Origin of the sequence: Sulfitobacter sp. 15WGC (assembly GCF_005068605.1) — a bacterium.
GTDB classification, from domain to species: Bacteria; Pseudomonadota; Alphaproteobacteria; order Rhodobacterales; family Rhodobacteraceae; genus Sulfitobacter; species Sulfitobacter faviae.
Genome location: NZ_SZNL01000010.1, coordinates 110,767 through 162,523 on the forward strand (window position 1 = coordinate 110,767; position 51,757 = coordinate 162,523).

The window sequence follows — 51,757 nt, forward strand, 5'->3', positions numbered from 1 at the left end:
CAGAAGAGCAAGCAACGCTCATTTTTGGAAGGAGACCTACAATGAAACGTTTTCTGAGCACGACGGCCATCGTATTGACCATGACCGGCGCAGCCTTTGCTGACGCGCATTCCGAAGGCTTTGGCAACGTTGCCGTAGAGCAGACTGATTTCCTTGCATCCGACCTGATCGGCATGCGCATCTACAACTCCGAAGCCGAAGTTGACGCGGCCACCCCCGTTGCCGATGGCGCCGAGCAGGAGTGGGATGATATTGGCGAGATTAACGACATCATCGTGTCGCAGGACGGCGAAGTGACTGCCGTGATCCTCGGCATCGGCGGCTTCCTTGGTATGGGCGAACGTGACGTTTCCATTTCCATGGACAAGATTCGCATCCTGAACGACGAAGGCGGCGAGCGCTTCCTCGTTGTGAACACGTCGAAAGAGATGTTGGAGCAGGCGCCTGAGTTCGAACGCCCCATGATGGATGGCGAGCGGATGGAAGGCGACGCCATGAGCGAGACTGACGCGAACGTCACCGTCATCAATGGCGAGACCGAAGCCGAAGAGATGGCGAACGATGTCGAAGTCGAGACCGAGGAAATGGCCAATGACGTAGAGGCCGAGACCGAGGAACTGGCGCAAGACACCGAGAACGCGGCCGAGAACCTTGAAGCCGAGACCGAAGAGATGGCCAATGACGTAGAGGCCGAATCCGAGGAAATGGCGCAAGAAGCCGAAACCATGATGGAGAACGCCGAAGCCGAGACAGAAGAAGCTGTCAACGAAGCCGAAGCCAACACCACCGTGATCACAGGCGATGAAACCGTTGAGCGTGAACTGCTGCCGCGCCCCGAAGTTGAGCGTGAAGGCTATGCCAACGCCGAAGCCGAGATGATTGAGCAGATGAGCGCCGAAGACCTTGAAGGCTCCTATGTCTATGGTGCCAACGACGAAACCGTGGGTGAGATCGACACCCTGCTGATCGGCGACAACGGCCAGATTGACCGTGTTGTTATCAACGTGGGCGGTTTCCTTGGTCTGGGTGAAAAGCCGGTGGCCGTAACATTTGACGAACTTCAGGTTCTGCAAAATGTGGAAGGTGACGACGTGCGCATCTACATCGACAGCACCGAAGAGCGTCTGGAATCGCAGCCTGAGTACCAAGGCGACTAATTCTTCGCCTAAAGGTTCAGCAATTGGCCGCCCTTCGGGGCGGCCTTTTTCGTGGTGAGGGCAGGGGTTAGCCGCCCGCCAATGCTGCAACTTGCACGGGACCGTGCATTTCGGTATCTCCGGCGCAAATGAAACCTCTGTCGGAGACATGACCATGGCCAGACCCAAAATCGCGCTTATCGGCGCGGGGCAAATCGGCGGCACTCTCGCCCATCTCGCAGCGTTGAAAGAATTGGGCGATGTCGTCCTGTTCGACATTGCCGAGGGCACCCCTGAGGGCAAAGCTCTCGATATCGCGTCGTCGGGCCCCTCGGGCAAGTTCGACGCCACCATGTCGGGCACGCAAGACTACGCCGACATCGCGGGCGCGGACGTCTGCATCGTCACCGCCGGTGTCGCCCGCAAGCCGGGCATGAGCCGCGACGACCTGCTGGGCATCAACCTCAAGGTTATGAAATCCGTGGGTGAGGGCATTGCCAAGCACGCCCCCGACGCCTTCGTGATCTGCATCACCAACCCGCTTGATGCGATGGTCTGGGCGCTGCGCGAATTCTCGGGCCTGCCGCACAACAAGGTTTGCGGCATGGCTGGCGTGCTCGACTCCGCGCGTTTCCGCCACTTTCTCGCGACCGAATTCAACGTCTCGATGAAAGACGTCACCGCCTTCGTTCTGGGCGGCCACGGCGACACGATGGTGCCGCTGGTGCGTTACTCCACCGTCGCCGGTATCCCGCTGCCCGATCTGGTCAAGATGGGCTGGACCACGCAGGACAAGCTCGACGCCATCGTGCAGCGCACCCGTGACGGCGGCGCCGAGATCGTGGGCCTGCTGAAGACCGGTTCGGCCTTCTACGCGCCTGCCACTTCCGCGATCGAGATGGCCGAAGCCTATCTCAAGGACCAGAAACGCGTGCTGCCCGCGGCGGCGCATGTCGATGGGGCCTACGGCTTGAACGGCTTCTACGTGGGCGTGCCCACCGTGATCGGCGCAGGCGGTGTTGAGCGTGTCGTCGAGATTTCGATGAACAAAGACGAGCAGGCGATGTTCGACAACTCCGTCAACGCGGTCAAAGGTCTGGTCGAAGCCTGCAAAGGCATCGACGAGAGCCTCGCCTAAGCCTCACGGCATACGAGTTTTGGAGCGCGTCCCAAACGGGGCGCGCTTTTTCGTTCGGGGGGGGGAGTTTTGTGATCACACGATAATCTGCTGTGATCACAAAAACGGGCAGGACCACCTCACTCTGTCATTTTTCCACCGAAACACCGGCCAAACCCCGCAGATTCCCCGCAGTTCCCCGTGACAGTCCTGTAAAAACCGCTATCAAGATGCAAAGCACAGGACAAAGCACAGGACAAAGGACCGCGCCATGGCCGATGTGAACCGGGGTAACCGCCCGCTTTCCCCGCATTTGACGATCTACCGCCCTCAATTGACCTCCATGACGTCGATTCTCACCCGGATCACCGGCAACGCGATGCTGATCACCGCGCTGCTGATCGTGTGGTGGTTCCTCGCCGCGGCCACGTCGCTTGAGTATTTCGACACGGTGAACGGGATCATGACCAGCTGGTTCGGTGATCTGGTCTTTACCCTGTCGCTCTTGGGCCTGTGGTATCACACGCTGGCTGGCGTGCGTCACCTGATCTGGGACACGGGCCGCATGCTTGATATCCCCACCGCGGAAAAGCTGGGCTGGACCGTGCTGATCGGATCGGTCGTGCTGACCATCCTGACCATCATCATCGTTTGAGGAGCGACACCATGGCATACATGACAGATCGCAAACGCGCCCGCGGCCTTGGCTCGGCGAAAACCGGCACCGCGCATTTCTGGGCGATGAAAGTCTCCTCGCTGGCGCTGTTGGTCCTGATCCCGCTGTTCGTCTTTACCTTCGGCAGTGCGCTCGGCGGCAGCTATGAAGAGATCCTTGCCTATTACGCGCGTCCCTTCCCGGCCATCGTGGCGGCGCTGACGCTGATCGTGGGCTTTAAACATTTCAATGACGGCGTGCAGGTGCTGATCGAGGACTATGTCCATGGGCTGGCCAACAAAGTCGCCCTTATCGTGATGACCATCATCAGCTACGGCGCAGCAGCGGTTGGCGTTTTCGCCATCGCCAAGCTCGCCCTGTAACAATACGCCCAAACGGGAGACCGATTAAATGGCAGCATATGAATACGAAACCCACGAATATGACGTTGTCGTGGTGGGGGCAGGCGGTGCTGGCCTGCGCGCGACTTTGGGCATGGCGGAGCAGGGGCTGCGCACGGCCTGTATCTCTAAGGTATTTCCGACCCGCAGCCACACCGTGGCGGCGCAGGGTGGCATCGCCGCGTCCTTGAGCAACATGGGCCCCGACAACTGGCAGTGGCATATGTATGACACGGTCAAGGGCTCGGACTGGCTGGGCGATACCGACGCGATGGAATACCTCGCCCGCGAAGCGCCCAAGGCGGTTTACGAGCTTGAGCATTACGGCGTGCCCTTCTCGCGCACCGAAGAGGGCAAGATCTATCAGCGCCCCTTCGGCGGCCACACCACGGAATTCGGCGAAGGCCCGCCCGTGCAGCGCACCTGCGCCGCCGCTGACCGGACTGGTCACGCGATCCTGCACACGCTCTACGGCCAGTCGCTGAAGCAGAGCGCGGAATTCTTTATCGAATATTTCGCCATCGATCTGATCATGTCGGACGACGGTGTCTGCCAAGGTGTGCTCTGCTGGAAACTCGACGACGGCACCATGCATCTGTTCAGCGCCAAGATGGTCGTGCTGGCGACCGGCGGCTATGGCCGTGCCTATTTCTCGGCCACCTCCGCACATACCTGCACCGGCGACGGCGGCGGCATGGCGGCCCGTGCGGGTCTGCCGTTGCAAGACATGGAATTCGTCCAGTTCCACCCCACCGGCATCTACGGCGCGGGCTGTCTGATCACAGAAGGCGCGCGCGGCGAGGGCGGGTACCTCACCAACTCCGAGGGCGAGCGCTTCATGGAGCGCTATGCGCCGACCTATAAAGACCTCGCCTCGCGCGACGTTGTTTCGCGCTGCATGACGATGGAGATCCGCGAAGGCCGTGGCGTGGGCGAGAACAAGGACCACATCCATCTGCACCTCAACCACCTGCCGCCGGAGACGCTGGACCTGCGCCTGCCGGGCATCTCGGAATCCGCACGCATCTTTGCCGGTGTGGACCTCACGAAAGAGCCGATCCCGGTGCTGCCCACCGTGCACTACAACATGGGCGGCATCCCCACGAACTATTGGGGCGAGGTGCTGAACCCGACTGCGGACAACCCCGACGCCATCGCAACCGGCCTGATGGCCGTGGGCGAGGCGGGCTGTGCCTCGGTACATGGGGCGAACCGTCTGGGCTCCAACTCGCTCATCGACCTCGTGGTCTTTGGCCGCGCCGCTGCGATCCGCGCCGCCAAGATCGTCGACGCCGACAGCCCGGTACCCGCGCCGAACCTCAAATCGGTCGAGAAGGCCTTCGATCGCTTCGACGGTCTGCGCAATGCCAAGGGCGGCACGCCGACAGCCGAACTGCGCCTTGAGATGCAAAAGACCATGCAGGCCGATGCCGCCGTCTTCCGCACCGACAAGACGCTGGAGGAAGGCCGCAAGAAGATGATCGACGTGGCCGACAAGCTGAACGATCTGCATGTCACCGACCGCAGCCTCGTGTGGAACTCCGACCTGATGGAGACGCTGGAGCTGACCAACCTGATGCCCAACGCCACCGCCACGATCACCGCCGCCGCCGCGCGGAAAGAGAGCCGCGGCGCGCATGCGCATGAGGATTACCCTGATCGGAACGACGACGAATGGCGCAAACATTCGCTGGCGTGGTTCGACGGTAACGATGCCAAGCTGACCTACCGCGCCGTGCACCTTGATCCGCTGACCAAAGAGGATGAAGGCGGCATCGACATGAAGAAGATCGCCCCCAAGGCACGGGTGTATTGATGGTCCGCACAGCACTCATCGCGGCCACCCTGCTCGGCCTTTCGGCCTGTGTGGAGGTTCAGCAGGCGGTGGATGACACCGCCCGCCAGACCTCCAAAGGCGTGGTGACCGAGGTTCTGGCCACCCGTTTCCCGCAGGTGCCGAAAGAGCTGATCACCCCCTTCACCGATTGCATCATCGACAATGCCGACGCGCTGGAGCTGCGCGAATTGGCCCGCGCCACCGTGGTTGGCGTGGATGACACAACAGCGGGCACCGTGCGCACCATCCTGTCGCGCCCCGAGACCCGTACCTGCTTGCTGGCCGCCGCGCCCGCAGCCGGTCTGACGCTTTAGGAGACGCATAATGGTTCAACTGACGCTTCCGAAAAACTCCCGCATGACCAGCGGCAAGACATGGCCCAAGCCCGAAGGGGCGACCAACCTGCGCGAGTTCCATATCTACCGCTGGAACCCCGATGACGGGAAGAACCCGGCGCTCGACACCTATTTCGTCGATATGGACGATTGCGGGCCGATGATTCTCGACGCGCTGATCAAGATCAAGAACGAGATCGACCCGACGCTGACCTTCCGCCGCTCCTGCCGCGAGGGCATCTGCGGCTCTTGTGCGATGAACATCGACGGGATCAACACGCTGGCCTGCACTTACGGCATGGAAGAGATCAACGGCGTGGTGAAGATCTACCCGCTGCCGCATATGCCGGTGGTCAAGGACCTGATCCCCGATCTGACCCACTTCTACGCCCAGCACGCCAGCATCCAACCATGGCTGGAGACCGACACGCCCGAGCCGCGCAAGGAGTGGAAACAGTCGATCGACGACCGCGCCAAGCTCGATGGTCTGTATGAGTGCATCATGTGCGCCTGCTGCTCGACTTCCTGCCCCAGCTACTGGTGGAACGGCGACCGCTACCTCGGGCCAGCGGCCCTGCTGCACGCCTACCGCTGGATCATCGACAGCCGGGACGAGGCGACGGGCGAGCGTCTTGATGACCTGGAAGACCCGTTCAAGCTCTACCGCTGCCACACGATCATGAACTGCGCCAAGACCTGCCCCAAGGGGCTGAACCCGGCGGCGGCGATCGCCAACATCAAGAAACTGATGGTCGAGCGCACCGTCTAATCTACCCAATCCGACAGGAAGGCCCGGCCAAGCGCCGGGCCTTTGGTTTTTCCCATGATCCTGCCCTTTGTCATCGTTATCGTCTTTGTGATCGTGCTGATCTTTGCCCGTCGCAACGCGCCCACGCGCGACTGCCGCTGGCGCGAAGACCGGGCGGGGGACAAAGGCGCGCTACGCAAATACCACTGCGTCGCCTGCGGGGCCGAAGCCTACCGCAGCGAAGGCCCACCCGACCGCTGCCTCAAAGGGCTCGACACCCCGCGTCTGTGACTTGCTTTTGCCCCCAACCCACCGCAAGCTTGCCGAAACAGGGGAGGCAGCAATGGGTGAGCGTTTCAAAGCAGATGTGATCGTCGTGGGGGCGGGTCTGGCCGGCATGGTTGCCGCCCATGAGGCCGTGCTGCGCGGTCGCCGTGTGCTGCTCATGGACCAAGAAGGCCCGCAAAGCCTCGGCGGGCAGGCCTATTGGTCGCTCGGCGGTCTCTTCATGGTCGACACACTCGAACAGCGCCGCATGGGCATCCGCGACAGCGCGGAACTCGCCTATCGCGACTGGATGGGCTCGGCGCAGTTCGACCGCCCCGAAGACGCCAATCCCCGCAAACTCGCGGAAGGGTTCATCGACTGGGCGGCAGGCGACATGCGCGCTTGGCTGCACCAGATCGGCCTGCGCTGGTTCCCGGTCGTCGGCTGGGCCGAGCGCGGCGGGGCAGGGGCCCATGGCCACGGCAACTCTGTCCCGCGATTTCATATCACTTGGGGCACCGGCACCGGCGTCGTCGCCCCTTTCGCGCGGCTGATGCAGGAATACGCGGCAGCGGGCAAACTGCGCCTCGCCTTCCGCCACCGCGCCACCCGGCTGATCACAACGGATGGCGCGGTCACCGGCGTGGCGGGCGAGGTGCTGGAAGACAGCGACGCCCCGCGCGGTCAAAGCACATCGCGAAATGTCACCGGCGACTTTGAGCATACCGCCGAGGCCGTCATCCTCACCACCGGCGGCATCGGCGCCAACCACGATTTGGTGCGGCAACACTGGCCCAAAGACCGCCTCGGCCCCGCGCCGCGCCAGATGGTCAGCGGCGTGCCCGACTACGTCGACGGCAAGATGCACGCCATCGCCGCCGAAGCCGGGGCAGGGCTCATCAACGAAGACCGCATGTGGCACTATTGCGAAGGCGTGCAAAACTGGGATCCGATCTGGCCCAACCACGGCATCCGCATACTGCCCGGACCGTCCTCAATGTGGTTCGACGCGCGCGGCGACCGGATGGAAGCACCCTGCCTGCCCGGCTTCGACACGCTCTCGACCCTCAAACGCATCCTGCAAGCAGGCGAACACAGCTGGTTCATCCTGACGCAAAAGATCATCGAAAAGGAATTCGCCCTCTCGGGATCCGAACAGAACCCCGATCTCACCTCCGGCAAATGGGGCGAAGTCCTGAAAGCACGGCTCGGCAAGGGGGCAACCGCCGCAGTCGAGGTCTTCAAAGAAAAAGGCGCGGACTTCATCGTCGCCGAGGACTTGAAAACCCTCGTTACCCGCATGAACGCCCTCACACCCGAGACCCCCGTCGCCCTAGAGCACATCCGCGCCCAAATCGCAGCCCGCGATGGCCAGTTGGGCAACCCCTTCGCCAAAGACGCCCAGATCACCGCGATCCGCGGCGCCCGCAACTACCGTGGCGACCGCTTGATCCGCACCGCCAAACCCCACGCCATTCTCGATCCGGCCAACGGCCCGCTCATCGCTGTGCGCCTCAACATCCTCACCCGCAAATCCCTCGGCGGATTACACAGCGACACCCAAGGCCGCGTGCTCACGCCTGCGGGCACCATCCTCCCCGGCCTCTTCGCAGCCGGAGAGGTCTGCGGCTTCGGCGGCGGCGGCTACCACGGCTACAACGCCCTCGAAGGCACCTTCTTAGGTGGCTGCCTCTACTCCGGCCGCCTCGCCGGCCAACACGCCTGAAAGACGCACCACACCCCCTCCCTTCATCCTTTCCCAAATACCTTCCGCACTCTCCCCACACGCGAGCGCCAACCAACGAAGCACCCCACCGCTCACACCACCCGCCAAGCCACGAAAAAAGGCGCGACCCCCGCCGCGCCCCTTCATCCTTTTTCAAATACCAACCCCGCCCTTTCAGCAGGCGCCGCACTCAGGCAAAGGCCGCCTCCAGCGCAATCTCGACCATATCGCCAAAACTCTTTTCGCGATCCTCCGAGGGCAGCGCCTCGCCGGTCTGCAAATGATCGCTCACCGTCAACACCGCCAAGGCACGCCGCTTGTGCCGCGCGGCCAGCGTGTAAAGCTCCGCTGCCTCCATCTCGACACCGAGGATGCCATGGCGCACCATCTGCTCATCGAGATCGGGGCGCTCCGCATAGAAAACATCCGAGGAATAGATCCCGCCTACATGGGTCTCGGCCTCCAGCTTTTCGGCGGCAGCGACAGCAGCGCTTAAAAGGCCGTAATCGGCGCAGGGGGCGTAGTTCAATTCGCGGAAAATGCCGGAGGAGGGCGAGGTGATGGTGCTGGCCGTCATGGCGATGATCACGTCGCGGATGCCGACATGGGATTGCATGCCGCCACAAGAGCCGATGCGGATCAGGGTCTGCGCGCCATATTCGGTCATCAACTCATTGGCGTAGATCGACAGCGACGGCATGCCCATGCCCGAGCCTTGGATCGTCACCCGGTTGCCGCGCCATGTGCCGGTAAAGCCGAGCATACCGCGCACTTCGTTGACCAGTTCGGCCCCTTCGAGAAAGGTCTCCGCCGCCCATTTCGCGCGGTAGGGGTCGCCGGGCATCAATACGGTTTCGGCGATATCGCCGGGTTTTGCGCCAATATGGACGGTCATTTCTGTCTCCTGATGTTTGGCGCATTTTGCCCGCGCAAGGCGGGCTTCACAAGGGCTGCGGTGGGGCAGGGGGCGTGACGTAAACTTCCGCTCGGCGCCGTGCGGGCGGTGACTATCGAATTCACATTTCCGTTAGCAATAAAAAAAGCGCCGGTGAATTGCTATTCAACCGGCGCGAAATTCCCGTATTTCGGGAAGTATTAAACCCGCATCGTTTCCGGATCGGCACCATTCTCTACTTGGGCGCGGAACCAATTTGGCTGGCGGCCTTTTCCAGTCCAAGTCTGGGACGGGTTTTCCGGATTGGCGAACTGGGGTTTCGATTTCGGACCGGCGGAGGCTTTGCGCGGCTTCTTGGCCTTCTTGGGCGCGGGGGCCTCATCAGCTAACTCATTCAGGGAAAAGCCATATTCCGCCGCTGCCTTTTGCGCCGCCTTGCGGGCGGCGCGGCGTTCGCGCGCCTGTGCGGCCTGCAAGGCCTTTTTGACATCCGACAGAAGTTTCTCCAGTTCCTTACGGCCCATGGATTTCAGGTCTTTTTCCATATCTGATATTTCCTTTCCAGATTGTGCTGGTAGAGGGAATTATAGCGCCAATAGGTTAATTGCACGATGTATTTTGTGTCAGCCTATTCCGCCGCCACCGCTTTGGGATCGGCAAGCGTAATAATATCCTGCATGATGACGTTCAATTCGAAGTCCTTCGGCGTATAGACCTGCGCCACCCCGGCGGCGCGCAAACGGGTGGCGTCGGCCTCGGGAATGATGCCGCCGACGATGACGGGAATATGGGTCAACCCGGCCTCGGCCATGCGTTTCATTAGGTCTTCGACCAAGGGCACGTGAGAACCCGAGAGGATCGACAGGCCGACCACATGGGCGGCTTCCGTTTGTGCTGCTTCGACGATCTCCGCAGGGGTCAGACGGATGCCTTCATAGCTGATGTCCATGCCGCAATCGCGGGCGCGGACGGCGATCTGTTCCGCCCCGTTTGAGTGGCCGTCGAGCCCTGGTTTGCCGACGAGGAATTTCAGCCTGCGGCCCAATCTGTCGCTGACCGCGTCTACCGCATCGCGCAGGTCGTCCAAACCTTCGGTCTTGTTAGACTGGCCTGCGGAAACCCCTGTGGGGCCACGATATTCCCCGTGAACGGCGCGCATCTGCGCGGCCCATTCGCCGGTCGTCACCCCGGCTTTCGCGGCGGCGATGGAGGCGGGCATGATGTTCTCGCTCCCCTGCGCCGCGGCGCGCAGATCGGCCAGCGCCTGTTTCACGGCACCCGCGTCGCGCGCGCTGCGCCATGCGTCGAGCCGTGCGAGCTGGTCGGCCTCGGCGCCGGGGTCGGATTGCATGATATCGCCCGCGCCGGTCATCAGGGGCGAGGGCGCGCCTTGCTGCCATTTATTGACGCCCACCACGACGGTTTCGCCGCTTTCGATACGCCGCAGCCGGTCGGCATTGCTTTCGACCAAACGTCCTTTCATGTAATCGATCGCGGAAATCGCGCCGCCCATCCCGTCGAGATTCGCCAATTCGGCCCGCGCGCCTTCTTTCAGCAATTCGACCTTGGCATCGACCGCCGGGTTGCCGTCGAATAGATCGTCGAATTCCAAAAGATCCGTTTCATGGGCCATGATCTGCTGCATCCGCATCGACCATTGTTGATCCCAGGGGCGGGGCAGGCCGAGAGCTTCGTTCCATGCGGGCAATTGCACGGCGCGGGCGCGGGCTTTTTTCGACAGGGTCACGGCCAGCATTTCGATGAGAATACGGTAGACGTTATTCTCGGGCTGTTGTTCGGTCAGCCCCAGCGAATTGACCTGCACCCCATAGCGGAAACGACGGAATTTTGGGTCTTCAACCCCATAGCGCGCGCGGCAAATCTCGTCCCAAAGGTCTACAAAGGCGCGCATTTTGCACATCTCGGTGACGAAACGGATGCCTGCGTTCACGAAGAAGGAAATGCGGCCCACCAATTTCGGGAAATCCTCTGCCGGGACGCGGGGTTTCAGCGCGTCGAGCACAGCAGTGGCGGTGGCCAGAGCGAATGCCAATTCCTGTTCCGGCGTCGCGCCTGCCTCTTGCAGGTGGTAGGAACAGACGTTCATCGGGTTCCATTTCGGGACATTCGTATAGCAGAATTCGGCCACATCCGCGATCATCTTGAGCGATGGCGCGGGCGGGCAGATGTAGGTGCCGCGGCTGAGGTATTCCTTGATCAGGTCGTTTTGCACCGTGCCTTGCAGCTTTGAGACATCCGCGCCCTGTTCCTCGGCCACCGCGATATAGAGCGCCAGCAGCCAAGGGGCGGTGGCGTTGGTCGTCATCGAGGTGTTCATCTGTTCCAGCGGGATGCCGTCAAACAGCGCGCGCATATCGCCGAGGTGGTTCACCGGCACGCCTACTTTGCCCACCTCGCCACGGCTGAGCACATGGTCGCTGTCATAGCCGGTTTGGGTCGGCAGGTCGAAGGCCACGGAAAGCCCGGTCTGCCCGCGCTCGAGGTTCGAGCGGTAAAGCGCGTTGGACGCGGCGGCGGTGGAGTGGCCCGCATAGGTGCGAATGAGCCAGGGGCGGTCTTTCTGCGGTTGGGTCATCGTGGCCTCATGAATCTGGGTGGCAATAAAGTTGCGTCATGATGTTGATACGGGAAATAATATGCCTCTGTCAATTCGCTGCGTTGCGGCATCACTCGGGCCGCTTGGGCGGGCGGGAAACAGATAAATATTGTCCTCTCGCCCCTGCGCTGTAAGGGTTAAGCCATGACGCAGACTGTGCAATTGCCCCTTTGGCTGTTCATCCTCATCGTGGTTTTCGCAGCCGTCACGGCGCTGAGCCATTTTCTGCTGCCTTCGGTGCGTTGGTTCTTTCGCCGGCGGCTCGAACGGGCGGTGGCGCGGTTGAACAAGCGGCTGACGCGGCCCATTGAGCCCTTCAAACTGGCGCGGCGGCACGACATGATCCAGCGACTGATCTATGATCCGGAGGTCAGCCAAGAAATCGTCAACTATGCCCGCAGCAACGGCGTGCCGGAAAACGTGGCCTTTCAAAAGGCGCGGGAATATGCGCGTGAGATCGTGCCGCGGTTTTCGGCCTTCGCCTATTTCAGTTTCGGCATCCGCTTGGCGCGGCTGTTGACCAATACGGTCTACCGGGTAGAGACGGCGGTGAGTAACGAGACGACATTCGCCGCGCTGCCGCGGGATGCCACGGTGGTCTTTATCATGAACCACCGGTCGAACATGGATTACATGCTGGTGACCTATCTCGCCGCGCGGTCTTCGGCGCTGAGCTATGCGGTGGGGGAATGGGCGCGGGTTTGGCCGCTGAGCACGCTGATCCGCTCCATGGGGGCTTACTTCATCCGCCGCCGGTCGCGCGGGGCGCTCTATCGCAAGGTCTTGGCGCGCTATGTCCAGATGGCCACGACGGGCGGGGTGACACAGGCCTTCTACCCCGAGGGTGGGTTGAGCCTGACCGGGGCCTTGCAGCCGCCGAAGGTCGGGCTTTTGTCCTATGTCGTGGATGGCTTCGACCCCGAGGGCGCGCGCGACATCATCTTTGTGCCCGTGGCGATTAACTATGACCGGGTGCTGGAAGACCGCGTATTGATCGCCGCCGGGCAGCGCGGAGACCGGCGTTTCGGAGCGCGGATCACGGTTGTTGTGGGCTTCGTGCTGCGCAAGATGTGGCGGCGGCTGCGCGGGCGCGACACGCGTTTTGGCACGGCGGCGGTGACTTTTGGCGATCCGCTGTCGTTGCGTCGCACCGGGGCCGGGGTGCCGGTCTCGGAGTTGTCCGAGATGTTGATGGACCGGATCGCGCAGGCGATGCCGGTGCTGACCGTGCCGCTGATTGCGCGGGTGATGTTGCAGGCCGCGCGCCCGATGAAGGAGGCCGATCTGCTGGCCGAAGTGGCCGCCACTTTGGAGAAAATGCCACCGCGCAACCGGGTGCCGAAGCCGGACGTCCTGCCCGAACGGGTCGCCCGCGCTGTCGCGCGGCTGAAGAAACGTAGCGTCATTTCCGAAGGCCCAGAGGGGCTGGAGATCGTCGAGGGGCAGGGGCCTGTTTTGGCCTTCTACGCTAATTCCATTGCACATTTCCCCTCGGAGGATGCTGCACCTGCGGCAGAAATTGCTGCGACTGCTGGGTCATAAAATTACAAACGGCGGTATCTAGGGGTTGCATTGTTGCGCGGCGGATCATATCCCGAAAGGGAGCCGCCGCGATTCTGCGGTGCGGCACAGACCTTGTAGACACCGATCACCGGCAGGAGGCCCACATGGCACTGGATACGAAACACGCCGAATATGACGCCCCGCAAAAGGACCTCTATGAAGTGGGCGAGATGCCCCCGATGGGGCATGTCCCGAAACAGATGTATGCTTGGGCGATCCGCCGCGAACGGCACGGCGACCCGGACAGCGCGATGCTGCAAGAGGTGGTCGACGTGCCCAGGCTCGACAGCCAAGACGTGCTGGTCCTCGTGATGGCGGCGGGCATCAACTACAATGGTGTCTGGGCCGCGCGCGGCGTGCCGATCAGCCCCTTTGACGGCCATGGCGAGCCTTACCACATCGCGGGCTCCGATGCCTCGGGCATCGTCTGGGCGGTGGGCGACAAGGTGACCCGCTGGAAGGTCGGCGACGAGGTGGTGATCCACTGCAACCAAGACGATGGCGACGACGAGGAATGCAACGGCGGCGACCCGATGTATTCTCCCAGCCAGCGGATCTGGGGCTACGAGACGCCCGACGGCTCTTTCGCGCAGTTCACCCGGGTGCAGAGCCAGCAGCTGATGCCGCGGCCCAAGCACCTGACATGGGAAGAAAGCGCCTGCTACACGCTGACGCTGGCGACCGCCTATCGGATGCTCTTTGGCCATGAGCCGCATGACCTGAAGCCCGGCCAGAACGTGTTGGTCTGGGGCGCTTCCGGTGGCCTCGGCTCCTATGCGATCCAGCTTATCAACACCGCGGGCGCAAATGCGATCGGCGTGATCAGCGACGAGAGCAAGCGCCAGTTCGTGATGGATCTGGGCGCCAAGGGCGTGCTGAACCGCAAGGACTTCAACTGCTGGGGCCAATTGCCCACCGTGAACACGCCGGAATATGCCGAGTGGTTCAAGGAAGCGCGCAAATTCGGCAAGGCGATCTGGGACATCACCGGCAAGGGCGTGAATGTCGACATGGTCTTCGAGCACCCCGGCGAAGCGACCTTCCCGGTCTCAACCTTTGTCGTGAAAAAGGGCGGCATGGTGGTTATCTGCGCTGGCACAAGCGGGTTCAACCTGACCTTCGACGTGCGCTACATGTGGATGCACCAGAAGCGCTTGCAGGGCAGCCACTTTGCCCACCTCAAACAGGCGAGTGCGGCCAACAAGCTGATGATGGAGCGGCGGCTCGACCCCTGCATGTCCGAGGTCTTTAGCTGGGCCGATCTGCCCGAGGCGCATATGAAGATGATGCGTAATGAGCATAAGCCGGGCAATATGTCGGTACTGGTCCAAGCCCCGACGACCGGGCTGCGCACGCTGGAAGACACGCTGGTCGCCCGCGACTAAGCGACACGGATCGGCTAAGATGAGACCCCCGTGGCTTCGGCTGCGGGGGTTTTGCGTGGCACCCTGTCGAAACAGAGGCTTAGCGCCCGAAGCCCCGCTATTTATGGGGGGGCAGAAAGCGCGGATGGTGCAAAATTTCGTACATGCTATGGTTGTATTAATCTGCCATTAACCAAAGCTGGGCGACCCTCATGCGAGATGATTGGATATTGGACGTTTTGGCCGATCTCAGGGCTTTTGCCATGGCGAACCAACTGCCGCGCACGGCGGAACAGTTGGACGACGCGGCGCTGATCGCTCTGGCTGAGATGTCCTTGCAACGCGAAAGGGCCATGGGCCGGACGCATGAGGATAGAGCCGCATCTGGAACGGATTTGGGAAAGGCTGGCGCAGGCTGATGGCCAGCCCGCCCTTGGGCAGGCCTGCAAAGATCTGCGCGATCACTATGGCATTCTGCACGTCGTCTATCACTGGGTCGACACGGCGGGGGTGCAATATGGCTGCGGCACCTATGGCGCGCTCTGGTCTGAGCGCTATCAGGCGCATAACTACCTGCGCATCGATCCCGTGGTCGCGGGCTGCTATCGCCGGTTCGAGCCGGTGGATTGGAAAGACCTCGATTGGTCCTCTCGCGCGGCGCGGCAGTTTCGCCGGGATGCTTTGGACCATGGGGTTGGCGATCAGGGGTTCTCGGTTCCGATCCGGGGGCCGCATGGGCAATTCGCGCTTTTCACCACGAACCACAGTTGCACCGATCGGGTTTGGGCCGCTTTCACCGCGCGGCACCGGCGCGATCTGATCTGGGCGGCCCATTGTTTCAATGAAAAGGCGTTGGCGCTGGCCCCGGAGCGGGCGCCGGGTGCGGTGCAGGCGCTCTCCCCGCGCGAGGTGGATGCGATGACCCTGCTGGCGGTGGGCTATAGCCGCGCGCAGGTGGCTGACCGTCTGTCGATCTCGGAACATACGCTGCGGGCCTATGTGGAAAGCGCCCGCTTCAAACTGGGGGCGTCCAACACCACCCATGCGGTCGCCCGCGCGCTGAGCCGGGGGCTGATCGTCGTCTGAGGCGGATAATCCACATGAATCGCAGGCGCGCGGGGCAAAGCCATCTGGCCCCCGGCGCGGGGCTCATTTAGGGTCGCCCAATGACATCTACCGCGCTCACCTATTCCGAAGACCAAGCCGCCGCCCATGACAAGGTGGCCGATATGCTGCGCTCTGCGGGCATCGATCTGGACGACTCGCTTTTGATGCCGCCTGCGGGCGGGCCGGATCAGGTGATGGCGGTGACCGGCAAGGCCGGATCGGGCAAAACCCTGCTGCTGGCCGAGCTTTACCGCGCGCTGGAAGGGGCCGGGGTCGAGATCGTGTCGGGCGATTACGAATCGCGCAAGAAGCGCGAGAAGCGGACCTTGGCGATCCTCGCGCCCACCAACAAGGCGGCGAGCGTGCTGCGGTTGCGCGGGGTGCCTGCGACGACGATCCACCGCATTCTCTATACGCCGGTCTATCACCCTGAATACGAGCGCATCGCCGAATGGCTGACCGGCAACGGCGAGAAGCCCGAGATCGAGGGCCTCAGTGAAATGGCGCTGGACCGCGCGGCGGCGTTTTTCGCGAACAACAAGTCCGTGCCCGGTGCGCTGGCGGCGGCGGGGCTCAGGGGCAGTGATTTCATCACCGGCTGGAAGCGGCGGGAAGAGCCATTGGACATCGGCTTTGTCGACGAAAGTTCGATGCTGGACGACAAGCAGTTCGAGGATTTGAAAGAGATCTTCCCGACGCTGCTGTTGTTCGGCGACCCGGCGCAGTTGGCACCGGTGGGGCAGTCGGGCACGATGGTCTTCGAGAAACTGCCCGAAAAGCGCGTGTTGAACCTCAACCGCATCCACCGGCAAGAGGCCGACAACCCGATCCTCGATCTCGCCCATGCGCTGGCCGATCCGCAGTTGGAGTTTCATGACTTTGAGCGGATGATCGAAGACGCGGCGCGCAAGGACGACCGCGTGGTCTGGGGCCAGCGGGTCGAAGTCGATCTCATGGCGCGCAGCCCGGTGCTGGTCTGGCGCAACGCGACGCGCATCCGGCTCATCAATGCGTTCCGCAGCGTGCATGGCGCGCCGGAGGATGCGTTGCTGGCCGGTGAGCCGCTGATCTGCGACGGGATCGAACTGCCGCTGAAACACCGCAAGAAACGGCTGGATCTTGAGGCACGGGGCCTGATCAAGGGCGCGCAGGTGGTCTATCTGGGCGAGGGGCGCAAGCCCGGCTTCAGCCGCTTGCATGTGATCGGCGCCGAAGACCCGCAGGTGAGTGCCGCCTCGATCGTGAAGATCGAAAAGCCGGATGAGGAAGAGCCCTTCATCCCCTTCGCCGCCCGCATGGGGGCGACCTTTCTGCACGGGGCGGCGGTGACGATCCACAAGGCCCAAGGCAGCCAGTGGGAGAATGTGCAGGTCTTTGCCCCCGATCTCTATGCCGCCGCGCGGATGGGGCGGAGCGAGGCGGGGCAGCCCCTGTGGAAACGGCTCGCCTATGTGGCGATTACGCGCGCTCAGGAACGTCTGATCTGGGTGGTGCGCAACCGGCTCAGCAAGCCTTCGGGGCCGCTGCGGGTGGATGATCTGCGGGCCGCGCCAGCGGCGGCGCTGACGCTTGAGGCGACCGAGGATGGCGCGGCTTAGCGGCGCATGAGGCCGAAGACGGCCGAAGCGCCCCAGCCCGCCGCAACTGCGATGAAGAGCGACAGCAGCCCGTAAAGAAACGCCTGTTGATGGGCAAGGTTGAATAGCCAACGCTCCATCCCGACTTTGCGCACGTCGATGATCGTCTCATACTGCGCTACCACATCGCCGCCGCGCGTGAGGAAAATCCGCGTGTCATAGGCCCCTTCGGTGAGCGAGGCGGGCAGGGCGACGGCGGCGCGGAAGAGGGTCTGTTCATCCACCTTCACCCCGTCTTCGATAACCTGGTACAGGTTCGCATCCTTACGCACGCGGATCAGCGCGTCGGTGAATTGGGTGGGGTCCGCGATCTCCATCGGGGCGCCGACCGACCGGATGGCGCGGGGGATGGAAATGCGGTGGCGCAGGTCTTCGATGCGTTTGAGCACCTCGGCCAGCGGGCCAGAGGTGACCACGGCGTAGAAGCTCGGCGCGCGGTCGACCTCAACCGCGGCGGTGTTCACCCAGATGCCAAAGCGCCGCTCTTTCCGGCGCACCATGACCGGGGCCGAGGGGCCGGAGACGGTGATGACCACTTCGAGCGGCGCGCCATCGGGGATCGGGGTTTCGCGTTTGACGGCCCCGTAGACGAGGATCTCGGACCCGTCGAAATTGGTGGTGATGGAGACTTCGGCCTGGCTGAGGCCAAGCACGATTTCCTCTTCCGCCGTGGCGGTCAGGGCCGTGAAACACAGGCCAAGGAAGGCGACCAGCGCGCGCATCATTCCGCGGCCACCGGGCTGAGAGAATAGAGTTCCGCCGGTTCCAGCAACAGGTCGAGCGCCAGCTTGCCGCAGACCGCCAAGACCAGCACCGCGAGCAGGATGCGGAGCTGTTCGGCCTGCATCCGCACGCCGATCCGCGTGCCCACCTGCGCGCCGAGCACACCGCCCACCAGCAGCAGCACCGCCAGCACGATGTCAACCGTCTGGTTGGTGGTGGCATGGAGCATGGTGGTGAAGCCGGTGACGAAGATGATCTGCAACAGCGAGGTGCCGATCACGACTTTGGTTGGCATGCCGAGCAGGTAGATCATCGCAGGCACCATGATGAAACCGCCGCCCACGCCCATGATCGCCGAGAGCATCCCGACCGCCGCGCCCACCAGCACCGGCGGGATTACTGAGATATAAAGGCCCGAAACCCGAAAGCGAATTTTGAACGGCAGCCCATGCACCCAATAGTGTTTCTTGCGTTTGACCCGGCCCCCCTTGCGGGTGCGGCGGATGGCGCGGAGCGATTCCACGAACATCAGCCCGCCGATAATGCCAAGGAAGACGACATAGCAAAGCGTCACCAGCAGATCGACTTGGCCGAGCGATTTCAGGTAGTTGAAGATGAACATGCCGATGCCGGAGCCGATCAGGCCCCCGGCCAGCAGCACCCAGCCCATTCGGAAATCGACCGTCTTTCGCTTGAGATGCGCCAGAAGCGCCGAGAAGGAGGAGGCCACGATTTGATTGGTCGAGGTCGCCACCGCCACGGCGGGCGGGATGCCGACAAAGAACAGCAGCGGCGTGATCAGAAACCCGCCGCCGACGCCGAACATGCCCGACAGGATGCCCACGATGCCGCCCAATCCCAAAAGGAGGAAGGCGTTGACCGATACTTCGGCAATGGGCAGGTAGATTTGCATGACGTTTCCTAGCCCCGAACGGCCGCGCAGTTCAACATAGCTTGTCGCGGTGAGGCGACCACTTTGACAGGTTGCGCCGATCCGGCCCTCGGGTGCAAGGGCCGGAAGGAAGTGTCAGCGTTCTTTCACATAGGGCTCGCCACCCGCGCGCGGCGGGATCGCTTTTCCGACAAAACCGGCGAGGATCACCACGGTCATCAGGTAGGGAAGGGCGCCCAGAAGCTGGCCCTGCACCTTGATGCCGATGACCGATTGGATCACGTCCGGTCGCGTTTCGAGCGCGCCGAAGAGGCCGAAGAGCAGCGTCGCCCAGAGCGCGTACCAGGGCCGCCACTTGGCGAAGATCAGCGCGGCCAGTGCGATGAAGCCGCGGCCCGCGGACATGTCCTTGACGAAACCCGCCTGCAGCGCGGTGCTGAGGTAGGCGCCCGCCACGCCGCAGAGCAGGCCCGCGATGGCCACGGCGGCATAGCGCAGACCCACGACCGAGACACCGGCGGTGTCGACGGCGGCGGGGTTCTCGCCCACGGCGCGCAGGCGCAGGCCGAAGCGGGTGCGGAACAGGATCCACCACGTCAGCGGCACGGCGAGGAAGGCGGCATAGACGAGGATCGAATGGCCCGAGATCAGCTCTTCGTAGAGCGGGCCGATGATCGGCACGCTCTCCATCGCCTCAGCGAAGGGTAGGGTGATCGGCTCGAACCGCGCGCCGCCGAAGAGCGAGGGCGTGCGGCCCCCTTGGGCGAACCAGTCCTGCGCGATCAGCACAGTCATGCCCGCGGCGAGGAAGTTGATCGCCACGCCTGAAATCAGCTGGTTGCCGCGGAAGGTGATCGAGGCGAGGCCATGCACGGCGCTCAGCGCCAGCGAGGAGGCGATGCCCGCCGCCAGACCCAGCCAGACCGAGCCGGTGAGCGAGGCCAGCGCCGCCGAGAAGAAGGCCGCGGCCAGCATCTTGCCCTCGAGCCCGATGTCGAAGACGCCTGCGCGTTCGGAGAAAAGACCGGCAAGACAGGCCAGAAGCAGCGGCGTGGCCAGCCGCACGGTGCTGTCGAGCAATTGGATGAGCGTGATGTAGTCCATAGGTCAGACCCGCTTTCTCAGGGGGGTATAGGGGCTCATTCCGCGCTCTCCGACTGGGCGCTGCGGGGGCCGGGTTTGGGCGGGCCGGGGCGGCGGAACATCAAGAAGAGACGCTCCAGCGGCATCCGCACCATGTTGTCGAGCGCGCCGGTGAAGAGGATCACGAGCGCCTGGATCACGACGATCAACTCGCGCGGGATCGAGGTCCAGAGCGCCAGTTCCGCGCCGCCTTGGTAGAGGAAGCCGAAGAGCAGGGCGGCAAAGAAGACGCCCACCGGGTGCGAGCGGCCCATCAGCGCCACGGCGATGCCGATAAAGCCCGCGCCCTCGGTCGCGTTCAGCACCAGACGTTCGCTTTCGCCCATGACGTTGTTGATCGCCATCAGCCCCGCCAGCGCGCCCGAGATAATCATCGTGATCATGGTGATGCGCACGGGCGAGATGCCCGCGTATTTCGCCGCCGGCTGCGAATGGCCGTAGGCGCGGATTTCATAGCCCAGACGGGTGCGCCAGATCAGCATCCAGATCGCCACACATGCGCCGACGGCCACCAGCAGCGAGACGTTGGCGGGTGCGGATTTGGAGAAGGCGATGCCAAGGGGGGCAAGGAGTTCGTGCAGGGTCGGCAGATGCACGGCCTCGGGGAAGCGGGCGCTGGCCGGGTCCATGCTGCCCGGCGGGCGCATAAGGTTCACCAGAACGTAGTTCAGCAGCGCCGCGGCGATGAAGTTGAACATGATCGTGGTAATCACGACGTGGGAACCGCGCTTGGCCTGTAGCCAGCCGGGGATCGCGGCCCAGACCGCGCCCAGAAGACCGGCCATGACGCCGCAACCGATCAGTGCCAGCGTCCAATGCGGCCAGGGGATGTAGAGCGCGGCCAGCGCCACACCGAGGCCGCCGAGCATCGCTTGACCTTCACCGCCGATGTTGAACAGCCGCGCGTGGAAGGCCACGGCGACGGCAAGACCAGTGAAGATGAAGTTGGTGGCGTAGTAGAGCGTGTAGCCCCAGCCATAGGTCGAGCCGAGCGCGCCCTTGACCATGAGGTTCACCGCCGCGACCGGGTCTTCGCCGATCGACAGGATCACCAGCGCCGAGAGCACGGCGGCCAGCAGGAGAGAGATCAGCGGCACGAGGATCACCTCGGCCCATTTCGGCATCACGTCCATCTCAGACCTCCTTGCGCGCGTCGCCGCCCGCCCGGGCGAGATTGGCCTCGACCTCGGCCACGCTGTGTTCGTTCTCGGTATCGGTGATGCCTGCCATCAGCAGCCCAAGCTCCTTTTCGTCGGTCTGATCGGCGGCGCGTTCGCCCATGATCTGCCCGTCGAACATCACCGCGATGCGGTCCGACAGGGCGAGAATTTCCTCAAGCTCGACCGAGACCAGCAGGATCGCCTTGCCCTGATCGCGCAGGGCGATGATCTGCTCGTGGATAAATTCGATCGCGCCGATGTCGACACCACGGGTGGGCTGGCCGATGAGCAGAAGGTCGGGGTTGCGCTCGATCTCGCGCGCCAGAACGATCTTCTGCTGGTTGCCGCCCGAGAAATTCTTGGCGGCCAGCGTCGGGTCGGGCGGGCGCACGTCGAAACGGGCCATCTTGTCCTCGGCATCGGCGCGGATCGCCGCGTGGTCCATCAGCATGCCGCTGTTGAAACGGTCGTCGTGGTGGTAGCCGAAGACGTTGTTCTCCCAAGCCTGAAAATCCATGATCAGACCTTCGCGCTGGCGGTCTTCGGGCACATGGGCCACGCCGCGCGCGCGGCGCGACTGGCCGTCGCTTTTCTTGCCCGAGAGGTCCAGCGGGGTGCCGTTGAGCGTGACACTGCCGGTGCCGTCGGCATAGCCGCCCAGCACTTCCAAAAGTTCCGATTGGCCGTTGCCCGCAACGCCCGCAAGGCCCAGCACTTCGCCGGCGCGAATCTGCAGGTCGATCCCGCGCAGCCGCTCGACGCCCTTGTCGTCGACCACCCGCAGGCCCTTGATGTCGAGGATCACGTCGCCCGGGGTGGCGGGCTCTTTGTTGACGCGCAAGAGCACCTTGCGCCCGACCATCAGCTCGGCCAGTTCCTGGGGCGAGGTCTCGGCGGTTTTCACGGTGGCGGTCATCTGGCCGCGGCGCATGACCGACACGGTGTCGGTGATCTCCATGATCTCGCGCAGCTTGTGGGTGATCAGGATGATGGTTTTGCCTTCGGAGCGCAGACGCCCGAGAATGCGGAAGAGCTGGTCGGCCTCGGCCGGGGTCAGCACGCCGGTGGGCTCGTCGAGGATGAGGATATCGGCCTGCCGGTAGAGCGCTTTCAGAATTTCCACACGCTGCTGCATGCCCACGCCGATGTCCTGAATCTGCGCATCGGGGTCGACGTTGAGGCCGTAGTCCTTCGACAGTTCGATCAGCGTCTTGCGCGCCTTCGACAGCGAGGGCTTCAAGAGGCGGCCATCCTCGGCACCAAGGATGATGTTTTCGAGCACGGTGAAGTTTTCGACCAGCTTGAAGTGCTGGAACACCATGCCGATGCCGGCGGCGATGGCGGCCTGGCTGTCGGGGATCTCGGTCTTGCGGCCACCGATGTATATCTCGCCCGCGTCGGCCTTGTAGAAGCCGTAGAGGATCGACATCAGCGTCGATTTACCGGCGCCGTTCTCGCCGATGATGCCGTGGATCGTGCCCGGCATGACGCGGATGGAGATATCTTTGTTGGCCTGTACCGGGCCGAAGGCCTTGGAGATGCCCTTGAGTTCGATCGCGGGGGCGGTATCGGTCATGTCAAAAGGTCCTGCGGGCGTTGCAGCCCTTGATCTGGCGTTGGTCCATCGCTGCCCCGGTCACGCTGTGGGGTTTTAAAAGGGGCCGCGCCGATGATCGGCGCGGCCCCGGGGGTCGATTGTGGATAAATCGGGCTCAGAAGTCCAGTGCCGGGCAGCTGTCGTTCTCGTAGTAGGAGACCACTTTGATCTCGCCGTCGATGATCTTCTGGCGCGCGTCGTCGACAGCGGCCTTCATCTCTTCGGTCACGAGATCTTGGTTATGCTCGTCGATGGCAACGCCAACACCTTCTTCGGCAAGGCCAAGGGTCACGACTTCGCCGACCTCGAGGTCTTCGCCCGCCATCATCGCGTCATAGACGGCGACATCGACGCGTTTCAGCATGGAAGTCAGGACCTTGCCCGGGTGCAGGTGGTTCTGGTTGCTGTCCACGCCGATCGACAGGATGCCTTCGTCGGCGGCGGTTTGCAGCACGCCCACGCCGGTGCCGCCCGCGGCGGCATAGACCACGTCAGCGCCTTGGTTGATCTGGGCCTTGGTGATCTCGGAACCCTTCACCGGGTCGTTCCACGCGGCGGGGGTGGTGCCGGTCATGTTGGCGATGACAGTGGCGTCGGGGTTGGTCGCCTTGACGCCTTGGGCATAGCCGCAGCCGAAGTGGCGAATGAGCGGCACGTCCATGCCACCGACGAAGCCCACGGTGTCGCTCTCGGAGGCCATCGCGGCCATGACGCCGACGAGGTAGGAGCCTTCATGTTCGGCAAAGCTGACCTGACGCACGTTGGGCAGGTCGAGCCAGTTCACGTCGATCACGGCGAACTTGGTGTCGGGATAGTCGGGCGCGACGGTGGCCAGCGGATCGGCCATGGCGAAGCCCATGGTGATGATCGGGTTGGCACCGGATTCGGCGAAGCGGCGCAGGGCCTGCTCACGCTGCGCTTCGGACTGCATCTCGATCTCGGCGAATTTGCCGCCGGTTTCTTCGGCCCAGCGGGAGGCACCGTTGAAGGCCGCTTCGTTGAAGCTCTTGTCGAACTTACCGCCGAGGTCGAAGATCAGCGCCGGTTCAGCCGCTGCCGCGCCCGCGGTAAGCGCGAGGCCCGCAGCAGCGCCGAGGAATTTCGTCATGAGGGTCATTTGGTGTCTCCCGGGTTGTGGTGTCGGGCGGTCAATCAGATGCTGCCGCCACGGCGTTTGTGGATCATGTGATCAAGTATAATCTAGGGCGCAGGCGGGGGGTAGGGTCAACCGCTTTTTGAGGGCAAGCCGCCCGGATCGCCAGCGTGACCATGGGTCAAGACGCGTTGCAGGATGCAGGCATCTACGGGTGGAACGCCGCTGCGTGCGTAATAGGCACGGCGGGTGGCGATTTGGGCAAAACCTTGATCCGCATAGAGCGCGCGGGCGGGCAGATTATCGGCAGCGACTTCGAGAAAGGCACTTTCGCAGTCGGCGGGCAGGGCCGCCAGCCAGTCGCGCAACAGGGCCCGGCCCAGCCCCCGGCGTTGCTGCGCAGGGTCCACGGCAAGGGTCAGCAATTCGGATTCGCCCGCGATGGTGCGGGTCAGGGCAAAGCCGCCCGGGCGGGTGAAAAGCTGCACGAAGGGGCTGTCGAGCAGGCCTGCGAACTCCGCCTCTTGCCACGGCCTGTCCTGGGTGAAGGCCGCAGCATGGAGCGCGGCGAGGGCCGCCGGTGTCACGGCAGCAGCACCGGGGCGGCGTCGCGGGCGGGGGCGGCATCGGCGGGGCGCAGGTAAAGCGGCGCAGGCCGCGGCAGATTGCTGGCAAAACGGCGCGCGGCGATGCGGGCGATGGCTTCGGCCACAGGCATCGCTGGCGGCTCTCCGCCCGCGCCGATCAGCGGGCCGGTGAAGGCCGGGAGGGCTGTGGCATCATGAAGCGCGGGCGCGGAAATGCCGGGGTTGTCAAAGCCTTGCAGGAATACCTGATCGCGGCGGGCATCCACCGCACAGGCGCAGGGGCCGTCATGGCCTTCGCGCAGCGCGTCGAAGGCATCGACACCGACTGCCGGGATGCCAAGACCAAGCGCCAGCCCACGGGCGGCAGAAACGGCGATGCGGATGCCGGTGAAATTGCCCGGTCCGATGCCGACGCCAAGCGCGGTGAGGTCGGCATAGGCCAGCCCGGCCTCGCTCAACAATTCCTCGCAAAGGACCATGATCCGCTCGGCCTGACCCTTGGTCATCAGCTCAGTGCGGGAGGCCAAGATCCGATCGCCCGACAGCAAAGCGGCCGCGCAATGCGCGGCCGATGTGTCAAAGGCCAGAATCAGCGGCCCGCTTGCGCCATGCTCAGGCAACCGGGCGCACCTCTGTGACCTCGGGGATGTAGTGGCGCAGCAGGTTCTCGATGCCCATTTTCAACGTCAGGGTCGAAGAGGGGCAACCGGCGCAGGCACCCTGCATATGCAGATAGACGACGCCACGCTCAAATCCGTGAAAGGTAATGTCGCCGCCGTCTTGGGCCACGGCGGGGCGCACGCGGCTGTCCAGCAACTCTTTGATCTGGCCGACGATTTCACCGTCTTCGCCGTCATGCGCGGCGTGGCCGGATGTGGGCTGGTGGTCAGAGGCCATGACCGGCTCGCCGGACTGGAAATGCTCCATGATGGCGCCGAGCAGGGCGGGTTTCACATGGTCCCATTCCACCGCGTCTTGCTTGGTCACGGTGACGAAATCAGTGCCGAAGAACACGCCGGTCACGCCCTCGACCGCAAAGAGCCGTTGGGCCAGCGGGGAGGTTGCCCCGGCTTCGGGGGAGGGGAAATCAGCGGTGCCCATCTCCAGCACGGTCTGACCCGGCAGGAACTTGAGCGTTGCGGGGTTCGGAGTGGATTCGGTCTGGATGAACATGGGGTGTACCTCGCTTTCGGCGTGGCTCCTGATATGCGCCTGCGCGGGCGGCAAGTCAAGGTTTAGAACCGTTCTAAATTGTGGCGCCGGGCATTAGGCGGGCGGCAGAGCGCTTAGGTGATCGCTTCGAGCCGTTCCTTGCTCAGATCGCCGGGCACGATGGTGATCGGCACGGGCAGGGCACCGGCAGAGCGCGACAATTGCGTGACCAGCGGGCCGGGGCCTTTCTTGCGGTCGCCGCTGGCGCCGAGCACCAGAACGCCGATGTCGGGGTCGTCGGACAGCTGCTGGATGATCTCATCCGTCGGTTCGCCCTCGCGGATGATCAGCTCAGGGTCGACGCCCTGTTTGTCGCGCATCCATTTGGCGAAGACCTCGAAATGCACCTCGATCCGTTCGCGGGCCTCTTCGCGCATCAGGTCGCCAACGCCGATCCAATGGTTGAACTCTTCGGGCGGGATCACCGAAAGCACGGCCACGCCGCCCCCCGTGCGCGCCGCGCGCAGGGCGGCGAAACGCATGGCATTCAAACATTCGGTGCTATCGTCCAACACCACTAGGAATTTCCGCATCAAACCCTCTCTCCGCACCTCCTCCCGGTGCGGTGCGATCATGGCGCGGGCGGGCGGCGCTGGCAATTGCTTTTGCGCGCCGCTGCCGTCCGGGCCTTCAGCCGCGCTGACTTGCGGCCCAATCCCAATACATTTCACGCACCCGGCGCGTGACCGGGTTCTGGTTGTCCCCGGTGCCATATTGCGTCTCGTCAAAGGCGCTGACAGGCGTGACCTTCATCATATTGCCCGACAGAAAGACCTCATCGGCGGCGTGGAAATCGTCAAAGCTCAGGACGGTCTCATGCACCTTCATCCCCGCCTCGCGCATGTTCGACATATGCCGCGCACGGGTGATCCCGGCAAGGAAGGTGCCGTTGGGGATGGGGGTGAAAACCTCACCATCCTTGACCATGAAGACGTTGGCGCTGGCGCTTTCGGCGACATTGCCCATGGCATCGGCCACCAGGGCGTTGCCAAACCCTTTGGCGCGCGCCTCGACCATCATGCGGGCGTTGTTGGGGTAGAGACAGCCCGCCTTGGCATTGACCACGTTATCCTCCAGTACCGGGCGGCGGAAGCGGGTGCGGGTGAGGGTGGTCGCGGCCTCGGGCGGGGCCATGGGAATGGCCTCAAGGCTGATGGCAAAGCCGGTGGCCCCTTCGCGCGGCACGATCCCGAGCTCGTCACCCGCCAGCGCCCAATACATCGGGCGGATATAGACCGCCTGATCGCGCGAATAGCTCTTCAGCCCCTCGCGGCACATCTCAATCATATCCTCGGTCTCGACCGTGGGGGTGATCATCAGCGCGCGGGCTGAGCGGTTGATCCGCGCGCAATGCGCCTCAAGATCGGGGGCCAGCCCGTCGAACAGCCGCGCCCCGTCGAAAACGGTGGTGCCCAGCCATGCGCCGTGATCGGCGGCCTTGATGGTGGGCAGATCGCCGTCGTGCCATGCGCCGTTGAAATAGGTCTTGATGTCTGTGCCGGTGGCCATGTGACGATCCTCAGGAATTGCTTCGGTAGATGCCCTCGGGCAGGTTCAGTGCCGCCGTCAGATCGCTCAGCTGCGCGGGGGACAGGGTGATCTTGGCCACACGGTCGGTTCGGGCGTCCCATTGCTCGATCGTGATTTGTCCCGCAAAGGCAGAGACGGTGACGTCCTCGCGCAGGGGGGCGTCGGATTCGTCGATCAGGGTGATGACGGTGGCGTCAAATTCATGCTCGATGGTAAACATGAGGGCACATTAGGCTTTGTGCTCGCGAGCGCAAGACAGGCTTTGTGCTCGCGCGCGCAAGACAGGGTATGTGCTCACGAGTGCAAGACAGGGTTTGTGACGCCAAGCGCAAGACCGCCGTGGGGTGTCAAAGCGCCGTGAACGGGGGTGGCGGCGGCAGGGCGTCATGATAGACAGGTGGCTCAAGGAGCCCCGAGCGAGGATCAGCCGTGAAATTGTTTAATGCCCTTGGCGCATTTGCCGTCATCGCCCTGCTTTCTGCCTGTGAGGTGGCACCGATCCAAACAGGGCCGATCCCGGCCGACAGGCCGCAGACCACGGGGCAGGCGAGCTCGCGGCTGAGCGCGAGCGCGGCGGCGCGGAGCTTTGTTCAGGTGGTCCGCACGCTTGAACCCGTGGCCGAACGGGAGTGTCGCAACCGGACGACGGGGATGAACTGTGATTTCAATATCGTGGTCGACGACCGCCCCGGTCAACCGGCCAACGCCTTTCAAACGCTGGATGAAAATGGCCGCCCGATCGTGGCCTTTACGCTCGCGCTGATCGGCGATGCCCGCAACGAGGATGAGCTTGCCTTCGTCTTGGGCCATGAGGCCGCGCATCACATCGCGGGCCATATTGAACGGCAGCAGCAAAACGCCATGGCGGGGGCGGTGATCTTTGCCGGTCTCGCCACGCTCAGCGGGGGCGATGCCAATGCCGTGCGCACGGCGCAGGAATTGGGCGCAGAGGTCGGCGCGCGGCGTTATTCCAAGGATTTCGAGCTTGAGGCCGACGCCCTTGGCACGATCATCACCGCGCGGGCGGGCTATGACCCGCTGCGCGGCGCCGAGTTCTTTACCCGCATTCCCGACCCCGGCGACCGTTTCCTTGGCACCCATCCGCCCAATAACGCCCGGATCGATATCGTGCGGCGCACAATGGCGGGGCTGTAACGCTTTGCGCAAACTGGGGCAGGTGCTGAACGACCGCGGGTCGAAATATGCGGTGTCGGGCTGCCCTGCGCGTGACCGGGCCGAGGTGGATGCCGCGTTGAAAGACCTCAAACGCGACAAATCCTACGCGAAGGCCACGCATAACACTTGGGCGGTGCTCCTGTCGGATGGCGGCCCGCTCAAAGGCGACGATGGCGAATCCGGCGCGGGCATGGTGATCTTGCGAATGTTGGAGCGCGAGGGGCTGACCGATCATCTGATCGTCGTCACCCGCTGGTACGGTGGCAAACATCTGGGCGGCGACCGTTTTCGCCATGTGCAGACCTGCGTGCGGGCCTATCTGGATGAGGCCGCGGGCTAAAGGCTGAGCGCGATGGCGGCAAAGAAACAGGCCGTGGCGACCAGCACGAAGACATGCCAGATCGCGTTTTGATAGCGCATCCCGGGATGGGCATAGACCAAGGTACCCGCCGAATAGGTCAGCCCGCCCGCGGCCACCAGCGCCAGTGCCGCTCCCGGCAGATTGTGCCACATCGGGTAGATCAGCAGCACCGAGAGCCAGCCCATGCCGAGGTAGAGCGCGAGTGATCCGCGCGCATCGGTGCGCCAGAACCAGAGCTTGGCCACCGCGCCGATCACCGCCAGCGCCCAGACCACGCCAAGGATGCCATAGGCAAAGCCAGAGCCGATCACCATCACCAGCGGCGTATAAGTGCCCGCGATCTTAAAGTAGATCGCCGCATGATCGACCCGGCCCAGAAAGGCGCGGCTGCGGTCGAAGGGCAGCAGGTGGTAGACGGCAGATGCAGTGAAAGAGGCAAGGATGCAGCCTGCGTAGATCGCCGTGGCGGTCAATTGCCCCTCTTGCCCGGCGGCATGGATCATCAAAAGGATGCTGGCGGGAATGGCGAAGCCAAGGCTCAGCACATGCACGGTGCCGTCGGCCAAAGTCTCAGCGATGGAGGTCGGATAGCCCATGACAGAAAGGTAGCAGCGAAACCGCACCCTGCCATGGGTGACGAAAGGTAAAGCGCAGGGCCCGATGGATCAGCGCGGTTTGTTGCCGTCGATCCAGCGCGACATCAGGGTTTTGTCGCGAAAACACTCCTGCGGGACATCGCGGCGTTTCAACCGCGCGATGCGTTCGGCAAAAGCGACCTGTTTGGCGGACGGGTAGGCGGCAAAGGGCCCCTCCAACGCTTGCGGTTTATGGGCGTCGATCCATTCCGAGACCGCCGCGCGATCCGCTTCGATGCCTTTGGGAAGCTCTTCGCCCGTTCGCTTGGCGAGGGACTGGGCGTATTGCATCTGTTTTTCGGTCGCGGGCATGCGGCGGTCGGCCTGTTTGGGCTGCGCGCTATCGCTGCCACGGGGCGGGCGACCTTGCTGCTCAAGGTCGAAGATGCCGGGAAACTGAGGTTGAAAAGACATGTGGTCATTCCTCTGCTACTGCGTTCTACATATAGAACAGAAAGGGAACATGTTCAAGTCTCTCCGCAATCTCGCCCTTCCATGGTGGTATATCTAGTAGCGGGGGTGTTTTGTTCCGCAATATCTGTGATGCGTGCGCTATCGTAGCTGTTCCGCCGCCTCTGCGATCAGGTCCGCCGTCTTCACCATCCGCGCGGGCAGGGGCCGCCCGCGCCGGGAGGCGAGCCAGAGGTCATGCCAACGCCGCTTGGGCAGAGGCAGCAGCCTGAGCCGGTCCTTGGCGGCAAAGGTTTCGACCCCGCTGCGGGGCAAAAGCGTATAGCCCACGCCCCGCGCCACCGCCGCCGGGATCTGGCCGATCTGGTTCACATAGCCACGCAGGCGCATCCGGTCGGCCCCCGGATAGCTGTCCGGGAAATTTAACTGGAGCAGATCGTCGGCATAGGCGAAGCCATCGGGATGAGCGATGAAGCCCCGGCTTTCGAGATCGGCAAAACTTTCTATCTGTTCCAATGCATTAACCGGCAGCACGAGGCAAAGTTCCTCGCGCCCCAGATGCCGGGCCTCTAGCCTTGCATGGGCCGGGTCATCGGCCAGCACGCCCAGATCAAACCGCCCATCGAGCAGCCCGGCGCGGATTGTGGCTTGGGGGGCGGCTTCGAGATGGAGGGAGAGGTCGGGCGCTTGGGCCATCCACTCCAGCAGCAGCGGCTGAAGCAGCATGGCGAAACTGCCGGAGCAGGCGATATGCACCACGCCCCGGTCGGGCAGGTCGGTCGCGATGCGTTCGCGCAGGCGCTGCTCTTCGCGGCGGCGGGCAAGGCCGGTTTCAAACAGCGCTTCGCCCGCCGGGGTCAGGGTGAAACTTTTGCCCTCGCGCGCGATCAGCGGCTGTCCCAATTGGTCTTCCAGCTTGCGCAGATGCTGCGACACCCCCGGCTGGGTCATGTTGAGCCGCTGCGCCGTGCGGGTGAAATGGCCGGTCTCGCAAAGGGTGGTGAGGGTCTCAAGCCAGGTGGCGTTCAGCATGGCAAACGGTTCGTTATGATTTCGATGAGATTTGATAATTTCACATGTGGGGTGCGCCTGTCTATCTCAACCTCAACGCAAACAGGAGACCGCATATGACCACCCCCCGTACCTTTTCCCACATCGGCCTGTCCGTGCCGGACCTCGACGCCGCCGTGAAGTTCTATTCCGAAGTTCTCGGGTTCTATGTCGTGATGCAGCCCACCGAAGCGGTGGAAGAAGACACCGCCATCGGCGTCATGTGCACCGATGTCTTCGGCCCCGGCTGGGGATCGCTGCGCATCGCCCATTTGGCGACAGCGGATGGCATCGGGATCGAAATCTTCGAGTTCCCCGGCAACTACGCCCCCGAAGAAAAGCTGGAGCATAAGCGCCACGGCACCTTCCACTTCGCCATCCAAGACCCCGATGTCGAAGGTCTGCTGGAGCGGATCATCGCGGCGGGCGGCAAGCAGCGGATGCCGGTGCGGGAATATTTCCCGGGCGAGAAACCCTACCGCATGGTCTATGTCGAAGACCCGTTCGGCATCGTCTTCGAGCTTTATAGCCACAGCTATGAGCTGACCTATTCGGCAGGCGCCTACGCCTGAGAGCAGCCCGCGGGGGCGTCAGGTGATCTGACGTCCCCAAAGGTCGTATTCGCCCGCCTCTTCGACTTCGACGGTGACGATATCGCCGACCTTGAGGTTCTGGAAATCCTCGTCAATGAAGAGATTACCGTCGATCTCGGGCGCGTCGGATTTGGTGCGGCAGGTGGCGGCGTCTTCGTCGATCTCATCCACGATCACGTCGAGGCGTTTGCCGACCTTGGCGGCGAGCTTGGCCTCTGAAATCGCTTGCGCCTTTTCCATGAAGCGCTCCCAACGGTCTTGTTTGATCTCAGGCGCCACATGATCCGGCAGCGCGTTCGACCGCGCGCCTTCGACGTTTTCGTATTGGAAGCAGCCGACCCGGTCGAGCTGCGCCTCGTCCAGCCAATCGAGCAGGGTCTGGAATTCCTCCTCAGTCTCACCCGGGTAGCCGACGATGAAGGTTGAGCGCAGGGTGATGTCGGGGCAGGTGTCGCGCCATGCGGCGATCTCGTCCAGTGTTTTCGACGCGGCGGCGGGGCGGGCCATGCGTTTCAGCACGTCCGGATGCGCGTGCTGGAAGGGGATGTCGAGGTAGGGCAGTACGAGGCCTTCGGCCATGAGCGGGATCAACTTGCGCACATGCGGGTAGGGGTAGACGTAGTGCAGCCGCACCCAGGCGCCGAGCGACCCGAGATCACGGGCCAGATCGGTGATATGGGCACGGTGGCCGCGGTCTTCGGCATGTTTGATGTCGACCCCGTAGGCGGAGGTGTCTTGGCTGATGACCAGCAGTTCCTTGACGCCATTATTGACCAGCCGCTCGGCCTCGCGCATCACCGCATGGGCCGGGCGCGATTGTAGGCGGCCCCGCATGTCAGGGATGATGCAGAACTTGCACTTGTGGTTACAGCCCTCGGAAATCTTGAGGTAGCTGTAGTGCCGTGGGGTGAGCGAGACCTGCTGCGCGGGCAGGAGGTCGATGAAGGGATCGGGCGCGGGCGGCACCGCGCCATGCACCGCGTCGAGCACCTGTTCGTATTGATGCGGGCCCGTGACGGCGAGGATGCGAGGGTGATGTTCGCGGATATAATCCGGCTCGGCCCCGAGGCAGCCGGTGACGATGACCTTGCCGTTTTCCGTGAGCGCCTCGCCGATGGCATCAAGGCTTTCGGCCTTGGCGCTGTCGAGAAAGCCGCAGGTGTTCACGATCACCGCATCGGCGCCCGCGTAATCGGGCGAAACGCCATAGCCCTCGGCGCGAAGCCGGGTCAGGATGCGTTCGGAATCGACCAATGCCTTGGGACAGCCGAGGCTGACCATGCCGATGGTCGGCTGGCCGGGGCGGGCGGGATCGCTGATCTTCGCCTGCGGGGCGAGGTCGGGGCGCAGATTGGGTGGGTTTGTGCTCATGGCTTGCGCTATAAGGCAAGCGGATGAGCGGGGAAAGAGCCGCCGGGCAGGAGGAGAGAGCCATGAGATGGATTATACGGGTCATCGGCGCGCTGTTGCTGATCGTCGTGATCATGCTGGGGGCGCTGTTCCTGCTGCCCGGCGAACGGATCGCGCGGATCGCCAGTGAGCAACTCAGCCGGATGACCGGGCGGGAGGTGTCGATCACCGGCGATGTGGGCGTGACGCTCTGGCCGGTGCTGGGGGTGACCGCAGGCGGGCTTGAGGTCGGCAATGCCGATTGGACCGATAAGGGCGCGCTGCTGACGGCGGCCAATGCCGCGATTGGGGTGGACGCGGGCGCGCTTTTGCGCGGTGAGATACGCATCACCAATATCGCGGCGCAAAGCCCGGTGATCCGGTTAGAGCAACGTCTTGATGGGCGCGCAAGCTGGCAGTTCACCGATAGCGCCAGCGGCGCGCGGATCGAGACCGAGAGCGCGCCGAGCGCCAGCCGCCGCCCGCTGAGCATTCAGAAGCTGACGGTGACCGATGCCACGCTGATCTATGACGCCGAAGGGGCGGACTTGCTGCGCTATGATGGTGTCAATCTGGCGCTGGACTGGCCCGAACGGGGCGGGGCGGCGGAGATCACCGTCAGCATGGCGCCAGCGAGCGAGCCGGTTAAGCTTGCCGCGCGGATCGAAGGATTTGCGGATTTTCTGGAGGGCGGCGTGCAGCCGCTGCGGGCGGAGGTTGCGACGGGCGGGGGTGAAGCCCTGTTCGACGGGCGCGGCGCGCTCAACGGGGCGCTGGCGGGGGATATCCGCATAGACAGCCCCGATACGGCGCGGTTTCTGGCGTCGCTCGGCGCGGGCACTGTGACGCTGCCGCGCGGTTTGGGCCGGTCGGTCGATCTGCGCTCTGGGCTGACCCTGACGGCGGATCGGCGTCTGTCGCTGCGCAATCTCACGGTGGATTTGGGCGGCAACAGCCTGACCGGGCAGGCCGATTTGGCCCTGAACGGCACGCCGCGGATCACCGCAAACCTGCGGACCGGGGCGCTGGACCTCTCGGCCCTGTCCGAGGAAAGCGAACAGGCCGCAGGCGCCGACAGCACCGTCACGGCGGAGACAGAGGGCTGGTCACGGCAAGAGATCAACGCCGACTGGCTCGCCGCCTTTGACGGGAACATCGCGCTGAGCGCGGAAAGCATTGATTTGGGGCAGCTCGACCTTGGCCCCACCCGCGCCGTGCTGCGCAATGAGCGCGCACGAATGGTCTTTGATCTACAGGATATGAACACCTATGGCGGCAAGGTTGCGGGGGAGTTTGTGATGAACAACCGCGATGGCCTGTCCGTGGGCGGCAAGCTGCAAGCGCAGAACGTGCAGATGCGCGACCTGCTGGAGGATACCGCCGGGGTGACGCGCTTTACCGGGGCGGGCGATGCCGAACTGTCGTTCCTCGGGGTGGGGCAGTCCATTGACGCGATCATGCGCTCGCTCAGCGGCTCTGGCGCGCTGACCATGGGGCGCGGCACGATTGCGGGGATCGACTTGGACGCGCTGCTTGGCTCGGTCGATGCCGAAGGCGGCAGCACGGTGTTCGATTCCGTCCAAGCGACATTCGACATCGCCAAGGGCGTTTTGCGCAACGACGATCTGCTGATGCTGCTGCCGAACTTCAACGCGACGGGGGCAGGGCAGGTCGATCTGGGGGCGCAGAGGCTGGACTATACGGTCACGCCCAAGGCGCTGCGCGTCAATGCGTCGCGCGGTGGGCTGGCGGTGCCGGTGCGGATTAGGGGGCCTTGGGCCGACCCTGAGATCAAGGCCGATCTGCGCGCCGCGATCGACCTGAACTTTGCCGAGGAAAAGCAGCGAGCCGAGGATGTTGTGCGCCAGAAAATACAGGAGGAATTGAACATCGCACCCGACGACAACCGCTCGACCGAGGATATCGTGAAGGATGAGTTGGAGAATGCGGTCAGACGCGAGTTGTTCAAACTGTTCGACTAGGCGCCCCCCGCCGCCCCCTGCCGCCGCATGACGAAACTCATGGTGGCGTAGCCGGGCGGGCTGCGGTAAGGCTGACGCGACATTCTAGGAGAGGCGCAATGGCCAACGATCTTTTCAACAGCTTCATGACCGGCCCCGACGAACAGGGCCGTTTCGGCGATTTCGGCGGGCGCTTTGTCTCGGAAACGCTGATGCCGCTCATTCTTGAGCTGGAAGAGCAATATGAGAAGGCCAAGACCGACGACAGTTTCTGGGCCGAGATGCACGACCTCTGGACCCATTACGTTGGCCGCCCCAGCCCGCTCTATCATGCCGAACGGCTGACCGAGCATCTGGGCGGTGCCAAGGTCTATATGAAGCGCGACGAGTTGAACCACACCGGCGCGCATAAGATCAACAACGTGCTGGGGCAAATCATCCTCGCCCGCCGCATGGGCAAGAAACGCATCATCGCCGAGACCGGGGCGGGCCAGCACGGTGTGGCCACGGCGACGGTCTGCGCCAAGTTCGGCCTGAAATGCGTGGTCTACATGGGCGCGCATGATGTGGAGCGGCAGGCCCCCAACGTCTTCCGCATGCGCCTTTTGGGCGCCGAGGTGGTCCCGGTGACCTCCGGGCGCGGCACGCTGAAGGACGCGATGAACGACGCGCTGCGCGACTGGGTGACCAACGTGCGCGACACTTTCTACTGCATCGGCACCGTGGCCGGGCCGCACCCCTATCCGGCGATGGTTCGCGACTTCCAGTCGATCATCGGCAAGGAAGTCCGCACCCAGATGGAAGAGGCCGAGGGCCGTCTGCCCGACACGGTGATCGCGGCCATCGGTGGCGGCTCTAACGCCATGGGGCTGTTCTACCCCTTCCTCGACGACAAATCGGTCAACATCATCGGCGTCGAGGCCGGCGGCAAGGGCGTGGACGAGAAGATGGAGCATTGCGCCTCGCTCACCGGTGGGCGTCCGGGCGTGCTGCATGGCAACCGCACCTACCTTTTGCAGGACGACGACGGGCAGATCCTCGAAGGTTATTCGATCTCTGCCGGGCTCGACTATCCCGGCATTGGCCCTGAGCATTCCTGGCTGCATGACATCGGCCGTGCGCAATATGTCTCGATCACCGACCGCGAGGCGCTGGAGGCGTTCCAGCTGTGCTGCGCGCTTGAAGGGATCATCCCGGCGCTGGAGCCGAGCCACGCGCTGGCCCATGTGCTGAAGATCGCGCCGGAGCTGCCCAAGGATCACCTGCTGGTGATGAATATGTGTGGCCGTGGCGACAAGGACATCTTCACCGTTGCCCGCGCATTGGACTTCGACATGGGTGAATTCGCCTAAATTCCCATCCGAATCCGAGTCGAGTTAGACGGGTCCGCGTGAAAACGCGGGCCCGTTTTTTATGTGACAACGCGCGGTACGTGATTTGCGCATAAACTTTGGGCAGGGGCCAAAGTTGTTTGCTGAAAAAGCGCGAAAAAACTTTCACATCGCGAAAAGACCGGCTAGCCTTTCGTTGCAGCCCGCGCGCCTGCCCGCGAAACCCCGTTTCGCCCTTGCAGGCTTGACGCTAAGGCAATCCACCCCCGTTTTTCGCGCCCGATTGGCTTCGTAAACCAAAGTTTATGACGCTCTTACAGGGGTTTAGATCGGACGATTTAAACCCGGGGCAGATAGCCAATCCCCACTCGAATGCCCTTTTCTCTGTCATCCCAACGACGCCGCGTCACCGATGAGCAGCTCGCAACCCAACCCGGGACTGAAAGGAACACGACATGAAAAACGCATTCGCAACCGCCGCACTGATCCTTGCCACCGCAGGCACAGCCGCTTTCGCACAGGGCATGGAAGGCCAGCAGGTCGGCTATACCGCAGATAACGCAGACGCCGCCTATTCGACACGCAACGTCACTTCCGACGCTCTGAGCTTTGACGACCTGCGCGCCGAAACACCTGCCGAGGCAACAGCGACCGTATTCGTCACCACGCAAGACGCACAAGAAGATGGCCGTTTCGTCCGCTAAACGCGGGCCACGGCTCCTCCCCCTAACTTTCTCCCCCGAAAGGCTAAAACGATGAAAAAGACACTCGCAACAACCGCACTGATCCTCGCCACCGCAAGCACTGCTGCTTTCGCTCAAGGCATGGAAGGCCAGCGCATCGGCTATAACGACAAGACCGACAATGGCGTTTCCTACTCCAGCCGCAGCGAAGCCGTGGATGAGACCAAGCTGGAAATCTTCCAAGACGGTATCCTGCGCGCCGAAGACCTCTCCGACGTGACCATCACCGTCTTCCCGACCGCGCAGAGCGACGCTTCGGTCAACCGTTTCCCGCGCTGATCACTGCGCGACCCTAACTTTCTCCCGAAAGGACACGACATGAAAAAGACACTCGCAACCACCGCCCTGATCCTTGCCACAGCAGGCTCCGCCGTTTTCGCACAGGGCATGGAAGGCCAGCAAATCGGCTATAACGACAAAGCTGATGCAGGCGTTTCCTACGCCAGCCGCAACGACGCGGTCGACAATGTGAAACTGGACATCTTCAACAGCGGCACCTTCCGCGCAGAAGACACATCCGACGTGACCGTCACCGTCTTCCCCGCCGCGCAAGACGCCGAGAAAGTGAACCGTTTCCCGCGCTGATATCGGCTCGATGCCTGCTAAGGTATTGCGGGAAAACAGTCTTCCGGCCAGTCAAGCAACCCTGAACTGGCCTCAAGAGAATGCACTCGCCCCCCGGGGCGGGTGCCAAATCACTAAGGGTTGATCAAGGCGCATGCCCGCCATCCCTTGCACTTCGGTGCGCCGCGGTTAAATACGGCGAACACCAAGGCAAGGCTTCACCATGAATAATAAGAAAAAGATCGCACTGTGGGTTATCGCCGCTCTACAGTTCAACGCCACTGTCTATTTCGTGCTCGTTTTTGCACTGGAGGGGCGCGGCGTGACGCTTTTCGGCACCCCGCTGGCTGACATTGGGCCGAACAAGGGCGTTCAGGTTTTGGGTCTGATTCTCGGGGTCGTTCTGGGCTGGATGGCACTGCGGATGAGCCTCCAGCGGGCCGAGCGGGCAGAGACGGCGCTGCGTCATTGTACGGTGGAATTCGCCGATGTGCTCGAAGAACACTTTCGCGAATGGCACCTCACCCCGGCAGAGCGGGACGTGGCGATTTTCCTCACCAAGGGTTTGAATACACGCGATATTGCTGAGATGCGGGGCACGTCCGAAGGGACCGTGAAGGCGCAGACCAATGCGATTTACCGCAAGGCGGGCGTGACCGGGCGGACCCAGCTTCTCAGCACCTTTATCGAAGACTTGATGGACGATTCCCTGATGCCGCGTCCCAAGTCGAAACTGCAACTCTGCCACGCGGCCTAAGGGCGGCGTGGCGGCTCAGCGCGTCAGTTCCAGAATATCGAAATCGCTTTCCACTGCGGGTGACGGGAACAACAGCCGCGCGCGGGTGGGGCTGACCCGCTGGAACACGGCCACGTCGCTTTGCACTTTGCCGCCTGAGGTGAAATCTTCGGGTAGATCGGCATAATCGGGCGGCGTTTCGCCCCGCACATAGCCCACCCCGGCATAGATCGCGCGGCCTTCGCGCAGGGTAATCTCGCCCTTGGTAAGCTGTGATCCGGTGAGTTTTGCAAAGGTGAAACCGCGATTGCTGGCGGTAAAGCGGCATTTGAACGGGCTATAGGCCACAAGCGGGCTGATCCCGCCCAGCTTGATCGTGCGGCAAGACCAATCGCCCTGCAAATCGGCGGAGAATGCGACCTGAGGCTGCCCAGAGAGGGCGCGGGTCAAGATCGCCACATCCCCCGCGTCGCCCCCGTTCAGCGCTTGCATCATGGCATCGCCAAAGGCGGCGTCGAAGGTCTCTAACCGGGCACTATCGGCGGGGCGGAGCGTGGTTTCCGCCCAAGCGGTGACGGGCAGAAGCAGCAGGAGGGGCAAGAGGCGCAGGCGCATGGTTAATCCTCACTTAGGGTCGATGGCATGGTCGCGCAGTACCTCCAGCGGCACGATATCGAGCGCGCGCAGATGCGTGGCGGCCAGATGCACCCGCGGGGCACAGCCCTCATCCGCGGCTTGCAGGAACCGCGCGGCACAAAGGCACCATGCGTCGCCCGGCTTCAGCCCGGCAAAGCCGAACTCGGGGCGCGGGGTGCTGAGGTCATTGCCGACATATTTTGAATAGGCCAGAAACTCCGCCGTCATCACCGCGCAGACCGTATGGCTGCCCTGATCCTGCGCGCAGGTGTTGCAATGGCCATCGCGGAAAAAGCCCGTGACCGGATCGGTCCCGCAGATGGCGAGGGGCTGGTTCAGAACGTTGATGCTGTCCTCTGGGGTCATGGCTTCCTTTCTGTCTCAGCTTTCCTCATCGAGTGAGGCCGCGATCTGGCGGAAAATCTCGATGTTCTGTTCCGCCACCCCGGCCTCACGGAATTTACGGTCGGCGGCATTGGTGGCGATGACCACATCGCGGGCGCCGTCGACATAGATGTACTGCCCATAGATGCCGCGCGCCATATATTCCCCCTCGGGCGCGCCCTGCGGGATCCACCATTGGTAGCCATAGCCGATGCGGCCCTCGGCGGTGGGGGCGGTGGGGCTGGTCGATTCTGTTACCCAGTCTTCGGGCACGATTTGCTGGCCGTTCCATTCCCCACCTTGGGCGAACATCTGGCCGAAACGGGCATAGTCGCGCGTTGTCATATTAAGGCCCCCGAGCACGAAGGCGGTGCCGGAGCCATCGACGATGTAATAGGGCGCATGTTCCAGCCCCAAGGGCGCGATGACCTTCTCGCTCAACAACTCAGGCACGCTGCGCCCGGTGGCACCGCGCACCACCATGCCGATCACATGGGTGTCGATCGACACATATTGCCACTGGCTGCCCGGCGCGGTGAAGGTCTCGGACAATTCGGCGGTGAAATCGTCGAGCTTGCCACCAAGCGCCACCACCCGGCCCATGCGGTTGATGTCCGAATCGTAGTCTAGATAATCTTCGTCAAAGGTGACGCCGCTGGCCATATGCAGCACGTTGCGCAGGCTGGCCCCGTCATAGGCGCTGCCCTTCAGGCTGGGGGCATATTTGGTCACCGGATCGTCGAGGGATGCGATCTGGCCCTCCTCCAGCAGGATGCCAACGAGCGCCGAAAGATAGCTTTTCGCCACCGACCAGCTGATGCGGCGGTCCTCGGGGCCGGTGCCTTTGAAGTAGTTCTCATAGACGATGGCACCGTCTTTCAGCACCACCAGCGCGGTCACGTCACGGGCCGCGATCCAGTCGTCCACCGCCTCGGGCAGTTCGGTTTCGGGGCCATAGGGAAGCTCGGTCGTCAGCCCGTCTCCGCGCGAAACGGGGGCGGAGAGGAAAGCGCCGTCCATATGGCTGAAGTTGTGGACGATCTTCTCTTCGGAGAAGAGCGAGTTCACCGCCAAGAGCCGTTCGATCTCTTCCCGCTTCCAAAGGCCGATGACGATGGCCGCCAGCAAAAGCGCCAGCAAGACCCGGCCGAGCCATTTTCCGAATGTACGCATGATATCCCCCCCTGTTGGCCCGCAGTGAACCACGACGCGGGGGCGGGGGCCAGCCCGACATTGCGTCAGGAGGGACGTCAGCAGGGGCGCCAGTAGGGGCGTGAGGCCGAAAGCGTCAGCGGAAGCGGTCCATCAGCTTTTGCAGCGGCGATTGGGGCTCTGCCTCCGGCTCGGGTTTGCTGGGGGCGGGCTTGGGCTGGGCTTCGGTGGGTTTCTTAGGCCCCTTGCTGCCGGTGCCCGAGCGGGGCGGGGCCACGCGCAGCGCCACGGCATTCATGAACCGCCCGGTGTCGCCTCGTGCAAGATCCGCCGCCCCGTCCGAGACACCGCGCAGCACATCGTCCAGCCAACCTTCGTCTGCTTTGGGAAAGTCGCGCAGCACATAGCCCGCCACCGCGTCCTTATGGCCGGGATGGCCGATGCCCATGCGCACGCGGTCATAGTCCGCCCCGATATGCGCGTGGATCGAACGCAGCCCGTTGTGGCCTGCATGGCCGCCGCCGGTCTTGCATTTGACCTTGCCGGGGGCGAGGTCCAATTCGTCATGAAAAACAATCACATCAGCGGGGTCGATCTTGTAGAACTTCATCGCCGCCTGAACCGACTGGCCGGAGTTGTTCATAAAGGTTTCGGGCTTGAGCAGCACCGCCCGGTCAGAGCCGAAACGCCCCTCGCTGACGCTGCCCTGAAACTTGCCCTTCCACGCAGAAAACCCGTGATCTTCGGCAATGCGGTCCAGCGCCATGAAGCCGATGTTGTGACGGTTGCGGGCATATTTCGCGCCCGGATTGCCGAGGCCGACGATCAGTTTCATGGGCGAGGTCTCCTTTGGTTTCGCCTATCTTAACAAGCGGGGCGGTAGAATGTCCCCAAGGTCGCCGGAATTTTTTGAAAATTCCGGGGCGATTTCTTTGAAAGAAATCGGGCCCCAAACGCAAAACGGGGCCGCGTGATGCGACCCCGTTTCAGCACAGCCTTGCGGCGCGCTATCATTCACCGTCGGGCGGGCCCATTTCGGTTGTCGGCACTTCGTCCGCTGCCGTGTCGTCATCGTCGTCATCCGACGCGGCCAGACCAGCAGGTGCAGAGATCGTTGCGACGACGAAGTCGCGGTCGATCGTGGGTTTCACACCTTCGGGCAGGTCGACGCGGCTGATGGTCGCGCTGTCGCCGATTTCGAGGCCGGAGATGTCGACGGTCACATGCTCGGGGATGTCCGCGGCGGTGACGACCAGTTCAACTTCCGGGCGGACCAGAGTGAGCACGCCACCCTTTTTCAGGCCGGGGCATTCTTCTTCGCCTTTGACGTCGACGTTGATGAACAGGTTGATCTTGGTGGTCCGCTTGAGGCGCATCAGGTCGATGTGCGTGGGCAGGTCCTTGACAACGTGGCGCTGAACGTCGCGGCAGATCACACGAACGTCGTCGTGGCCTTCAACCTTGAGGTTGAACAGGGTCGCTTTGAAGCGGCCTGCGCGCAGCTTGGTTAGCAGCTTGTTGAAGGGGATGTTGATCGGCAGCGGCTCTTTGTCGCCACCAAATACGATACCAGGAACCATGCCGTCACGACGTGCTTGGCGAGCGGCGCCCTTGCCTGTCCCCGCGCGTACCTGGGCTTCAAGATCAGGAATCTCTCCGGCCATTTTAGTCTCCAAATTTGTTAGGGCGGGAATCCTCCAAGGCTGTATTCCCGCGTGAAGCCGCGCGTATAGACCGGTTTTGCCCGGCTGGAAAGGGCAAAAGGGCGGGGGCGGCGCTATTCCTGCGGCGTCTGCAGATAGCCGTCCGCCGCCATGAGCCGGTCATAGAGGGCGAACTCCTTGGCGCGTGCGGCGCGCAGGCGGGATTCGACCTCCTGCGACAGGGGCGCGGGCAGATCGGGGGAGACGTTCTTGGGCTTGAGCTTGACCTCCCGCCCCAGTCTTTCGGCCAGAAAATCGCGAAAGGCCGGTTGGCGTTCATAGGCGAAGAGGTGCTCGACCAGCAGGTTGCCATGGTCAGAGGTCAGAAAGGAAAACTGGCTGCCGATCTGCGCGCGGGGCGGGGGCGTGTCGGAAATCACTTCAAGCGCGAAGTCCTCGAAACTCAGCCCCTTGGTGCTGAGCGGTTTGCCATCCAGCCGGGGCTGGCTGCGGTAGCGATACCAGCTTCGGATTTGCTCGACAGGGTTACGCATCACCGCCAAAGCCTCGGGGGAGGCCGAGAAGGTTTCCTGCAAAAAGGGCAGGACGCGCCGCCGATAGCGCAGGGCAGTCAGATGTTTGCGGCCCCGCGAAAAGATGATCTCGGCCTCGGGTTTTAGCGCCATTTCGACAGCGGTGGTCCCGGTTTTTGGCGTGGCGAGAAAGGTAAGGTTGCGGCTGAGAAAGATCAGCATGTGCCCGGATCGCGCGGGCGTTCCTGCCAGTCACCGCCGAAGTTGCGCGGGATCAGCAGGTTGTGCCGCCCGAGGTTGGCAATCTGCGTCTCTCCGCAAAGCGCCATGGTCAGATCCAACTCGCGGTGGATCACCTCCAGCGCGCGGGTCACGCCCGGCTGGCCCATCGCGCCCAGCCCATAGATGAAGGCGCGCCCGATGTAGGTGCCCTTGGCCCCCATAGCCATGGCTTTGAGCACGTCTTGACCCGAGCGGATACCGCCATCGAGATGCACTTCGATCTGGTCGCCCACCGCATCGAGGATCTCTGGCAGCATGCGGATCGAGCTTAGCGCCCCATCGAGCTGCCGCCCGCCGTGGTTGCTCACGATGATCGCATCGGCCCCGACTTTCAGCGCCATGCGCGCATCCTCGGCATCCAGAATGCCCTTGAGGATGACCTTGCCGCCCCATTGTTCTTTGATCTTGGCGATCTTGTCCCAATCGAGAGAAGGGTCGAACTGTTCCGCCGTCCAAGCACCAAGGTCGGCGTTGTCGGTGACCCCATGCACATGGCCCACGATATTGCCGAAATGCCGCCGCTTCGCGCCCAGCATCTCGCGCCCCCAGCCCCATTTGGTGGCAAGGTTGGCGAGCGTCTTTACCGTCAGTTTGGGCGGGGCGGAGAGGCCGTTCTTCAGGTCTTTGTGGCGCTGTCCGAGGATTTGCAGATCAAGCGTGATGACGAGGGCCGAACAGTTCGCGTCCTTCGCGCGCTGGATCAGGCGGCTGACATAGTCCTGGTCGCGCATGGTATAGAGTTGAAACCAAAAGGGTTTCGTCGTCGCCTCTGCCACGTCTTCGATAGAGTTGATGGACATGGTCGACAGGGTAAAGGGCACGCCAAAGGCTTCGGCTGCGCGCGCGGCCTTGATTTCCCCGTCGGCACATTGCATCCCCGTCAGGCCCACGGGGGCGAGGGCCACCGGCATGGCCACGTCCTCGCCGATCATCTGCGTCGCCGTGCTGCGCCCCGACATATCCACGGCGACCCTCTGGCGCAGGCGGATTTGGTCAAAGTCGCTGCAATTCTCACGGAAAGTCTGCTCGGTCCAGCTGCCCGATTCCGCGTAGTCGTAGAACATCTGCGGGACGCGGCGTTTGTAGATACGTTTGAGATCGTCGATGCTGGTGATGACGGGCATGGGCCACCTGTGCTGAATGGGTTAACTTTTGGTAGCAACTGGTGGGGGGCTTGGCAATTGGGAAGGCTGCGGCGACGAAAAAGCCCGCGCGGCCAGTGGGGCAGCGCGGGCTTGGGGTCGTTTGCAGAGGCGAGGGGTTTACGCTGAATGCGCCCCGTCGGCCAGTGATTTCACAAAGCCCAGCACATCTTCTGCGCTGTCGCCATTGGCGATCCGGCTGACGATGGCCGAACCGATCACAACACCGTCGGCCACTTCGGCGATGGCGCGGGCTTTCTCGGGCGTGTTCACGCCAAAGCCCACGATGACGGGCAGGCCGCTGGCCTTTTGGATGCGCGCCACCTCGGGCGAGACATCCGCGGCATTCGCCTCGGCCGAGCCGGTGATGCCGGTGATCGAGACATAATAGACGAAGCCGGAGGTGTTCTGCACCACGCGCGGCAGGCGCTTGTCGTCTGTCGTGGGGGTGGCGAGGCGGATGAAGTTCAACCCGGCGTCCTGCGCGGGCAGGCAAAGCTCGAGGTCTTCTTCGGGCGGCAGGTCGACCACGATCAACCCGTCGATCCCGGCGTCTTTGGCCTCTTTCAGAAACGTCTCGACGCCCATGGAATAGATCGGGTTGTAATAGCCCATCAGCACGATCGGGGTCGTGTCGTCATTTTCGCGGAAGGCGCGGACCATTTCCAACGTGCGGTTCAGCGTCATGCCCCCTTCGAGGGCGCGTTGACCGGCAAGCTGGATCGTCGGGCCATCGGCCATCGGATCGGTGAAGGGCAGGCCAAGTTCGATGATGTCGACCCCGGCAGCGGGCAGGCCGCGCACGATTTCCAGCGAACGGTCGAAATCCGGGTCGCCCGCCATCACATAGGAGACAAACGCCTTTTTGCCGCGGGCGCGGAGGTCTTCGAATTTGGCGTCGATACGGGTCATGTGGCTTGCCTCATTTGGTGCTTTCCTCGGCAATGCCGAATGTCGCGGTGAAAATCAATCCACCGCGGGGCAGAGGGCGGCAAAATTCGCCTCCCGTGGGCGCCTATGGCACGCAGCGCCCTTCCATTTTGCGCAAAGCATCCTATCTCATGGGCCATGAATTATGTACTCGCCCTTTTCCTGCCGCCGCTGTCGATCCTGCTGATCGGACGGCCGATCCTGTCTATCGTGGTCTTCCTGATCTGGTTGCCTGCGATCATCTTCTCGGGCGGGTTGACGCATCCGATGTTCATCCTGCTGGCTTGGATCCTGATCTATCAGGCGCATCAGGACCGACGCGCGCGCTGAGTCTTGCGCTTTGCGGCCCTTACCCCTAACACACGCGCAGCTTTTATAGGGGTATCGTCATGGGTTTCAAAATGGGCATCGTCGGTCTGCCGAACGTCGGCAAATCGACCCTTTTCAACGCGCTGACCCGCACCGCAGCGGCACAGGCGGCGAATTTTCCGTTCTGCACCATCGAGCCCAATGTCGGCGAGGTGGCGGTGCCCGACGCGCGGCTCGACAAGCTGGCCGAGATCGCCAGTTCGAAAAGCATCATCCCCACGCGCATGACCTTCGTCGATATCGCCGGACTGGTGAAAGGCGCGTCCAAGGGTGAAGGTCTGGGCAACCAGTTCCTCGCCAACATCCGCGAAGTCGACGCCATCGCCCATGTGCTGCGCTGTTTTGATGACGGCGACGTGACCCATGTCGAAGGCCGCGTTGACCCCGTGGCCGATGCCGAAACCATCGACACCGAACTGATGCTCGCCGACATCGAAAGCATCGAAAAACGTTTGCAAAACATCGTCCGCAAAGTGCGTGGCGGTGACAAGGAAGCGGTCCAGCAAGAGCGTCTGATGCGCATGGCGTTGGAAGCGCTGGAAGACGGCAAGCCCGCCCGCGTTGTCGAGGTTGATGAAGATGACGCCAAGGCTTGGCGCATGCTGCAACTGCTGACCACCAAACCGGTGCTCTATGTCTGCAACGTGGGCGAATCCGAGGCCGCCGAGGGCAATGAACATTCCGCGAAGGTCGCCGAGATGGCCGCCGCACAGGGCAATTCCCATGTCGTGATCTCGGCCCAGATCGAAGAGGAGATCAGCCAGCTCGAAGCCGAAGAGGCTGAGATGTTCCTCGAAGAAATGGGTCTGAAGGAAGCCGGGCTCGACCGGTTGATCCGCGCGGGCTATGAGCTTTTGCACCTAGAGACCTATTTCACCGTCGGCCCCAAAGAAGCGCGCGCTTGGACCATCAAATCCGGCACCTCCGCGCCCAAGGCGGCGGGGGTCATCCACGGTGATTTCGAAAAGGGTTTCATCCGCGCCGAGACCATTGCCTATGATGATTTCGTTAGCCTCGGCGGCGAGGGCCCTGCGAAAGAAGCGGGCAAGATGCGGGCCGAGGGCAAGGGCTATATCGTCAAAGACGGCGACGTGCTGCACTTTCTGTTCAACACCTGATCAGCGGGGCAGGGGGGCAAGGCCTCCGCCCACGTAAAAAGCCCGGCAGCGCGCGCTGCCGGGCTTTTTGTTCGTTAGGGCAACAGCTTACTTGCTGTCGTTGCCCGGGCCAAAGCCACCGTAGACATAGCCTTCACCGGGGCTGCGCAGGGCGTTGCGCGTGCTCATCACGGTGTCGCGGTTCTTGTCGGTGTCGGCGGTGTTCAGCATGATGTCGTTTGCCTTGGTCGAGGCATGCGGGTTCCGCATACGGTCATTGTTGCCATAGACGTCGCTTGCGTCAGCGTTCACCGAAGTGTCGAGGAAAATGTCGTTGTGACGGGTGGAGTTGTCGGCAACGGCAGCGGTCGAGATCAAAGCGGCGGCGGCGGTGGTCATGATGAGTTTCATAGCGTGTTCCTTCAGGTTTCTGTTAAATCGCGTCATTGCGATGTCATCGTTTGTGGTGAAGTAACGGGCGCTCCGCCGCGAAAGTTTCGCCGCGGTTGCGAGATTGGGAGTAGGGCGAGGCGTTTTGCTTGTTTGAACGAAGGTGGGGGTTTGTTTTTATTCACCTAAACAAACGGTTACTTAATCCCTCGCACCATTTCACAAGTTATTCACGCTGCCGTGTAAGTTGCTACAACCGCACCAAATGGCCGGGAAATGCCAGTCGTTGGGGCTGCTGGGATGGCTGCTTCTGCACAGCAGCACAGTTGATCCCGCAGCATTCCGTCTCAGCGCGCCGGATCAGCGGGCGGAAAAAGAAACCCACCGCAAGAAATGCAGAATTTCCCACGAATTTCGCCTTGCCCCTCGGGCGCGACCTCTTTAGACGGGTCGACGGAGACGTGGCCGAGTGGTCGAAGGCGCTCCCCTGCTAAGGGAGTAGGCCCGGAAGGGTCTCGAGGGTTCGAATCCCTTCGTCTCCGCCACCCACACCTGCACGACAGCACCGCCCCCATCTGGGCCGTCATCGCATGCGCCCCCAGCGTACCCCCGCTTTGCAACTTTGTAACATTTGCCCGGCACGGTCTCACCAGCCCTCCGCCTTATTCTCGGCAGAATTTTCGGCCAGCATTCTAAACATCCGGGGGGACCAGATCCTTGGCGATGGCGGCGAGACGCATCATCGCTCAGCGAAAGGGAGGTTCCAGATGTTGGTTAACGTAAGAGACTGGTCTCGCATCCTGCATAATTGCATCTTCTCCGATGCCGATCAGTCGCTCTGTGCAAGGGCGTGGCAATACCGGGAGGAGAGCGTTCTTTGGGCGCTTTGGGTCATGGTCTTTACCCCGGGCCATTGCGAGCGGAGCTTCCGCCACCACCGCAAGATGCTCCGCCTCAAGGCGCGCAGCTCCGCGGGCAGCGGCGGGTAACAAAGCCGCCAACAAGCACGTTATCCCCGCCGAATTCTCCCGCTGGGCAGTTGCATGCAGATGCATTCACGTTCACTTTGCCGGCAATGCCGCAGGCGGCCGGTTTGACCGCGCCGCTGGCCTTACCCAAGCAAAGGACAGCCATGTTTCGTCACGATCCCATTTACCCGTCCCACCGATCTCCTGTGGTTGCCGACAACGTTGTCGCGACCTCTCAGCCCTTGGCCACGCAGGCCGGTCTCTTGATGATGCAGCAGGGGGGCAATGCGGTGGATGCGGCGATCGCCACCGCCGCGGCGCTAACGGTGGTGGAGCCTACGGGCAACGGGCTGGGTTCTGACGCTTTCTGCATCCTGTGGGACGGGGAGAAGCTGCACGGGCTCAATGCCTCGGGCCGCGCGCCTGCCGCTTGGTCGCCTGAGCGGTTCCCCGATGGCATGGTCGAGCATGGCTGGGACAGTGTCACCGTGCCGGGCGCGGTCAGCGCTTGGGTCGAATTGATGGAGAAGTTCGGCAAGCTTGATCTGGCGACGGTGCTGGCCCCGGCGATCCGCTATGCCGAAGAGGGCTTCCTCGTCTCGCCCACCATCGCGACACTCTGGGCGCGCGGGGCCGAGGTTCTGGGCAAACAGCCGGGCTTTGCCGAGACCTTCCTGCCGGAGGGCCGCGCCCCAAAAGCGGGGGAGCGGTTCCGCAATCCCGGCGCGGCCCGCACCCTGAGGCTGATCGCCGAGACCAATGGCCGCGCCTTTTATGAGGGGGAGATTGCCGAAGAGATCGTGGCCCATGCCAAGGCCAATGGCGGCGCGATGACCATGGCGGATCTGGCGGCCAATAAGCCCGAATGGTGCGGCACGATCAGCCAGAGCTTCGACGATGTAGAGCTGCATGAAATTCCGCCAAACGGGCAGGGGATCGCCGCGCTGATGGCGCTCGGCATCCTGGAGCATAGCGACATCCGCGCGCATGGCGCAGACGACCTGATGGCGGTGCATTTGCAGATCGAAGCCTGCAAACTCGCCTATAGTGATTTGCATGCCTATGTGGCGGATCGCACGGCCATGACGGAGGTCGACGAAAAGGCGCTGCTCGATCCCGCATACCTCAAGTCCCGCGCCGCGCTGATCTCGACCGAGAAGGCGCAGGACTTTGGCGCGGGCGCGCCCAAGCAAGGCGGCACGGTTCTGATGAGCACGGCGGATGCCTCGGGCATGATGGTCAGCTTCATCCAGTCGAACTACGCAGGCTTCGGCTCGGGCGTGGTGGTGCCGGGGACGGGCGTGTCGATGCAGAACCGCGGCTTTGGCTTCACCACCGAGCCGGGGCATCAGAATATCGTGGCGGGGGGCAAGCGGCCCTTCCATACGATCATCCCCGGCTTCGCGATGAAGGACGGCCAGCCCCTGATGGCCTATGGCATGATGGGCGGCCCGATTCAGGCCCAAGGTCATATGCAACTGTTGCTGCGTACGCAGCTTTGGGGGCAGGACGTTCAGGTCGCCGCCGATGCGCCGCGCTGGCGCATTCTGTCAGGGCTGGAAGTGGCTTGCGAGCCTGCGATGGCGCCCGAGCTTTTGCAAGGGCTGCGCGATCTGGGCCATGTCGTTCATGTCGAAGCGCCGGACAACGCGTTCGGCTTCGGCGGCGCGCAGCTGGTGCAGCGCTTGCCCGAGGGCGGATATTCCGCCGGGTCCGATCCGCGCAAAGACGGGCAGGCGGCGGGTTTCTGATCAGGGCCGCTACCCCTGTGAGTTTGGCATGGCCCGTTCCAGGGCCATGCCGTTTTGTTTTCAGCCTTGCCCGCGCATCGCGTCGACCGACCACGGCCCCGGCCCGGCGGCTGCGAGGTAGAGAAAGCCAAAGCTGTAAAGCGCCGCCAGTTCACCGCCATTCAGCAGCGGAAAGAACCCCTGCGGCATATGCGCGATGAAATAGGCAACCGCCGTCAAGCCGCTCAGGATAAAGGCTGACAGGCGCGAGAACAGGCCGATCACCAGCAAGACGCCAAAGACCAATTCGATCACGCCCGCTATTCCACCCATCGAGGCGATCGACACGCCGTTCATCGGCCCGGCTGGAAAGCTAAGGACCTTGGTCGTGCCATGTTGCAGCACCAAGAGCCCCGACATGATGCGGAAAAGCGAGAGTATCTGCGGCTGGTAGGGGGAGAGGAAGGTCATGTTTTCCCTTTCAGGACATTGAGTTGTTCATATGAGCCCAGTTTCAACCGCAGCCCGCGCAACCCGTCCAGCCCTAAGCGCCGGAGGAGGGGATGTGTCACGGACCTGTGATGCTGAGCCCCGTAGGGAACCGTAGCGAGGGACGCATTTCACGGGCGTTTGCAGATAATCGAAAAAAAAATCGCTTCAATCGGCCAATTGCTCTTGCGCACCCCGGACCGCCCGCGTTAAAGAGCCGCTGTCCGAGGGCGTTGCCCGAAAGACAGACATAGGCATTCCGGCGTAGCTCAGCGGTAGAGCAGTTGACTGTTAATCAATTGGTCGTAGGTTCGATCCCTACCGCCGGAGCCAATTTCCCCTAAGTGGTTGATTTTATTGGCAAGGCCCCGGCCAGAGTCCGAGCCACCTGTGCACGTGCACAAACTGGTGCACAGTTGCGTGCCCACACTGGTCCACACTCCCGATTCCTGGATGCCCTGAAATTGCTTCGGAGCTTCCCTTCATGGCCAGAGTCGCACACATTCCCTATCTCGAAAAACGCCCTTCCGGCTATTTCTTCAGGCGTCGCTTACCCAAGTCCAAAGTGGGGATAGAGAACCCTGATCCAAGATCTGCATTATGTCTCTCATTACGAACCGATGTCCTCTCCGAAGCGACATCCCTTGTCCGCGCACTGACTGCGCATACGGACCTGGTCGTCGCGCTGATGACGGAGAGACCAGTGGATCATTTGAGCTCAGAGCAGGTTACATTGTTGACAGAGCTGGCGCGCTTTCAGATCGCAGCGCATGAGGCGTTACGTGCTTCAGCAGAGCCTCGGTCAGAAATGGCGGCAAACTTTGCTGCGAAAGCGGAGCACACCATTCAGGATATGCTGCGCCGTGCCTTGGCCCTGGGGGATCGGACCCCAGTCATCGAGCCCCTTCGTGAGGTCGCCCGGCACATGGGATTGTCGCTGGATCAAGCCAGCGAAAATTGGCGCACGCTTGCTTTCGAAGCCCTACGCGTAATGCTGGACGTATCCCGAGAGCGCGAAAGACGAGAGGTCGGGTCATATGATGAGCCGACGCCAATCTTCCGCTTGATGTTGGCGAGCCGTGCAACCACCTCCGTGGCGGCTTTTCCAGCGCCTTCATCGCAAATAGCGGTGCTAGCCTTGGCTATTCCGACTATCAACGCATCTGGTGCGACGCCCGCGGCGCCAGAGGGCATGCCTATGGTCGAGGCTTCAGCTGGTCCGAAGGCGATCGCTACTGTACAAGCTCAGAGTGAACCAGCCGTGATTTCGACCCCAAGGGAAGATGCCGCGCCCGTGGCTCAGATGGCTCCGACCTTAGAGCGCAATGCCGCTGTTTCCAGCTCTGTAGCTGAGCATGATGACACCGCGTTCCGGATTAAAGTGCGTCCGCCTCGATTGGGGAACATCGATCTGCGAGATCTCACGCCAGAAACCAGAAAGGTTCTTGAAAACAAACTTCGAGGGATCACTCTGCTTGAAGGGATTAGGCTTATGAAAGAACTCAAGTGCGCTGGCTACGGTGATAAATTTTCAGTTGCGCAAACTGGGGACGAAGCCGCCGGCGAGCGTTGGAAGAAAGGAAGCGGTAGCAAGGCTGTTGATTGTCACTGAGAACTGACCCGGTAGCCCCATAAATTGTCACTGAGAATTGACCCATGTGAACACACTTCCCCGACGGTTTTGGTTGGGGGGATTTGGAGTGATCGACATGGGATTTTT

The 51,757-nt window shown here is 62.8% G+C and carries 57 protein-coding genes and 2 tRNA genes; 30 read left to right on the forward strand and 29 right to left on the reverse strand.

All coding sequences use genetic code 11. The annotated features are described in order from the left end of the window. Positions 1–41: 41 nt before the first annotated feature. The 9 genes from FCK22_RS10630 to FCK22_RS10670 all read left to right on the forward strand — a co-directional run bounded on the left by FCK22_RS10630 (position 42) and on the right by FCK22_RS10670 (position 8,222). A complete protein-coding gene (locus FCK22_RS10630) occupies positions 42–1,157 on the forward strand; it encodes a PRC-barrel domain-containing protein (RefSeq protein ID WP_067261900.1) in 1,116 nt (371 codons plus the stop codon). A gap of 154 nt (positions 1,158–1,311) precedes the next feature. Continuing rightward, entirely contained in the window at positions 1,312–2,274 is a 963-nt protein-coding gene (gene mdh / locus FCK22_RS10635; protein ID WP_067261933.1) for a malate dehydrogenase, read from the forward strand. 250 nt (positions 2,275–2,524) lie between these two features. Beyond that, complete coding sequence (gene sdhC, locus FCK22_RS10640) at positions 2,525–2,908, forward strand: succinate dehydrogenase, cytochrome b556 subunit (protein ID WP_067261898.1); 384 nt, start codon at positions 2,525–2,527, stop codon at positions 2,906–2,908. Between the two features lie 11 nt (positions 2,909–2,919). Beyond that, complete coding sequence (gene sdhD, locus FCK22_RS10645) at positions 2,920–3,291, forward strand: succinate dehydrogenase, hydrophobic membrane anchor protein (RefSeq protein ID WP_067261896.1); 372 nt, start codon at positions 2,920–2,922, stop codon at positions 3,289–3,291. A gap of 28 nt (positions 3,292–3,319) precedes the next feature. Continuing rightward, complete coding sequence (gene sdhA, locus FCK22_RS10650; RefSeq protein WP_067261894.1) at positions 3,320–5,125, forward strand: succinate dehydrogenase flavoprotein subunit; 1,806 nt, start codon at positions 3,320–3,322, stop codon at positions 5,123–5,125. Then, positions 5,125–5,460, forward strand: a complete 336-nt coding sequence (locus tag FCK22_RS10655; RefSeq protein WP_067261893.1) for a hypothetical protein — start codon at positions 5,125–5,127, stop codon at positions 5,458–5,460. The genes sdhA and FCK22_RS10655 overlap by 1 nt, the downstream gene beginning before the upstream one ends. Positions 5,461–5,470: 10 nt before the next feature. Beyond that, entirely contained in the window at positions 5,471–6,250 is a 780-nt protein-coding gene (locus tag FCK22_RS10660) for a succinate dehydrogenase iron-sulfur subunit (protein WP_067261891.1), read from the forward strand. 54 nt (positions 6,251–6,304) lie between these two features. Further along, positions 6,305–6,520 (forward strand): hypothetical protein, encoded by a 216-nt coding sequence (locus FCK22_RS10665; protein WP_067261889.1) that lies wholly within the window; start codon positions 6,305–6,307, stop codon positions 6,518–6,520. Between the two features lie 52 nt (positions 6,521–6,572). Then, complete coding sequence (locus tag FCK22_RS10670; RefSeq protein ID WP_067261887.1) at positions 6,573–8,222, forward strand: FAD-binding dehydrogenase; 1,650 nt, start codon at positions 6,573–6,575, stop codon at positions 8,220–8,222. Positions 8,223–8,412: 190 nt separating this feature from the next. On the opposite strand, the gene deoD is transcribed toward FCK22_RS10670, so the two are convergent. The 3 genes from deoD to FCK22_RS10685 form a co-directional block, all read right to left on the reverse strand. Beyond that, positions 8,413–9,117, reverse strand: coding sequence for a purine-nucleoside phosphorylase (gene deoD, locus FCK22_RS10675; protein ID WP_067261885.1), 705 nt, complete (start codon positions 9,115–9,117; stop codon positions 8,413–8,415). Between the two features lie 200 nt (positions 9,118–9,317). Continuing rightward, on the reverse strand, positions 9,318–9,662 hold the full coding sequence (locus FCK22_RS10680) for an H-NS histone family protein (RefSeq protein ID WP_067261882.1): 345 nt from the start codon (positions 9,660–9,662) through the stop codon (positions 9,318–9,320). 83 nt (positions 9,663–9,745) lie between these two features. Next, the gene (locus FCK22_RS10685; RefSeq protein ID WP_067261880.1) at positions 9,746–11,713 is read right to left on the reverse strand and encodes a protein meaA; all 1,968 of its coding nucleotides are present in this window, start codon (positions 11,711–11,713) and stop codon (positions 9,746–9,748) included. A 165-nt stretch (positions 11,714–11,878) separates the two neighbouring features. Between FCK22_RS10685 and FCK22_RS10690 the strand changes: the two genes are divergently transcribed. The 5 genes from FCK22_RS10690 (at position 11,879) to FCK22_RS10710 (ending at position 17,366) form a co-directional block, all read left to right on the forward strand. After that, positions 11,879–13,276 (forward strand): 1-acyl-sn-glycerol-3-phosphate acyltransferase, encoded by a 1,398-nt coding sequence (locus tag FCK22_RS10690; protein ID WP_067261879.1) that lies wholly within the window; start codon positions 11,879–11,881, stop codon positions 13,274–13,276. A gap of 125 nt (positions 13,277–13,401) precedes the next feature. Continuing rightward, entirely contained in the window at positions 13,402–14,682 is a 1,281-nt protein-coding gene (gene ccrA, locus FCK22_RS10695) for a crotonyl-CoA carboxylase/reductase (protein ID WP_067261878.1), read from the forward strand. Positions 14,683–14,873: 191 nt separating this feature from the next. After that, the gene (locus FCK22_RS10700) at positions 14,874–15,080 is read left to right on the forward strand and encodes a hypothetical protein (RefSeq protein WP_082851964.1); all 207 of its coding nucleotides are present in this window, start codon (positions 14,874–14,876) and stop codon (positions 15,078–15,080) included. Beyond that, the gene (locus FCK22_RS10705; RefSeq protein ID WP_067261877.1) at positions 15,028–15,747 is read left to right on the forward strand and encodes a LuxR family transcriptional regulator; all 720 of its coding nucleotides are present in this window, start codon (positions 15,028–15,030) and stop codon (positions 15,745–15,747) included. Before FCK22_RS10700 ends, FCK22_RS10705 begins: the two co-directional genes overlap by 53 nt. An 80-nt stretch (positions 15,748–15,827) precedes the next feature. Next, positions 15,828–17,366 (forward strand): AAA family ATPase, encoded by a 1,539-nt coding sequence (locus tag FCK22_RS10710; protein ID WP_067261876.1) that lies wholly within the window; start codon positions 15,828–15,830, stop codon positions 17,364–17,366. On the opposite strand, the gene FCK22_RS10715 is transcribed toward FCK22_RS10710, so the two are convergent. The 12 genes from FCK22_RS10715 to FCK22_RS10770 all read right to left on the reverse strand — a co-directional run bounded on the left by FCK22_RS10715 (position 17,363) and on the right by FCK22_RS10770 (position 27,562). Next, positions 17,363–18,130, reverse strand: a complete 768-nt coding sequence (locus FCK22_RS10715) for a TIGR02186 family protein (RefSeq protein ID WP_067261875.1) — start codon at positions 18,128–18,130, stop codon at positions 17,363–17,365. The two genes, FCK22_RS10710 and FCK22_RS10715, sit on opposite strands and share 4 nt — an antisense overlap. After that, entirely contained in the window at positions 18,127–19,041 is a 915-nt protein-coding gene (locus FCK22_RS10720; protein WP_067261874.1) for a sulfite exporter TauE/SafE family protein, read from the reverse strand. The genes FCK22_RS10715 and FCK22_RS10720 overlap by 4 nt, the downstream gene beginning before the upstream one ends. A gap of 114 nt (positions 19,042–19,155) precedes the next feature. Next, positions 19,156–20,124, reverse strand: a complete 969-nt coding sequence (locus FCK22_RS10725; protein WP_067261873.1) for an ABC transporter permease — start codon at positions 20,122–20,124, stop codon at positions 19,156–19,158. A gap of 35 nt (positions 20,125–20,159) precedes the next feature. Next, positions 20,160–21,296 carry an ABC transporter permease gene (locus FCK22_RS10730; RefSeq protein WP_136720413.1) on the reverse strand — a complete coding sequence of 379 codons (1,137 nt, stop codon included), beginning with the start codon at positions 21,294–21,296 and terminating at the stop codon, positions 20,160–20,162. Position 21,297: 1 nt separating this feature from the next. Beyond that, positions 21,298–22,899 (reverse strand): ABC transporter ATP-binding protein, encoded by a 1,602-nt coding sequence (locus tag FCK22_RS10735; RefSeq protein WP_067263575.1) that lies wholly within the window; start codon positions 22,897–22,899, stop codon positions 21,298–21,300. A 136-nt stretch (positions 22,900–23,035) separates the two neighbouring features. Further along, positions 23,036–24,037: a BMP family ABC transporter substrate-binding protein gene (locus FCK22_RS10740; protein WP_067263570.1), complete on the reverse strand. Its 1,002-nt coding sequence runs from the start codon at positions 24,035–24,037 to the stop codon at positions 23,036–23,038. 107 nt (positions 24,038–24,144) lie between these two features. Then, positions 24,145–24,600 carry a GNAT family N-acetyltransferase gene (locus FCK22_RS10745; RefSeq protein WP_067263583.1) on the reverse strand — a complete coding sequence of 152 codons (456 nt, stop codon included), beginning with the start codon at positions 24,598–24,600 and terminating at the stop codon, positions 24,145–24,147. Beyond that, entirely contained in the window at positions 24,597–25,220 is a 624-nt protein-coding gene (gene tsaB, locus FCK22_RS10750; protein ID WP_136720414.1) for a tRNA (adenosine(37)-N6)-threonylcarbamoyltransferase complex dimerization subunit type 1 TsaB, read from the reverse strand. Before tsaB ends, FCK22_RS10745 begins: the two co-directional genes overlap by 4 nt. After that, the gene (locus FCK22_RS10755; RefSeq protein ID WP_067261530.1) at positions 25,213–25,773 is read right to left on the reverse strand and encodes a NifU family protein; all 561 of its coding nucleotides are present in this window, start codon (positions 25,771–25,773) and stop codon (positions 25,213–25,215) included. The genes tsaB and FCK22_RS10755 overlap by 8 nt, the downstream gene beginning before the upstream one ends. Before the next feature lie 113 nt (positions 25,774–25,886). Continuing rightward, positions 25,887–26,345, reverse strand: a complete 459-nt coding sequence (locus FCK22_RS10760; RefSeq protein WP_040700546.1) for a universal stress protein — start codon at positions 26,343–26,345, stop codon at positions 25,887–25,889. A 97-nt stretch (positions 26,346–26,442) separates the two neighbouring features. Further along, a complete protein-coding gene (locus FCK22_RS10765) occupies positions 26,443–27,321 on the reverse strand; it encodes a branched-chain amino acid aminotransferase (protein ID WP_067261532.1) in 879 nt (292 codons plus the stop codon). Positions 27,322–27,331: 10 nt separating this feature from the next. Further along, positions 27,332–27,562, reverse strand: a complete 231-nt coding sequence (locus FCK22_RS10770; protein ID WP_067261534.1) for a hypothetical protein — start codon at positions 27,560–27,562, stop codon at positions 27,332–27,334. A 209-nt stretch (positions 27,563–27,771) separates the two neighbouring features. Here FCK22_RS10770 and FCK22_RS10775 point away from each other — a divergent pair, with 209 nt between their 5' ends. Together FCK22_RS10775 and FCK22_RS10780 are read left to right on the forward strand one after the other, a co-directional pair. Continuing rightward, positions 27,772–28,497, forward strand: coding sequence for a M48 family metalloprotease (locus FCK22_RS10775; protein WP_067261535.1), 726 nt, complete (start codon positions 27,772–27,774; stop codon positions 28,495–28,497). 4 nt (positions 28,498–28,501) lie between these two features. Beyond that, positions 28,502–28,858, forward strand: a complete 357-nt coding sequence (locus FCK22_RS10780; protein WP_067261536.1) for a YigZ family protein — start codon at positions 28,502–28,504, stop codon at positions 28,856–28,858. Here FCK22_RS10780 and FCK22_RS10785 read toward each other — a convergent pair. From FCK22_RS10785 to FCK22_RS10795, 3 genes are all read right to left on the reverse strand, one after another. Further along, entirely contained in the window at positions 28,855–29,475 is a 621-nt protein-coding gene (locus FCK22_RS10785) for a hemolysin III family protein (RefSeq protein WP_067261538.1), read from the reverse strand. The two genes, FCK22_RS10780 and FCK22_RS10785, sit on opposite strands and share 4 nt — an antisense overlap. A 69-nt stretch (positions 29,476–29,544) precedes the next feature. Next, a complete protein-coding gene (locus tag FCK22_RS10790; protein ID WP_082851951.1) occupies positions 29,545–29,928 on the reverse strand; it encodes a hypothetical protein in 384 nt (127 codons plus the stop codon). Between the two features lie 138 nt (positions 29,929–30,066). Beyond that, complete coding sequence (locus tag FCK22_RS10795) at positions 30,067–30,957, reverse strand: LysR family transcriptional regulator (protein ID WP_136720415.1); 891 nt, start codon at positions 30,955–30,957, stop codon at positions 30,067–30,069. A gap of 95 nt (positions 30,958–31,052) precedes the next feature. Between FCK22_RS10795 and FCK22_RS10800 the strand changes: the two genes are divergently transcribed. Beyond that, positions 31,053–31,547 carry a lactoylglutathione lyase family protein gene (locus tag FCK22_RS10800; RefSeq protein WP_067261541.1) on the forward strand — a complete coding sequence of 165 codons (495 nt, stop codon included), beginning with the start codon at positions 31,053–31,055 and terminating at the stop codon, positions 31,545–31,547. A gap of 18 nt (positions 31,548–31,565) precedes the next feature. On the opposite strand, the gene rimO is transcribed toward FCK22_RS10800, so the two are convergent. Continuing rightward, positions 31,566–32,939, reverse strand: a complete 1,374-nt coding sequence (rimO, locus tag FCK22_RS10805; protein WP_067261543.1) for a 30S ribosomal protein S12 methylthiotransferase RimO — start codon at positions 32,937–32,939, stop codon at positions 31,566–31,568. 62 nt (positions 32,940–33,001) lie between these two features. Here rimO and FCK22_RS10810 point away from each other — a divergent pair, with 62 nt between their 5' ends. From FCK22_RS10810 to FCK22_RS10835, 6 genes are all read left to right on the forward strand, one after another. Beyond that, complete coding sequence (locus tag FCK22_RS10810) at positions 33,002–34,939, forward strand: AsmA family protein (protein WP_136720416.1); 1,938 nt, start codon at positions 33,002–33,004, stop codon at positions 34,937–34,939. Between the two features lie 98 nt (positions 34,940–35,037). Further along, positions 35,038–36,270: a tryptophan synthase subunit beta gene (gene trpB, locus FCK22_RS10815; RefSeq protein WP_067263216.1), complete on the forward strand. Its 1,233-nt coding sequence runs from the start codon at positions 35,038–35,040 to the stop codon at positions 36,268–36,270. A 434-nt stretch (positions 36,271–36,704) separates the two neighbouring features. Beyond that, positions 36,705–36,953 (forward strand): hypothetical protein, encoded by a 249-nt coding sequence (locus FCK22_RS10820; protein ID WP_067263219.1) that lies wholly within the window; start codon positions 36,705–36,707, stop codon positions 36,951–36,953. 51 nt (positions 36,954–37,004) lie between these two features. After that, a complete protein-coding gene (locus FCK22_RS10825; RefSeq protein WP_067263221.1) occupies positions 37,005–37,271 on the forward strand; it encodes a hypothetical protein in 267 nt (88 codons plus the stop codon). A gap of 39 nt (positions 37,272–37,310) precedes the next feature. Next, positions 37,311–37,577 (forward strand): hypothetical protein, encoded by a 267-nt coding sequence (locus FCK22_RS10830; protein WP_067263223.1) that lies wholly within the window; start codon positions 37,311–37,313, stop codon positions 37,575–37,577. Positions 37,578–37,779: 202 nt separating this feature from the next. Then, positions 37,780–38,313 (forward strand): LuxR C-terminal-related transcriptional regulator, encoded by a 534-nt coding sequence (locus tag FCK22_RS10835; RefSeq protein WP_067263225.1) that lies wholly within the window; start codon positions 37,780–37,782, stop codon positions 38,311–38,313. Between the two features lie 15 nt (positions 38,314–38,328). On the opposite strand, the gene FCK22_RS10840 is transcribed toward FCK22_RS10835, so the two are convergent. The 8 genes from FCK22_RS10840 to trpA form a co-directional block, all read right to left on the reverse strand. Next, positions 38,329–38,907, reverse strand: a complete 579-nt coding sequence (locus tag FCK22_RS10840) for a DUF4893 domain-containing protein (protein WP_067263228.1) — start codon at positions 38,905–38,907, stop codon at positions 38,329–38,331. A 9-nt stretch (positions 38,908–38,916) separates the two neighbouring features. Beyond that, positions 38,917–39,294, reverse strand: a complete 378-nt coding sequence (locus tag FCK22_RS10845; RefSeq protein ID WP_067263230.1) for a DUF2237 domain-containing protein — start codon at positions 39,292–39,294, stop codon at positions 38,917–38,919. A gap of 15 nt (positions 39,295–39,309) precedes the next feature. After that, positions 39,310–40,485, reverse strand: coding sequence for a serine hydrolase (locus FCK22_RS10850; RefSeq protein ID WP_067263232.1), 1,176 nt, complete (start codon positions 40,483–40,485; stop codon positions 39,310–39,312). A gap of 115 nt (positions 40,486–40,600) precedes the next feature. Beyond that, the gene (gene pth, locus FCK22_RS10855; RefSeq protein WP_136720417.1) at positions 40,601–41,299 is read right to left on the reverse strand and encodes an aminoacyl-tRNA hydrolase; all 699 of its coding nucleotides are present in this window, start codon (positions 41,297–41,299) and stop codon (positions 40,601–40,603) included. A 175-nt stretch (positions 41,300–41,474) separates the two neighbouring features. Beyond that, positions 41,475–42,128, reverse strand: a complete 654-nt coding sequence (locus FCK22_RS10860) for a 50S ribosomal protein L25/general stress protein Ctc (protein WP_067261682.1) — start codon at positions 42,126–42,128, stop codon at positions 41,475–41,477. A gap of 113 nt (positions 42,129–42,241) precedes the next feature. After that, positions 42,242–42,862, reverse strand: coding sequence for a hypothetical protein (locus FCK22_RS10865; protein WP_067261683.1), 621 nt, complete (start codon positions 42,860–42,862; stop codon positions 42,242–42,244). Further along, positions 42,856–44,046 (reverse strand): alpha-hydroxy acid oxidase, encoded by a 1,191-nt coding sequence (locus FCK22_RS10870; protein ID WP_067261685.1) that lies wholly within the window; start codon positions 44,044–44,046, stop codon positions 42,856–42,858. The genes FCK22_RS10865 and FCK22_RS10870 overlap by 7 nt, the downstream gene beginning before the upstream one ends. A 138-nt stretch (positions 44,047–44,184) precedes the next feature. Beyond that, on the reverse strand, positions 44,185–44,976 hold the full coding sequence (gene trpA, locus FCK22_RS10875) for a tryptophan synthase subunit alpha (RefSeq protein ID WP_067261687.1): 792 nt from the start codon (positions 44,974–44,976) through the stop codon (positions 44,185–44,187). A gap of 156 nt (positions 44,977–45,132) precedes the next feature. Here trpA and FCK22_RS10880 point away from each other — a divergent pair, with 156 nt between their 5' ends. Next, entirely contained in the window at positions 45,133–45,324 is a 192-nt protein-coding gene (locus tag FCK22_RS10880) for a hypothetical protein (RefSeq protein WP_067261693.1), read from the forward strand. A 59-nt stretch (positions 45,325–45,383) separates the two neighbouring features. Continuing rightward, positions 45,384–46,481 carry a redox-regulated ATPase YchF gene (ychF, locus tag FCK22_RS10885; protein WP_067261694.1) on the forward strand — a complete coding sequence of 366 codons (1,098 nt, stop codon included), beginning with the start codon at positions 45,384–45,386 and terminating at the stop codon, positions 46,479–46,481. An 87-nt stretch (positions 46,482–46,568) separates the two neighbouring features. Here ychF and FCK22_RS10890 read toward each other — a convergent pair whose 3' ends face one another. Continuing rightward, positions 46,569–46,871: a hypothetical protein gene (locus tag FCK22_RS10890; RefSeq protein WP_067261696.1), complete on the reverse strand. Its 303-nt coding sequence runs from the start codon at positions 46,869–46,871 to the stop codon at positions 46,569–46,571. Positions 46,872–47,305: 434 nt separating this feature from the next. Here FCK22_RS10890 and FCK22_RS10895 point away from each other — a divergent pair. From FCK22_RS10895 to FCK22_RS10905, 3 genes are all read left to right on the forward strand, one after another. Further along, a tRNA-Ser gene (locus FCK22_RS10895) sits at positions 47,306–47,395 on the forward strand. A gap of 222 nt (positions 47,396–47,617) precedes the next feature. Beyond that, positions 47,618–47,839, forward strand: coding sequence for a hypothetical protein (locus FCK22_RS10900; RefSeq protein ID WP_067261697.1), 222 nt, complete (start codon positions 47,618–47,620; stop codon positions 47,837–47,839). Between the two features lie 143 nt (positions 47,840–47,982). Beyond that, on the forward strand, positions 47,983–49,569 hold the full coding sequence (locus tag FCK22_RS10905; RefSeq protein ID WP_067261699.1) for a gamma-glutamyltransferase family protein: 1,587 nt from the start codon (positions 47,983–47,985) through the stop codon (positions 49,567–49,569). Between the two features lie 60 nt (positions 49,570–49,629). Here the strand turns inward: FCK22_RS10905 and FCK22_RS10910 are convergent, their stop codons facing one another. Further along, complete coding sequence (locus FCK22_RS10910) at positions 49,630–50,019, reverse strand: DoxX family protein (protein WP_067261701.1); 390 nt, start codon at positions 50,017–50,019, stop codon at positions 49,630–49,632. Positions 50,020–50,295: 276 nt separating this feature from the next. Between FCK22_RS10910 and FCK22_RS10915 the strand changes: the two genes are divergently transcribed. Beyond that, a tRNA-Asn gene (locus FCK22_RS10915) sits at positions 50,296–50,370 on the forward strand. Positions 50,371–50,521: 151 nt separating this feature from the next. Continuing rightward, complete coding sequence (locus FCK22_RS10920) at positions 50,522–51,649, forward strand: hypothetical protein (RefSeq protein WP_136720418.1); 1,128 nt, start codon at positions 50,522–50,524, stop codon at positions 51,647–51,649. The last annotated feature ends 108 nt before the right edge of the window (positions 51,650–51,757 follow it).

Coding starts and splice junctions, on each gene's coding strand:
- FCK22_RS10630 (WP_067261900.1), top strand. CDS start 42: ATGAAACGTTTTCTGAGCACGACGGCCATCGTATTGACCATGACCGGC.
- mdh (WP_067261933.1), top strand. CDS start 1,312: ATGGCCAGACCCAAAATCGCGCTTATCGGCGCGGGGCAAATCGGCGGC.
- sdhC (WP_067261898.1), top strand. CDS start 2,525: ATGGCCGATGTGAACCGGGGTAACCGCCCGCTTTCCCCGCATTTGACG.
- sdhD (WP_067261896.1), top strand. CDS start 2,920: ATGGCATACATGACAGATCGCAAACGCGCCCGCGGCCTTGGCTCGGCG.
- sdhA (WP_067261894.1), top strand. CDS start 3,320: ATGGCAGCATATGAATACGAAACCCACGAATATGACGTTGTCGTGGTG.
- FCK22_RS10655 (WP_067261893.1), top strand. CDS start 5,125: ATGGTCCGCACAGCACTCATCGCGGCCACCCTGCTCGGCCTTTCGGCC.
- FCK22_RS10660 (WP_067261891.1), top strand. CDS start 5,471: ATGGTTCAACTGACGCTTCCGAAAAACTCCCGCATGACCAGCGGCAAG.
- FCK22_RS10665 (WP_067261889.1), top strand. CDS start 6,305: ATGATCCTGCCCTTTGTCATCGTTATCGTCTTTGTGATCGTGCTGATC.
- FCK22_RS10670 (WP_067261887.1), top strand. CDS start 6,573: ATGGGTGAGCGTTTCAAAGCAGATGTGATCGTCGTGGGGGCGGGTCTG.
- deoD (WP_067261885.1), bottom strand. CDS start 9,117: ATGACCGTCCATATTGGCGCAAAACCCGGCGATATCGCCGAAACCGTA.
- FCK22_RS10680 (WP_067261882.1), bottom strand. CDS start 9,662: ATGGAAAAAGACCTGAAATCCATGGGCCGTAAGGAACTGGAGAAACTT.
- FCK22_RS10685 (WP_067261880.1), bottom strand. CDS start 11,713: ATGACCCAACCGCAGAAAGACCGCCCCTGGCTCATTCGCACCTATGCG.
- FCK22_RS10690 (WP_067261879.1), top strand. CDS start 11,879: ATGACGCAGACTGTGCAATTGCCCCTTTGGCTGTTCATCCTCATCGTG.
- ccrA (WP_067261878.1), top strand. CDS start 13,402: ATGGCACTGGATACGAAACACGCCGAATATGACGCCCCGCAAAAGGAC.
- FCK22_RS10700 (WP_082851964.1), top strand. CDS start 14,874: ATGCGAGATGATTGGATATTGGACGTTTTGGCCGATCTCAGGGCTTTT.
- FCK22_RS10705 (WP_067261877.1), top strand. CDS start 15,028: ATGAGGATAGAGCCGCATCTGGAACGGATTTGGGAAAGGCTGGCGCAG.
- FCK22_RS10710 (WP_067261876.1), top strand. CDS start 15,828: ATGACATCTACCGCGCTCACCTATTCCGAAGACCAAGCCGCCGCCCAT.
- FCK22_RS10715 (WP_067261875.1), bottom strand. CDS start 18,130: ATGATGCGCGCGCTGGTCGCCTTCCTTGGCCTGTGTTTCACGGCCCTG.
- FCK22_RS10720 (WP_067261874.1), bottom strand. CDS start 19,041: ATGCAAATCTACCTGCCCATTGCCGAAGTATCGGTCAACGCCTTCCTC.
- FCK22_RS10725 (WP_067261873.1), bottom strand. CDS start 20,124: ATGGACTACATCACGCTCATCCAATTGCTCGACAGCACCGTGCGGCTG.
- FCK22_RS10730 (WP_136720413.1), bottom strand. CDS start 21,296: ATGGACGTGATGCCGAAATGGGCCGAGGTGATCCTCGTGCCGCTGATC.
- FCK22_RS10735 (WP_067263575.1), bottom strand. CDS start 22,899: ATGACCGATACCGCCCCCGCGATCGAACTCAAGGGCATCTCCAAGGCC.
- FCK22_RS10740 (WP_067263570.1), bottom strand. CDS start 24,037: ATGACCCTCATGACGAAATTCCTCGGCGCTGCTGCGGGCCTCGCGCTT.
- FCK22_RS10755 (WP_067261530.1), bottom strand. CDS start 25,773: ATGTTCATCCAGACCGAATCCACTCCGAACCCCGCAACGCTCAAGTTC.
- FCK22_RS10760 (WP_040700546.1), bottom strand. CDS start 26,345: ATGCGGAAATTCCTAGTGGTGTTGGACGATAGCACCGAATGTTTGAAT.
- FCK22_RS10765 (WP_067261532.1), bottom strand. CDS start 27,321: ATGGCCACCGGCACAGACATCAAGACCTATTTCAACGGCGCATGGCAC.
- FCK22_RS10770 (WP_067261534.1), bottom strand. CDS start 27,562: ATGTTTACCATCGAGCATGAATTTGACGCCACCGTCATCACCCTGATC.
- FCK22_RS10785 (WP_067261538.1), bottom strand. CDS start 29,475: ATGGGCTATCCGACCTCCATCGCTGAGACTTTGGCCGACGGCACCGTG.
- FCK22_RS10790 (WP_082851951.1), bottom strand. CDS start 29,928: ATGTCTTTTCAACCTCAGTTTCCCGGCATCTTCGACCTTGAGCAGCAA.
- FCK22_RS10795 (WP_136720415.1), bottom strand. CDS start 30,957: ATGCTGAACGCCACCTGGCTTGAGACCCTCACCACCCTTTGCGAGACC.
- FCK22_RS10800 (WP_067261541.1), top strand. CDS start 31,053: ATGACCACCCCCCGTACCTTTTCCCACATCGGCCTGTCCGTGCCGGAC.
- rimO (WP_067261543.1), bottom strand. CDS start 32,939: ATGAGCACAAACCCACCCAATCTGCGCCCCGACCTCGCCCCGCAGGCG.
- FCK22_RS10810 (WP_136720416.1), top strand. CDS start 33,002: ATGAGATGGATTATACGGGTCATCGGCGCGCTGTTGCTGATCGTCGTG.
- trpB (WP_067263216.1), top strand. CDS start 35,038: ATGGCCAACGATCTTTTCAACAGCTTCATGACCGGCCCCGACGAACAG.
- FCK22_RS10820 (WP_067263219.1), top strand. CDS start 36,705: ATGAAAAACGCATTCGCAACCGCCGCACTGATCCTTGCCACCGCAGGC.
- FCK22_RS10825 (WP_067263221.1), top strand. CDS start 37,005: ATGAAAAAGACACTCGCAACAACCGCACTGATCCTCGCCACCGCAAGC.
- FCK22_RS10830 (WP_067263223.1), top strand. CDS start 37,311: ATGAAAAAGACACTCGCAACCACCGCCCTGATCCTTGCCACAGCAGGC.
- FCK22_RS10835 (WP_067263225.1), top strand. CDS start 37,780: ATGAATAATAAGAAAAAGATCGCACTGTGGGTTATCGCCGCTCTACAG.
- FCK22_RS10840 (WP_067263228.1), bottom strand. CDS start 38,907: ATGCGCCTGCGCCTCTTGCCCCTCCTGCTGCTTCTGCCCGTCACCGCT.
- FCK22_RS10845 (WP_067263230.1), bottom strand. CDS start 39,294: ATGACCCCAGAGGACAGCATCAACGTTCTGAACCAGCCCCTCGCCATC.
- FCK22_RS10850 (WP_067263232.1), bottom strand. CDS start 40,485: ATGCGTACATTCGGAAAATGGCTCGGCCGGGTCTTGCTGGCGCTTTTG.
- pth (WP_136720417.1), bottom strand. CDS start 41,299: ATGAAACTGATCGTCGGCCTCGGCAATCCGGGCGCGAAATATGCCCGC.
- FCK22_RS10860 (WP_067261682.1), bottom strand. CDS start 42,128: ATGGCCGGAGAGATTCCTGATCTTGAAGCCCAGGTACGCGCGGGGACA.
- FCK22_RS10865 (WP_067261683.1), bottom strand. CDS start 42,862: ATGCTGATCTTTCTCAGCCGCAACCTTACCTTTCTCGCCACGCCAAAA.
- FCK22_RS10870 (WP_067261685.1), bottom strand. CDS start 44,046: ATGCCCGTCATCACCAGCATCGACGATCTCAAACGTATCTACAAACGC.
- trpA (WP_067261687.1), bottom strand. CDS start 44,976: ATGACCCGTATCGACGCCAAATTCGAAGACCTCCGCGCCCGCGGCAAA.
- FCK22_RS10880 (WP_067261693.1), top strand. CDS start 45,133: ATGAATTATGTACTCGCCCTTTTCCTGCCGCCGCTGTCGATCCTGCTG.
- ychF (WP_067261694.1), top strand. CDS start 45,384: ATGGGTTTCAAAATGGGCATCGTCGGTCTGCCGAACGTCGGCAAATCG.
- FCK22_RS10890 (WP_067261696.1), bottom strand. CDS start 46,871: ATGAAACTCATCATGACCACCGCCGCCGCCGCTTTGATCTCGACCGCT.
- FCK22_RS10900 (WP_067261697.1), top strand. CDS start 47,618: ATGTTGGTTAACGTAAGAGACTGGTCTCGCATCCTGCATAATTGCATC.
- FCK22_RS10905 (WP_067261699.1), top strand. CDS start 47,983: ATGTTTCGTCACGATCCCATTTACCCGTCCCACCGATCTCCTGTGGTT.
- FCK22_RS10910 (WP_067261701.1), bottom strand. CDS start 50,019: ATGACCTTCCTCTCCCCCTACCAGCCGCAGATACTCTCGCTTTTCCGC.
- FCK22_RS10920 (WP_136720418.1), top strand. CDS start 50,522: ATGGCCAGAGTCGCACACATTCCCTATCTCGAAAAACGCCCTTCCGGC.